The 57,671-nt window shown below is 30.9% G+C and carries 60 protein-coding genes (1 of these 60 running past the window's edge); 49 read left to right on the top strand and 11 right to left on the bottom strand.

Features of this window, described 5'->3' with window-relative positions:
* The 10 genes from OC535_RS07380 to OC535_RS07335 all read left to right on the top strand — a co-directional run.
* A protein-coding gene (locus OC535_RS07380) for an aminopeptidase (RefSeq protein ID WP_024721757.1) crosses the window boundary here: on the top strand, positions 1 to 774 show its 3' portion. Its footprint begins 594 nt before the window's first position; the window shows 774 of its 1,368 coding nt (coding positions 595-1,368); the start codon falls outside the window, past its left edge; its stop codon occupies positions 772 to 774.
* Between the two features lie 533 nt (positions 775 to 1,307).
* Entirely contained in the window at positions 1,308 to 1,820 is a 513-nt protein-coding gene (locus tag OC535_RS07375; protein ID WP_034595580.1) for a GrpB family protein, read from the top strand.
* Between the two features lie 48 nt (positions 1,821 to 1,868).
* The gene (gene yabP, locus OC535_RS07370; protein WP_024721752.1) at positions 1,869 to 2,165 is read left to right on the top strand and encodes a sporulation protein YabP; all 297 of its coding nucleotides are present in this window, start codon (positions 1,869 to 1,871) and stop codon (positions 2,163 to 2,165) included.
* Positions 2,165 to 2,593, top strand: a complete 429-nt coding sequence (gene yabQ / locus OC535_RS07365; RefSeq protein WP_081721145.1) for a spore cortex biosynthesis protein YabQ — start codon at positions 2,165 to 2,167, stop codon at positions 2,591 to 2,593. Before yabP ends, yabQ begins: the two co-directional genes overlap by 1 nt.
* The gene (locus OC535_RS07360; protein WP_024721751.1) at positions 2,545 to 2,829 is read left to right on the top strand and encodes an FtsB family cell division protein; all 285 of its coding nucleotides are present in this window, start codon (positions 2,545 to 2,547) and stop codon (positions 2,827 to 2,829) included. The genes yabQ and OC535_RS07360 overlap by 49 nt, the downstream gene beginning before the upstream one ends.
* A 40-nt stretch (positions 2,830 to 2,869) precedes the next feature.
* Positions 2,870 to 3,646, top strand: a complete 777-nt coding sequence (locus OC535_RS07355) for an alpha/beta hydrolase (RefSeq protein ID WP_024721750.1) — start codon at positions 2,870 to 2,872, stop codon at positions 3,644 to 3,646.
* Positions 3,647 to 3,684: 38 nt separating this feature from the next.
* Positions 3,685 to 4,506: a Cof-type HAD-IIB family hydrolase gene (locus tag OC535_RS07350; RefSeq protein ID WP_024721749.1), complete on the top strand. Its 822-nt coding sequence runs from the start codon at positions 3,685 to 3,687 to the stop codon at positions 4,504 to 4,506.
* Positions 4,506 to 5,336, top strand: coding sequence for a Cof-type HAD-IIB family hydrolase (locus tag OC535_RS07345; RefSeq protein ID WP_498823506.1), 831 nt, complete (start codon positions 4,506 to 4,508; stop codon positions 5,334 to 5,336). The genes OC535_RS07350 and OC535_RS07345 overlap by 1 nt, the downstream gene beginning before the upstream one ends.
* Positions 5,308 to 5,985 (top strand): uracil-DNA glycosylase, encoded by a 678-nt coding sequence (locus tag OC535_RS07340; RefSeq protein ID WP_498823505.1) that lies wholly within the window; start codon positions 5,308 to 5,310, stop codon positions 5,983 to 5,985. The genes OC535_RS07345 and OC535_RS07340 overlap by 29 nt, the downstream gene beginning before the upstream one ends.
* On the top strand, positions 5,978 to 7,135 hold the full coding sequence (locus tag OC535_RS07335) for a bifunctional folylpolyglutamate synthase/dihydrofolate synthase (RefSeq protein WP_498823504.1): 1,158 nt from the start codon (positions 5,978 to 5,980) through the stop codon (positions 7,133 to 7,135). The genes OC535_RS07340 and OC535_RS07335 overlap by 8 nt, the downstream gene beginning before the upstream one ends.
* 134 nt (positions 7,136 to 7,269) lie before the next feature.
* Here the strand turns inward: OC535_RS07335 and OC535_RS07330 are convergent, their stop codons facing one another.
* Genes OC535_RS07330 through OC535_RS07320 form a run of 3 tightly spaced genes read right to left on the bottom strand, consistent with a single transcriptional unit; the run spans position 7,270 to position 8,437 of the window.
* Positions 7,270 to 7,605: a spore coat protein GerQ gene (locus tag OC535_RS07330; protein WP_227052400.1), complete on the bottom strand. Its 336-nt coding sequence runs from the start codon at positions 7,603 to 7,605 to the stop codon at positions 7,270 to 7,272.
* 55 nt (positions 7,606 to 7,660) lie between these two features.
* Entirely contained in the window at positions 7,661 to 8,005 is a 345-nt protein-coding gene (locus OC535_RS07325; protein ID WP_227052399.1) for a spore coat protein GerQ, read from the bottom strand.
* A gap of 12 nt (positions 8,006 to 8,017) precedes the next feature.
* Positions 8,018 to 8,437, bottom strand: a complete 420-nt coding sequence (locus OC535_RS07320; protein ID WP_227052398.1) for a cell wall hydrolase — start codon at positions 8,435 to 8,437, stop codon at positions 8,018 to 8,020.
* A gap of 223 nt (positions 8,438 to 8,660) precedes the next feature.
* On the opposite strand from OC535_RS07320, the gene OC535_RS07315 reads away from it, so the two are divergent.
* The 12 genes from OC535_RS07315 to nusG all read left to right on the top strand — a co-directional run bounded on the left by OC535_RS07315 (position 8,661) and on the right by nusG (position 18,156).
* Entirely contained in the window at positions 8,661 to 9,788 is a 1,128-nt protein-coding gene (locus OC535_RS07315) for a glucose-1-phosphate adenylyltransferase (protein WP_498823503.1), read from the top strand.
* Positions 9,789 to 9,803: 15 nt separating this feature from the next.
* Positions 9,804 to 10,913: a glucose-1-phosphate adenylyltransferase subunit GlgD gene (gene glgD / locus OC535_RS07310; RefSeq protein WP_024721742.1), complete on the top strand. Its 1,110-nt coding sequence runs from the start codon at positions 9,804 to 9,806 to the stop codon at positions 10,911 to 10,913.
* Positions 10,913 to 12,343: a glycogen synthase GlgA gene (gene glgA, locus OC535_RS07305; protein WP_498823502.1), complete on the top strand. Its 1,431-nt coding sequence runs from the start codon at positions 10,913 to 10,915 to the stop codon at positions 12,341 to 12,343. Before glgD ends, glgA begins: the two co-directional genes overlap by 1 nt.
* Before the next feature lie 138 nt (positions 12,344 to 12,481).
* Positions 12,482 to 13,279 carry a Cof-type HAD-IIB family hydrolase gene (locus tag OC535_RS07300; RefSeq protein WP_024721740.1) on the top strand — a complete coding sequence of 266 codons (798 nt, stop codon included), beginning with the start codon at positions 12,482 to 12,484 and terminating at the stop codon, positions 13,277 to 13,279.
* A 59-nt stretch (positions 13,280 to 13,338) separates the two neighbouring features.
* A complete protein-coding gene (locus tag OC535_RS07295) occupies positions 13,339 to 13,860 on the top strand; it encodes a hypothetical protein (RefSeq protein WP_024721739.1) in 522 nt (173 codons plus the stop codon).
* A 232-nt stretch (positions 13,861 to 14,092) separates the two neighbouring features.
* A complete protein-coding gene (gene cysS / locus OC535_RS07290) occupies positions 14,093 to 15,430 on the top strand; it encodes a cysteine--tRNA ligase (RefSeq protein ID WP_498823501.1) in 1,338 nt (445 codons plus the stop codon).
* Entirely contained in the window at positions 15,430 to 15,807 is a 378-nt protein-coding gene (locus OC535_RS07285; protein WP_498823500.1) for a Mini-ribonuclease 3, read from the top strand. The genes cysS and OC535_RS07285 overlap by 1 nt, the downstream gene beginning before the upstream one ends.
* 37 nt (positions 15,808 to 15,844) lie before the next feature.
* Positions 15,845 to 16,570 (top strand): 23S rRNA (guanosine(2251)-2'-O)-methyltransferase RlmB, encoded by a 726-nt coding sequence (gene rlmB, locus OC535_RS07280; protein WP_024721737.1) that lies wholly within the window; start codon positions 15,845 to 15,847, stop codon positions 16,568 to 16,570.
* Between the two features lie 17 nt (positions 16,571 to 16,587).
* On the top strand, positions 16,588 to 17,202 hold the full coding sequence (locus OC535_RS07275) for a sigma factor (RefSeq protein WP_024721736.1): 615 nt from the start codon (positions 16,588 to 16,590) through the stop codon (positions 17,200 to 17,202).
* 48 nt (positions 17,203 to 17,250) lie between these two features.
* Positions 17,251 to 17,400, top strand: coding sequence for a 50S ribosomal protein L33 (gene rpmG, locus OC535_RS07270; RefSeq protein WP_009009294.1), 150 nt, complete (start codon positions 17,251 to 17,253; stop codon positions 17,398 to 17,400).
* Between the two features lie 11 nt (positions 17,401 to 17,411).
* Positions 17,412 to 17,600 carry a preprotein translocase subunit SecE gene (gene secE, locus OC535_RS07265; RefSeq protein ID WP_024721735.1) on the top strand — a complete coding sequence of 63 codons (189 nt, stop codon included), beginning with the start codon at positions 17,412 to 17,414 and terminating at the stop codon, positions 17,598 to 17,600.
* A 1-nt stretch (position 17,601) separates the two neighbouring features.
* Positions 17,602 to 18,156 (top strand): transcription termination/antitermination protein NusG, encoded by a 555-nt coding sequence (gene nusG / locus OC535_RS07260; RefSeq protein WP_227052392.1) that lies wholly within the window; start codon positions 17,602 to 17,604, stop codon positions 18,154 to 18,156.
* Positions 18,157 to 18,335: 179 nt separating this feature from the next.
* On the opposite strand, the gene OC535_RS07255 is transcribed toward nusG, so the two are convergent.
* From OC535_RS07255 to OC535_RS07245, 3 genes are all read right to left on the bottom strand, one after another.
* The gene (locus OC535_RS07255; protein ID WP_498822983.1) at positions 18,336 to 19,577 is read right to left on the bottom strand and encodes an IS256 family transposase; all 1,242 of its coding nucleotides are present in this window, start codon (positions 19,575 to 19,577) and stop codon (positions 18,336 to 18,338) included.
* A 155-nt stretch (positions 19,578 to 19,732) separates the two neighbouring features.
* Positions 19,733 to 19,945, bottom strand: coding sequence for a hypothetical protein (locus tag OC535_RS07250; RefSeq protein WP_024722851.1), 213 nt, complete (start codon positions 19,943 to 19,945; stop codon positions 19,733 to 19,735).
* On the bottom strand, positions 19,942 to 21,348 hold the full coding sequence (locus tag OC535_RS07245; protein ID WP_498822872.1) for an IS91 family transposase: 1,407 nt from the start codon (positions 21,346 to 21,348) through the stop codon (positions 19,942 to 19,944). Before OC535_RS07245 ends, OC535_RS07250 begins: the two co-directional genes overlap by 4 nt.
* 340 nt (positions 21,349 to 21,688) lie before the next feature.
* Here OC535_RS07245 and OC535_RS07240 point away from each other — a divergent pair, with 340 nt between their 5' ends.
* The 15 genes from OC535_RS07240 to OC535_RS07170 all read left to right on the top strand — a co-directional run bounded on the left by OC535_RS07240 (position 21,689) and on the right by OC535_RS07170 (position 37,808).
* Entirely contained in the window at positions 21,689 to 23,116 is a 1,428-nt protein-coding gene (locus OC535_RS07240; RefSeq protein WP_024721734.1) for a C40 family peptidase, read from the top strand.
* A gap of 179 nt (positions 23,117 to 23,295) precedes the next feature.
* Complete coding sequence (locus tag OC535_RS07235) at positions 23,296 to 23,604, top strand: PadR family transcriptional regulator (protein WP_024721733.1); 309 nt, start codon at positions 23,296 to 23,298, stop codon at positions 23,602 to 23,604.
* Between the two features lie 2 nt (positions 23,605 to 23,606).
* On the top strand, positions 23,607 to 23,924 hold the full coding sequence (locus OC535_RS07230) for a hypothetical protein (RefSeq protein WP_498823499.1): 318 nt from the start codon (positions 23,607 to 23,609) through the stop codon (positions 23,922 to 23,924).
* Positions 23,925 to 24,049: 125 nt separating this feature from the next.
* On the top strand, positions 24,050 to 24,355 hold the full coding sequence (locus OC535_RS07225) for a hypothetical protein (RefSeq protein WP_498823498.1): 306 nt from the start codon (positions 24,050 to 24,052) through the stop codon (positions 24,353 to 24,355).
* 68 nt (positions 24,356 to 24,423) lie between these two features.
* On the top strand, positions 24,424 to 24,897 hold the full coding sequence (locus OC535_RS07220) for a superoxide dismutase family protein (protein ID WP_227053711.1): 474 nt from the start codon (positions 24,424 to 24,426) through the stop codon (positions 24,895 to 24,897).
* Positions 24,898 to 24,960: 63 nt separating this feature from the next.
* On the top strand, positions 24,961 to 25,752 hold the full coding sequence (locus tag OC535_RS07215) for a Cof-type HAD-IIB family hydrolase (protein ID WP_024721730.1): 792 nt from the start codon (positions 24,961 to 24,963) through the stop codon (positions 25,750 to 25,752).
* Positions 25,753 to 25,869: 117 nt separating this feature from the next.
* Positions 25,870 to 26,811 (top strand): calcium/sodium antiporter, encoded by a 942-nt coding sequence (locus tag OC535_RS07210; RefSeq protein WP_024721729.1) that lies wholly within the window; start codon positions 25,870 to 25,872, stop codon positions 26,809 to 26,811.
* Between the two features lie 9 nt (positions 26,812 to 26,820).
* Positions 26,821 to 27,510 (top strand): glycerophosphodiester phosphodiesterase, encoded by a 690-nt coding sequence (locus tag OC535_RS07205; protein WP_024721728.1) that lies wholly within the window; start codon positions 26,821 to 26,823, stop codon positions 27,508 to 27,510.
* Positions 27,511 to 27,699: 189 nt separating this feature from the next.
* Positions 27,700 to 30,348: a bifunctional acetaldehyde-CoA/alcohol dehydrogenase gene (gene adhE, locus OC535_RS07200; protein WP_024721727.1), complete on the top strand. Its 2,649-nt coding sequence runs from the start codon at positions 27,700 to 27,702 to the stop codon at positions 30,346 to 30,348.
* A 612-nt stretch (positions 30,349 to 30,960) separates the two neighbouring features.
* Complete coding sequence (gene pyrG / locus OC535_RS07195; RefSeq protein ID WP_498823497.1) at positions 30,961 to 32,565, top strand: CTP synthase; 1,605 nt, start codon at positions 30,961 to 30,963, stop codon at positions 32,563 to 32,565.
* Positions 32,566 to 32,696: 131 nt separating this feature from the next.
* Entirely contained in the window at positions 32,697 to 33,398 is a 702-nt protein-coding gene (locus OC535_RS07190; protein ID WP_024722777.1) for a DUF2238 domain-containing protein, read from the top strand.
* Positions 33,399 to 33,585: 187 nt separating this feature from the next.
* Positions 33,586 to 34,068, top strand: coding sequence for a 2-C-methyl-D-erythritol 2,4-cyclodiphosphate synthase (gene ispF / locus OC535_RS07185; RefSeq protein WP_024722776.1), 483 nt, complete (start codon positions 33,586 to 33,588; stop codon positions 34,066 to 34,068).
* 1 nt (position 34,069) lies between these two features.
* Positions 34,070 to 35,509 (top strand): glutamate--tRNA ligase, encoded by a 1,440-nt coding sequence (gltX, locus tag OC535_RS07180; protein ID WP_024722775.1) that lies wholly within the window; start codon positions 34,070 to 34,072, stop codon positions 35,507 to 35,509.
* 152 nt (positions 35,510 to 35,661) lie between these two features.
* On the top strand, positions 35,662 to 35,991 hold the full coding sequence (locus OC535_RS07175; RefSeq protein WP_227053703.1) for a discoidin domain-containing protein: 330 nt from the start codon (positions 35,662 to 35,664) through the stop codon (positions 35,989 to 35,991).
* Positions 35,992 to 36,044: 53 nt separating this feature from the next.
* Entirely contained in the window at positions 36,045 to 37,808 is a 1,764-nt protein-coding gene (locus tag OC535_RS07170; RefSeq protein WP_498823496.1) for an alpha-N-acetylglucosaminidase TIM-barrel domain-containing protein, read from the top strand.
* 5 nt (positions 37,809 to 37,813) lie between these two features.
* On the opposite strand, the gene OC535_RS07165 is transcribed toward OC535_RS07170, so the two are convergent.
* Together OC535_RS07165 and OC535_RS07160 are read right to left on the bottom strand one after the other, a co-directional pair.
* Positions 37,814 to 38,653 carry a transposase gene (locus tag OC535_RS07165; protein WP_498823495.1) on the bottom strand — a complete coding sequence of 280 codons (840 nt, stop codon included), beginning with the start codon at positions 38,651 to 38,653 and terminating at the stop codon, positions 37,814 to 37,816.
* Entirely contained in the window at positions 38,650 to 39,633 is a 984-nt protein-coding gene (locus OC535_RS07160; protein WP_498823494.1) for an ISL3 family transposase, read from the bottom strand. The genes OC535_RS07165 and OC535_RS07160 overlap by 4 nt, the downstream gene beginning before the upstream one ends.
* A gap of 1,085 nt (positions 39,634 to 40,718) precedes the next feature.
* On the opposite strand from OC535_RS07160, the gene OC535_RS07155 reads away from it, so the two are divergent.
* From OC535_RS07155 to tnpA, 9 genes are all read left to right on the top strand, one after another.
* Positions 40,719 to 42,017 (top strand): TnsB C-terminal domain-containing protein, encoded by a 1,299-nt coding sequence (locus OC535_RS07155; RefSeq protein ID WP_027089463.1) that lies wholly within the window; start codon positions 40,719 to 40,721, stop codon positions 42,015 to 42,017.
* Positions 42,017 to 42,823, top strand: coding sequence for an ExeA family protein (locus OC535_RS07150; protein WP_051592760.1), 807 nt, complete (start codon positions 42,017 to 42,019; stop codon positions 42,821 to 42,823). Before OC535_RS07155 ends, OC535_RS07150 begins: the two co-directional genes overlap by 1 nt.
* A 9-nt stretch (positions 42,824 to 42,832) precedes the next feature.
* Entirely contained in the window at positions 42,833 to 43,174 is a 342-nt protein-coding gene (locus OC535_RS07145) for a DUF6618 family protein (RefSeq protein ID WP_494407233.1), read from the top strand.
* Between the two features lie 69 nt (positions 43,175 to 43,243).
* A complete protein-coding gene (locus OC535_RS07140; RefSeq protein WP_498823493.1) occupies positions 43,244 to 46,609 on the top strand; it encodes an alpha-N-acetylglucosaminidase C-terminal domain-containing protein in 3,366 nt (1,121 codons plus the stop codon).
* Between the two features lie 446 nt (positions 46,610 to 47,055).
* Positions 47,056 to 47,856: an immunoglobulin-like domain-containing protein gene (locus OC535_RS07135; RefSeq protein WP_498823492.1), complete on the top strand. Its 801-nt coding sequence runs from the start codon at positions 47,056 to 47,058 to the stop codon at positions 47,854 to 47,856.
* A complete protein-coding gene (locus OC535_RS07130; RefSeq protein WP_227052732.1) occupies positions 47,857 to 48,438 on the top strand; it encodes a rhomboid family intramembrane serine protease in 582 nt (193 codons plus the stop codon). It begins immediately after the preceding gene.
* The gene (locus OC535_RS07125) at positions 48,426 to 48,878 is read left to right on the top strand and encodes a YaiI/YqxD family protein (RefSeq protein ID WP_024721917.1); all 453 of its coding nucleotides are present in this window, start codon (positions 48,426 to 48,428) and stop codon (positions 48,876 to 48,878) included. Before OC535_RS07130 ends, OC535_RS07125 begins: the two co-directional genes overlap by 13 nt.
* Before the next feature lie 290 nt (positions 48,879 to 49,168).
* Complete coding sequence (locus OC535_RS07120; protein ID WP_498823491.1) at positions 49,169 to 50,575, top strand: ISL3 family transposase; 1,407 nt, start codon at positions 49,169 to 49,171, stop codon at positions 50,573 to 50,575.
* Positions 50,576 to 50,846: 271 nt separating this feature from the next.
* Positions 50,847 to 51,359, top strand: coding sequence for an IS200/IS605 family transposase (gene tnpA, locus OC535_RS07115; protein WP_024722880.1), 513 nt, complete (start codon positions 50,847 to 50,849; stop codon positions 51,357 to 51,359).
* Positions 51,360 to 51,490: 131 nt separating this feature from the next.
* On the opposite strand, the gene asnB is transcribed toward tnpA, so the two are convergent.
* Positions 51,491 to 53,077, bottom strand: coding sequence for an asparagine synthase B (gene asnB / locus OC535_RS07110; protein WP_498823490.1), 1,587 nt, complete (start codon positions 53,075 to 53,077; stop codon positions 51,491 to 51,493).
* A 396-nt stretch (positions 53,078 to 53,473) separates the two neighbouring features.
* Entirely contained in the window at positions 53,474 to 53,938 is a 465-nt protein-coding gene (locus tag OC535_RS07105; protein ID WP_024721918.1) for a YbaK/EbsC family protein, read from the bottom strand.
* Positions 53,939 to 54,117: 179 nt separating this feature from the next.
* On the opposite strand from OC535_RS07105, the gene OC535_RS07100 reads away from it, so the two are divergent.
* The 3 genes from OC535_RS07100 to ilvA all read left to right on the top strand — a co-directional run bounded on the left by OC535_RS07100 (position 54,118) and on the right by ilvA (position 56,465).
* On the top strand, positions 54,118 to 54,936 hold the full coding sequence (locus OC535_RS07100) for a Cof-type HAD-IIB family hydrolase (protein ID WP_227052729.1): 819 nt from the start codon (positions 54,118 to 54,120) through the stop codon (positions 54,934 to 54,936).
* Positions 54,936 to 55,115 carry a DUF4250 domain-containing protein gene (locus OC535_RS07095; protein ID WP_024721920.1) on the top strand — a complete coding sequence of 60 codons (180 nt, stop codon included), beginning with the start codon at positions 54,936 to 54,938 and terminating at the stop codon, positions 55,113 to 55,115. The genes OC535_RS07100 and OC535_RS07095 overlap by 1 nt, the downstream gene beginning before the upstream one ends.
* 147 nt (positions 55,116 to 55,262) lie before the next feature.
* Positions 55,263 to 56,465: a threonine ammonia-lyase gene (gene ilvA, locus OC535_RS07090; protein WP_024721921.1), complete on the top strand. Its 1,203-nt coding sequence runs from the start codon at positions 55,263 to 55,265 to the stop codon at positions 56,463 to 56,465.
* A gap of 249 nt (positions 56,466 to 56,714) precedes the next feature.
* Here the strand turns inward: ilvA and OC535_RS07085 are convergent, their stop codons facing one another.
* Complete coding sequence (locus tag OC535_RS07085; protein ID WP_498823489.1) at positions 56,715 to 57,482, bottom strand: glycoside hydrolase family 25 protein; 768 nt, start codon at positions 57,480 to 57,482, stop codon at positions 56,715 to 56,717.
* Between the last annotated feature and the right edge of the window lie 189 nt (positions 57,483 to 57,671).

Below are 57,671 nucleotides of genomic sequence, written 5' to 3'. Positions count from 1 at the left end.
AAAGATACAGAAAAAGATGCTGTAAAAGCTAATGTTTTAAATATTTTAAAAGAAAAATATGATTTTGAAGAAGAGGATTTTTTAAGTGCAGAAATTGAAATCGTACCTAGCGGAAAAGCTCGTGACTATGGAATCGATCGTAGTATGGTCGCTGGATATGGACATGATGACCGTGTTTGTGCTTATACATCATTAATGGCAATTTTAGATATGGATATCCCAGAATATACTAGCTGTGCTATTTTAGTGGATAAAGAAGAAATTGGTAGCGTTGGAGCAACTGGGGCACACTCATTATTTTTTGAAAATATAATTAGTGAATTGTTATCTAAGCAAGGTGTTGATAGTTTTGTAAAAACAAGAAAAGCGTTAGCTAATTCAAAAATGTTGTCTAGTGATGTTAGTGCTGGTGTAGATCCTTTGTATTTGAGTGTTAATGATAAGAAAAATGCAGCTTATTTAGGAAGAGGAATAGTTTTTAATAAATATACTGGATCTCGTGGGAAAAGTGGTTCTAATGATGCTAATCCAGAATATATGGCACAGATTAGAAATGTTCTTGATGAAGCTAATGTTTATTATCAAACTGCAGAACTTGGTAAGGTTGACCAAGGTGGTGGAGGTACGATTGCTTATATTTTAGGTAACTATAATATGAATGTAATCGATGCTGGAGTAGCGGTATTGAATATGCATGCTCCAATGGAAATTGTTAGTAAAGTAGATGTCTACGAAGCTTATTTAGCTTATCGTACGTTTTTACAAAAAATTTAATTAATAGACCGTTAATAAAATATTTATTAACGGTTTTATTTTTTATTTAATAAAAATTTGGATTTATCTGGTGAAGCTGGTATAAAATAAATTTTGATTTTTTTATTATTTATAAATTACTATACAAATTTTTCATTATAGAATATATGATTTTAATAAGTAAAATAGGATAATAAAAAATAAAAATGTTTACTAAAATTATTATTTAGGTTATAATGGGTAGCCTAGAGATAAAATATGAAAAAATGATGACAAAAAGATGATTATTTAGCTTGTTCATTAACAATGATGCAAGAGGATATGAATAAAATATTTTCATATTATTATTTCTAGAAATAGAGAATATTAATAATCTGTATAGTCATTGAAACATTTAAGATGATTTTTATTTATTTAACGATAAAGCGGCTAGTAATATAAGTGATATAAAAAAGATGGTTTTTAATGGTAGTTATAAAAATTTGATTTAAAATAAGAAGTTTTTAAATTTTGTTGTTTATGATATAATCGATACTAAGGCGGTGATTAAATTGATGATTGAAATTGTTGATTATAATGAGAAGTGGCCGTTAAAATATGCTGCAGAAGCTAATGATATTCGTAATATTATCTCAAGTAATTTAGTCTCTATTTATCATATTGGCTCTACTGCAATAAAAGGATTAAAAGCTAGAGCGGTTATCGATGTTTTAATTGTCGTTAAAAAAATAGAAGTGATAGATGAACTAAAAAAACAGTTTGAAAAGTTGAATTATGTTTGTTGTAAAGACGAATTGGATAGATATTGTTTTAAAAAGAATGATGGTAGTTTTTGTTTATATGTATTTTCAGTTGAAGATGTTAAAGAAATTGAAAAATATTTAGCTATTTCTCTTTATTTAAAAGAACATTCAGAAGTAGCATCTGAATACACTGATTTAAAAATGAAGATTGCTAATAAATATCGTAATGATAAAAAATATATTAAAGAAAAAAATAAGTTTATTACTAAAATAGAAAACGATGCTTGCAACTGGTATCAAAGTAAAAATATTCATGTTGTATAGTGGTTCTTATTTAAAGATTTTTTCATATTATTAACTGGAGGTAATAATATGGAAAATAATAATATACGTTTTGAACATACTCCTTATCATAATGTTTATTTGAAAGATCGGAAGAATATTGAATTAACAGGTGTTAAAAATATTGAAAGTTTTGATTCATTAGAATTTTTGATTGAAACATCACTAGGTTTTTTGAATATAACGGGTAGCGAGCTTTCTCTAACAAGACTTGATCAGGAAAAAAGTGAAGTTAGTATTAAAGGAAATATCGATTCGATATCCTATGTATCAAATAAAAAGGGACCTAAATCTAAAGAAAGTGTTTTTAATAAATTACTTAAATAATGGATCTAATTAGACAGATTCAGGGAATTGGTTATTCACTTGTTTATGGATTTGTGTTTACTTTTGTTTACAGTCTTATCAATCGTTTGCTTTATAAATACCACCAATGCATTATTAGACTTTTTTTACAGATTATTATTGGTATTATTTTTGGGTATATTTATTATCTTGGTTTGTTAAGGATCAATAATGGTGTAATTAGGATATATTTCTTTGTTAGTATGTTGATTGGATATATATTGTATCTTAACTACTATAGCTACTATATGTTTATTTTGATTGAATTGATTGTAAAAATGATTAAATATATTTTAAGACCGATAATATTTCTTTTTAGAAAAGTTAATGGTATAATAAAGCGGGTAAAGAGGGTGATGAGATGGCCAAAAGAAAAGTTTTCAAAACAGTCAAAGGATTCTTGTACATGATTATTGGATGCGGATTGTTGTTGACGTTGTTTAATAGTATGGTAACGGTCTATCAGCATCAAGATGAAATAGCCATATTGAAAAAGGAAAAAGCGGCTGTTACTAAAGAAAAAAAAGCATTAGAAAATGAAATAGATTTATTGAATGATGAGGATTATGTGACTCGTTATGCTCGTGAAAATTATGTTTTTACACGTGATGGAGAACAGGTTTCGATTATTCCCGGAGTTAAATAATAAGCACATAGTGCTTATTTTTGTTATGGAGGTAATAAAGATGTTTATTGAAAAAAATTTTTATATGAAGTCATTGAGACGGATGCGAAAAGTTACGATCTATGTTCCTGATGATTATCAAACTAGTAACAAGCGTTATCCGGTTTTATACATAAACGATGGTCAAAATGCTTTTTTTGATGATAAGGCATATATGGGAATTAGCTGGGGCTTTTATGATTATGTAAAATCAGTTGGTTTAGATGTTATTATGGTGGCGATTCCATGCAATTTTCATTTAAATAAACGCGAAGACGAATATGGCCCATGGCCGATTGGTAAAGACATTTTAGAAATGGAATACGGTGATGATAGTTTGAAAATTGGTGGTGAGGGTAAAAGATATTTGCAGTTTATTATAAAACAGCTAAAACCGTATATCGATAGTCATTTTCCAACTCTTAAAGATGATTGTGCAATGGTAGGCAGTTCAATGGGAGGAATCATCACTAGTTATGCAGGAATAAAATATAGTCATATTTTTAAAAAGACTGCGTCCCTTTCAACTGCATACTGGTTTTATGTCGATCAATTTTGTGAATTGATTGATAAAAGTGATTTAAGTCAAGTTGAATGTTTTTATTTTGATTTAGGTGGAGATGAAGGAAATGGTAATAAAATGGTAAGCCAGATTTATTATGGAAGTAATGAGATCATTTATCAAAAGATGATTAGGAAGTGTGATAAAGTTGAAGTCCGATTTTTTGAAGGTGCTAGTCACAATGAGGAAGAATGGCGTAAAAGAGTACCAATATTTATGGAATTGTTTTATGGATAAAAAAGGTGATCATTTGATATTATAAAGCGAGGTTAAGTATGTATAGGCTGATGTTGTCAGATTTGGATGAAACTTTACTAGTAAATCATCATGTTCCGGATTTTAATATTGAAGCAATAAAAAAAGCTCGTGCTAAAGGTTTGAAGTTTGTACCGGCAACGGGAAGAGCATATAATATGATTTTAGATATTTTAAAAGAAATTGGAACTTATGATCAAGCTGATGAATATTCAATTTGTTTTAATGGTGGATTAATAATTGAAAATAAAAATAATCGTATTTTAAATTTTAAAGGTCTTTCTTTTGAAAGTGCAAAGTTGTTGTTTGATAAAGCCAGAAATTATGATGTTTGTATTTTGGTTTTTACATTGGATATGTGCTACATATATAATGCTAATGATGATGAAGTAAAACGAAAGACTGATCAAAAAGCACCATTTATAGTAGTGGATGATTATAATTTTGAGATATTTAAAGATAAACAAATAGCTAAAATTTTATATCAGAAAAAAGATATGAAATATTTAAAAATGATTGCTCATGAATTAAATGAATTTACTAAGGATCAAATAGCTGTTAGTTATTCATCAAATCGTTATCTAGAGTTTAATGCTTTAGGAGTAAACAAGGGTTACGGTTTAAGGTGGTTGGCTGATTACCTGGGAATAGATTTAAATGAAACAATTGCTATTGGTGATAATTATAATGACGTCGAAATGATAAAAACAGCAGCTTTGGGGATATGTGTTGCATGTGGTGATAATGAAATTAAAGAATTGGCACAATATGTTACAAAAAGTGATTATTATCAAGGAGCGGTTAAAGAAGTTATTGAAAAATTTGTATTGGAGGAAAAATAATGGGTTATAAATTAATTGTTTCTGACTTAGATGAAACACTATTAAATGATGACCATCATGTTGGTCAAAGAAATCAAAATGTCATTTTAAAAGCGCGAAAAGAACATGGAATTAAATTTGTTCCAGCGACAGGTCGAGGCTTTATGCAAATTCAAACGGAACTAAAGGAATTGGAATTAAATGATTTGGAAAATGAATATGTTATTTCCTTTAATGGCGGGGCATTAACTGAAAATAAAGATAATCGACTTATTGAATTTAAAGGTTTATCATTTGCAAAGGTGAAAGAAATATTTGAAGCAGGATTAAATTATAATGTTTGCCAGCATATTTATACTCCGGATACTGTATATGTTTTTAATTTGAGTGATTCAGAGAAAAAACGCCTTGCTAAACTTAAATTTGAAATTGTTTATTGTCAAGAAAATAGCATTGATTTTTTAAAGGATATTCCGATTGCTAAGATTCTTTATCAAAATGATGATGTGCCATATTTGATGAGTTTAGAAAAACCATTGGAACCGATTATCGCAAATTGCGTAGAAGTGAGCTATTCATCAAATCGTTATATGGAATTTAATGCTTTAGGAGTAAATAAAGGACAAGGGTTGATTGATTTAGCGAATAAATTAGGTATTGATATTAAAGATACGATTGCAGTTGGTGATAATTATAATGATATTTCAATGTTGAAAGTGGCAGGATTAGCAGTAGCCGCTAATAATGCTGTTGATGATGTTAAAGAGATATGCGATTATGTTACTAAAGCTGACTGTAATGAAGGGGTTGTAGCAGAGTTGATTGAGAGGTTTATTTACAATGAGATTTAAAGATATTGTAGCTGTTGAATTTGAACAAGAGTATTATAAAAAATTACATCGTTTTGTTGAAAATGAATATTTACATAAAACAATATTTCCACCACGTCAAAATATTTTCAGAGCTTTAAATCTTTGCGATTATGAAGATGTTAAAGTAGTTATTTTAGGACAAGATCCATATCATGAATTACATCAGGCAAATGGGCTGGCATTTAGTGTTTATCCAGGTGTTAGAATTCCCCCAAGTTTAATTAATATATACAAGGAGCTAAGTGATGATGTCCATACTACCATGCCTAATAATGGTGATTTAACCAAATGGGCTAAACAAGGCGTTTTATTGCTTAATAATGTACTGACAGTTGAGCAGGGAAAAGCCAATAGTCATGCTGGTATTGGTTGGGAGACTTTTACTTTGAATATAGTAAAGGCCTTAAATAAAAGAGAAAAACCAATGGTATTTATTTTATGGGGAAGTAATGCTCGTAGTAAGAAACAATATATTGATACAACTAAACATTTAGTTTTGGAAAGCGCACATCCTTCACCACTTTCTGCTCATCGAGGTTTTTTTGGCTCTAGACCGTTTAGTAAAACTAATGAATTTTTAATTAGAAATAATATGACTCCAATTGATTGGCAGATTGATAATGTTTGATAATATTAAAGAAGCTGTTGATTATATCGAATCAAAAAGAGTTAAGCGTTCATTTGAACAGTTTCAAGAAATTGTTAATAAATATCATTTTAATCTTCATCAAAAAAATATGATTCATGTTGCGGGAACTAATGGTAAAGGATCAACAACAAATTTTATTAAAGAAATATTGATGAAACATGGATATACTGTAGGAACGTTTACCTCGCCATATATGCTTGTTCATAATGATCGTATTTGTATCAATGGTGAGATGATTAGCGATTCTAAATTACTTGAAATCATCAATGGATTAATTGATATTATTGAAATTGAAAAATTATCGATGTTTGAAATAGATGTGCTAATAATGTTGCGTTATTTTAATGAATGTGATTTAGATTATCGAATCATTGAAACTGGTATTGGTGGTTTAAATGATAAAACAAATGTTATTGATAGTATTTGTAGTGTTATTACCAATATTGGTTATGACCATCAATTTATGTTAGGTGATACTTTAGAGGAAATTGCTTTACAAAAAGCGGGAATTATTAAAACTTGTAAACCGTGTTATATAGTAAAACAAAGAAATCAGATAAATGATATTTTTAATCGGGTTTGTGAAATAAATAACAGTAAATTGCATATTGTTGAAATTGATAATATTACTAAATATCCTTATGTATTTAATTGTTTAGATCATATTTATAAATTAGAAAACTGTGGTAGTTATCAAATTAATAATGCGGCTCTTGCAATTACCGTATGTAATGATTTAATTGAATTAGATAATGATTTGGTACAAGTAGCTTTAGATGATTTTAGCTGGCCGGGAAGATTTGAACGTTTTGGGAATATTTATTTAGATGGTGCTCACAACATTGATGGAATTTTGGCTTTAATTCAAACGTTAAAAGATCAGAAGTTAGAAGATGTAGTGATTGTGTTTAGTGCTTTAGGTGATAAAGATATTAGTGAAATGTTGGAACTGCTAAAGGATTATCCTGTAATTCAGGCAAGTTTTGAAGATGAGCGTTTAAAATCAGATGCTCTAGATTTTAAAGATGTTTTTAATCAAGTACAGGGTAATTATAAAAATATTGTTGTAACGGGATCGTTGCATTTCATTAGTGCAGTGCGAAAATATTTAAAAAATTATCTTGGATAAAGGTTTTAATCTGTTTTGAAAATCGAATAAAAACAAAGCAAAATAAAAAAGATCATATGCTATTAATTTTTAATAGTTTATGGTCTTTTCTTATTTACCAAATTACTAATTTATGAGTCTAAAGCTGATGTCTTTTATTGGTAGGAGAATTGAAAATCTAATTTTTCATCAAACTCTGACCATAGTAAATAAAGATAAGATAATAAATAGCGTCTTTCACTATTAGGATCTTTAATAATAAAATAATCACGACCAGCATCTTCAATTATTCCTACATAACTTTTGTCACGCCATTCATTACTGCCGTTATAAGTAAAATAAAAAGTACCTAATTTACCAGTGTTTAATTTGATAATATTTCCTAGGTACGATTGTCCAATAGCACCAGGATTTATGGCAGGAGTTTCTGGCGATGGAGTTTGATTATCCTGTCTTACTAAATAAGGGTTTAAATCATCAAAATAATTCATACATACACTCCTTTTAATTAATACCTGTTTAAATAGTTATTGATTTCCAATCCTCTTATTGATAAGAAAATTGGAAATCTAATTCTTCGTTAAATTCAGACCATAATAAATAAACAAAACTTAATAAATAACGTTTTTCGCTATTAGGGTCTTTGATAATGAAATAATCACGACCAGCATCTTCGATTATACCTACATAACGTTTATCGCGCCATTTTTCACTATCGCCATAAGAAAAATAAAAGGTACCTAATTTACCAGTGTTCAATTTAATGATATTTCCTAAATATGATTGTCCAATAACACCAGGATTGATTGCTGGCATTTCTGGAGTATTTTCTGGGGGTGTTTGGTCATCCTGTCTTACTAAATAAGGGTTTAAATCATCAAAATAATCCATAATATCTCTCCTTTAAAAATCGCATTTTAAATCAGAACCTGGGTCATAAAAGCAATGGTTTTGAAAACGTCCAGAAAGGTAACCATAAAATTGTTCTGGACAAACTACATTTGTACCAGGGTTTTTAAACCATAAAGCATAAGTTGCAGGTGGGTTTCGATAACCCTGGATCGTTCTTAAAGCCAATTCTTTTTCTTTGGTGTTAACAGGACCGTTAAATAGAGGTGTGTTTACCCCAGCAAAAGCATTTTTCTGATATACGGCCTCAGTAATAGTAACAACATTTCTAAATACATCACACATCGCAGCCACGCGATTAATGACAACATTACCGACTAAAAGCATACCTTCTTCACCTTCACCTAAAGCCTCTGATTTGATTAGGCGGGCTAATAGTTCAACCTCACTGCTATTGTAAGCTACCCGTGCCATTTTTTCACCTCGGTACATTTATATGATTGATCAAAGATTTTATGATATTTTTATTTGGGAAATGATTTTATTATATTGTTTTTGTAAAAAGATAATTTAGAGTATAATATATGACAAGATATATAATTATATTTTGTGATAATTAAACTCGAATTTATTTCTAAATTGTGATAGAATTAAATTATGGTTAAAGCGCTTACATTCAGACAAGGAGGTATTTGAAATGGGAAGAGAGATTGTCGCAATGATTTTAGCTGGAGGAAGAGGTACTCGTTTAGAGGCATTAACAGCTAAAGTTGCTAAACCAGCAGTTCATTTTGGAGGAAAGTATCGTATTATAGATTTCCCTTTAAGTAACTGTGCTAATTCGGGGATTGATATTGTTGGTGTGTTAACACAATATGAATCTGTTTTATTAGGTACTTATGTTGGTGCCGGAACAAAATGGGGGCTTGATGGTAAACAGTCATTAGCTGCTATTTTACCAGCTCGTGAAAGAGGGAAAGTAGGAGCTACCTGGTATGCTGGAACAGCTGATGCTATTTATCAAAATATTAGTTTTCTTGATCAGTATGATCCTGAATATGTTTTGATTTTATCAGGTGATCATATTTATAAGATGGATTATGATAAAATGCTTACAGCTCATAAACAGCGAAAAGCTGACGCAACTATTGCTGTATTAAATGTATCATTAAAAGAAGCAAGTCGTTTTGGAATTATGAATACTAACGAAGATGGAAGTATATATGAGTTTGAAGAAAAACCAGAAAAACCAAAATCAACATTAGCTTCTATGGGAATTTATATTTTTACTTATAAACAATTAAGAAAATATTTAATTGCAGATGCTAAAAAAGCAGATAGTAAACATGATTTTGGTATGAATATTATTCCGGATATGTTAAATGATAACAAAAAATTATTTGCATATGAATTTGAAGGATACTGGAAAGATGTTGGAACTGTAGAAAGCTTATGGCAAGCTAACATGGATCTATTAAAAGATAAAGAATTGGATCTTTATAATATTAGAAAAGAATGGAAGATCTATACAGAAGATACATTAGGTAAACCACAAATCATTGGTGATAAAGCTGAAGTTAAAAATTCTTTAATTACCCAAGGATGTTTAGTAAATGGTAAAGTTGAAGGATCAGTTTTATTTAATAATGTTAATGTTGGTGAAGGTGCTAAAGTAATAGATTCTGTATTAATGCCAGGTGTATTGGTAGAAGAGGGTGCCGAAGTATACAAAGCCATTGTTGATGAAGGCGTTGTGATTAGAGCTAAGAGTAAAATTAATGAAGAAGCAAAGAAAGTCGCTTTAATAAGTGATAATAATAAGTAGGGGAGGAAGATAGAAATGGCAAAAGCAATAGGATTGGTTAATCTACATTCAGATGTGGATTTTGTAGGGCTTACAGAAAGAAGACCAGTAGCATCTGTTAGTTTTTTAGGTCGTTATGCATTGATTGACTTTGTTTTATCAAATATGTCTAATTCAACTATTGATGCAGTAGGGGTGTTGATTCAAAAGAAACCACGTTCATTGTTTAAACATTTAGCAGGTGGAAATTCTTGGAATTTTAACTCAAAAGCTGGAGGTGTTTCTTTCTTATATAATGAAAGATATGCAAATAACCCTAATTATAATCACGATATTAATAATTTGATTGAAAATATTGCGTTTTTGGAAGCTAATAGTGCTGATTACGTAGTGATCGCTCCAGCTCATATTATTACAACTATGGATTATAGTGATGTAATTGAAAATCATGAAAAAGCTGGTGCTGAAGTTACAATGGTTTATAAAAAAGTACATGATGCTAATGAAGCATATATTGGATGTGACTGTTTAACAGTTAAAGATAAAATAGTTACTAAAGTTGAACGTAATAAAGGAAGTCGTAAAGATCGCAGTATTTCATTAGAAACTTATGTAATTAATACTAAAGTGTTATTGAAAATTATGAAACAGGCTCAAAAAATTAGTTCATTCTTTAGTTTACGAGATGTGTTGGCTTATTTATGTGATGAAAAACAAATTAATGCTTATGAATATAAAGGTTATGCTCGCTGCATGGATTCATTAGAACATTATTATCAATATTCATTAGAATTCTTGGATCTAGATATTTCATCAGCTGTGTTTAAGAGTAACTGGCCAATTTATACAATTACAAATGATACACCACCAGCTAAATATTTAACTGGTTCAGATGTTAGAAAAAGTATTGTCGCTAATGGTGCAATGATCAATGGAACTGTAGAAAATAGTATTATTGGACGTAATGTTGTAATTGGTAGTGGTGCAGTTGTTAAAAATTGTATTTTGATGTCTGGTGCAGTCGTTAGTCCAGGTGCTGTTCTTGAAAATGTGATCATGGATAAAACTTCTAAAGTACAACGGCAATTAAATTTAAATGGTGATAGTTATACACCGTTGTATATTAAAGAAGGAGATGTGGTTTAATGCGGGTTTTGTTTGCAACTTCAGAAGCTACTCCATTTATTAAATCTGGAGGACTTGCTGACGTATTAGGTTCTTTACCTAAAGAGATGGTAAAAAAAGGTGTTGAAAGTATCGTTGTTTTACCAAAGTATCAAGATATGAAATTAGCGGATGAAATTGAATTTGTTACTAATTTCGATATTTGGGTAGGATGGCGTAAGGTTTATTGTGGTATATTTACTTATGTGTTGGATGGAGTGCGTTTTTACTTCATTGATAATGAACAATATTATCGTCGTCCAGGTTTATATGGTTATGATGATGATTATGAGAGATTTGCTTATTTTGATTTTGCAGTACTTGAATTAATTTCTCATTTGGATATTAAGCCGGATATTTTACATTTGCATGATTGGCAGACAGCAATGATTGCAATGTTATATAAAGAAAGATATTGTTATTATGAACATTATGATAATATTAAAATAGTCTTTACAATTCATAATATCGCATTCCAAGGGAAAGCAGATCCTAAATTGTTAAGTGAGTTATTTGGATTGGATAATTATCTATATTATAACGGTAACTGTCGAAATGATGGATGTTTAAACATGATGAAGGCTGCTATTTTCTATAGTGATATTGTTACAACAGTATCACCAACTTATGCACGTGAGATCTTAACACCTGAGTATGGTGAAGGGTTACAAAATATTTTAGAGATGCGTAAGTATGATTTGTATGGAATTTTAAATGGTGTTGATTATGATGTGATCAATCCAGAAACTGATCCTCAAATTGTCAAGAATTATAATGTTGATACAGTATTTACAGATAAAGTTGTTAATAAATTGGCGCTTCAAAAAGAGGTTGGATTACCTGAGAATAAAGATGTAGCATTAATTGGGATCGTAACTAGATTGACTAAACAAAAAGGATTGGATTTAATTATAAATCAATTCAGCGAAATGTGTAGTCGTGATGTTCAAATTGTTATCTTAGGTGCTGGAGATCGGACATATGAAGATGCTTTAAAAGGAATAGCTTATCATCATCCGGACAAAGTTTCTTTACAATTAAAATATGATTTTGGACTATCTTGCCGTATTTATGCTGGTTGTGATATGTTCTTAATGCCATCATTATTTGAACCTTGTGGTTTATCACAAATGATGTCGCTTAGATATGGTACGATTCCAATCGTGAGAGAAACGGGTGGTTTGAAAGATAGTGTTGAGCCATATGATGAGTATGCTAATACTGGTACAGGGTTCAGTTTTGCAAATTATAATGCCCATGAAATGATGAGAACGATTGATTATGCTTTAAAAGTATATGATAATGCTCCTGATGCATGGCATCAAATTATGATTAGAGCGATGAATGCTAAACTTGATTGGGATGCTAGTGCTGACCAATATTTGAAAGTATTTAATTCGTTAATGGAATAAAGGCAGAGCAATCTGTCTTTATTGCTTCCATAGAGGTCATGATAGATTTTGATGTGGAGATTGATATTTTTTGGGTATTGTCTTATTTAGATATAAAGAAAATTTTAAATTTATAAACTGAAAGGAAAATATGTAGTTATGATAAAAATAATTTTTTTTGATGTTGATGGTACCCTTATTTCTAAAGAACGATCTTACATTAGTGAAAAGGTTTTGGTGGCATTAAAACAGTTAAAAGAGCAGGGAATAAAATTATTTATAGCAACAGGACGTCATTATTTAGAATTGGGATTGTTAGGAATCAATGAGCAGTTTACTTTTGATGGATATTTAACATTGAACGGAGGATATTGTTTTGATCATAAAGGAGTTATTCATAGTAATCCGATTGATAAAGAAGATGTTAAAAGAGTTGTTGAATATACAACTAAACATAATTTAGCTTGTAGTTTTGTTGAAAGTGATGGTTTATATGTTAATTTAGTTAACGAACTAGTTGAAAATGCTCAAATTTTTTTGAATACACCGATTCCACCAGTCAAAGATATAACTAGAGCAATAGAAAATGATGTTTATCAAATTGACCCTTTTGTAACTGCTGAAGAAATAAAAAAAATCATGGCTTTAACTAAACATTGCAAATATACCCAGTGGTATGAAAGTGGCTACGATGTTATACCTAAAGCTGGAGGAAAGCAAGATGGGATAAAAGCGATTATTGATCATTACGGGATTAAAATAAGTGAAGTTATGGCTTTTGGTGATGGTCATAATGATATAGAAATGTTATCATTTGTAGGAACTGGTGTGTGTATGGCAAATGGTCATGATGATTCTAAAAAGGTTAGTGATTTTGTGACTGGTAGTGTCTATGATGATGGAATTGTGACAGCATTAGAACATTATAAATTAATTGAGATAAAAAATGACTATTAAATATGGTTGTAATAATAGTTAGAGTTGTGTAAAATTAGAATAGTAGAGGAGTGGTTGTAATGAAAAAACTGATTCTAATAATTATTACAACTTTATGTTTAAGTCTTATTGTTGCATGTGGTGCACTTGACCGAGAAGTGAATTTAGAGAAAAATGGAAAAAAATATAGTACAGAACAGGGTGTTAGTTTTTATTATCCTAATGATTTTGAAATCAATCTAGATTCTAAAGATAATAGTACAGTGAAATTTTCTAAGGATAATAATATGTTGTATTTCACAGTGTTAAAAGATGAATCTGATAATGTGCTGGAAGATAAGGATGAGCTGTATACTGGAGAACTTGAGCAGGGTGGAGCTTCTTCCATAGAAGTATCACGACCAGTACTTGATAGCGGACTAAGTGTATATCAATATATTTTTACATACAGTGATACAGGAATTAAAGCTATGGAAATTGTTTATTTTGGTGATAATAATACTTATATTTATGGTTATTGTGCCACGAAAGATGATTATGATGCTAATGAAAAAGATATGCGAGTTTATTTACAAAGTTTTTCAAAGTCAACAGGGAAATAAGTTGTATTTTAGATATTATTTTGTTAAGATATGTTTAAATTATAGATAAAAGGAATAAAATTATTAGAAGTTTATAAATATATTTTAGAGATGAAAAAATTATTTTTATCGGGGTTTTTTGAAAAGAAAAAACGTGAAATAGCGTTAATAGAAATTTTAAAGCATCTATTATTGGGTGAAGTAACATATTATCCCCTAATAGTACCATGCTTTTTTATTTATGGAGGTAATCATGAAATTATTTAATACTCTTACAAACAAAAAAGAAGAATTTAAACCGATTCGTGAAGGTGAAGTTAGTGTTTATGTATGTGGTCCAACTGTGTATAATTATGTCCATATTGGTAATACACGGCCAATGATTGTTTTTGATATTTTAAGAAGAACTTTTGAGTATTTGGGATATAAAGTTATATTTGTATCAAATTTTACTGATGTTGATGATAAGATCATCAAAGCGGCAAAAGAAGAGGGAGTCAGTGAAAAAGAACTTACAGATAAGTATATTCAAGCTTATGAAGATGTTCGCCGTGATTTGAATTTATTGTTTCCAACGTATGCTCCTCGTGTTACAAATACAATGGATGCGATAATCAACTTTATTGATGATTTGGTGAAGAAAGGTTATGCTTATGAAGTAGATGGAGACGTTTATTTTAGAGTTTCTAAAATTAAAGAATATGGGCAATTATCTGGAATTAGAATTGAAGATTTGGTTGCGGGAGCTAGTGAGAGAGTTGATGAAAATGATAAAAAAGAAGAATCAACTGATTTTGCTTTATGGAAGAAAACAGATGAAGGAATTCAATTTGATAGTCCTTGGTCTAAAGGGCGTCCAGGGTGGCATACAGAATGCGTTGTTATGATCAATGATATATTTGAAGATGGTAAGATCGATATTCATGGTGGTGGTCAGGATTTAAAATTCCCACATCATGAAAATGAGATTGCACAATCTATGGCATGCCATCATCATCCTATCGCTCATACGTGGATGCACAATCAAATGATTAATATTGATAATCAAAAAATGTCTAAATCATTAGGGAATGTTATTTGGGCTAAAGATTTGATAAATGAATTAGGATGCAATGTATATAAATGGTTTATGCTTTCTAGCCATTATCGTAATCCATTGAATTTGACAGATGAAGTATTAAATAGTGTCAAAAAAGAAGTCGCTAAAGTTGATAATGTAATAAAAGCGGCATCATTGTATCTACAGGTTAACGGTATTGATGGCAAAGAGTATTGTAAGGAAACTATAGATACGATGGTTAAAGCGCTAGAAGATGATCTGAATACTTCATTGGCATTGACACAAATTTTGAATCAGGTAAAAAATTTGAATCAATTAATGCGTGTTAAAGAAAAAGATAATGAATTGATTTTAAAGAGTTATAATACTTTACTTAAAATGACAGATGTTATGGGGTTTGTTTATGAACCTCGTCAATTAAGTTTGGATGAATTAGAACTGTATCAAAATTGGGTAGCAGCTAAAGAGGCCAAGAATTTTGATGAGGCGGATAAATTGCGTAATGAATTAATTAGTAAGGGGATAATTTAATGCGACCAGATTTGGTTAATGCGGCTGTGCTGGCTTATTTAGGTGATGCAGTTTTTGAAGTAATGGTTAGAGATTATTTGGTTAGAGAAAGTGGACTGGCAAAAACTAATGATTTTCAAAAGGAAGCAATTAAATATGTATCTGCTAGTTCGCATGCCATGTTTATGCATGATATGTTAGTGGAAGATTTTTTTGACGAAAGAGAAATTGGAATATATAAACGCGGTCGTAATACTAAAGGTAGTAAAAATGAAAGTCTTGAGCATTTGCATTCGACGGGCTTTGAGGCGATAATTGGAACTTTATATTTAGAAAAGAATTACGATCGTTTGGAATTGATATTTAAACGATATAAAGAGTATATAAAAGCTAAATAAATTTGAGATAAATTTGAGACGAAAATAGGTGAAAAATATGAAACAATATATATATGGTAAAAACACAATATTAGAAGCTTTAAAAGGAAAAAAGAGTGTGTATGCTGTGTATATCCAAAACAATGCAAAAGATAGTAGAATTATCGAATTGTGCAAAAAAAAGAAGGTTCATGTAAAGATAGTTGATAAGTCTGAGTTTATCAAGAAATTAGGCAATGTAAGTCATCAAGGGGTCATGGCAGAAATAGAAGAATATCGTTATTATAGTATCGATGAGATATTAAATGATATTCCTAAAGAAAAACAGCCGTTATTATTGATGCTTGATGGTTTAGAAGATCCTCACAATTTAGGTGCTATACTGAGAACATGTGACGCCGTTGGGGTTGATGGTGTCATTATTGGTAAGAATCGAAGTGTAGGGTTGAATGGAACGGTTGCGAAGGTATCAACAGGAGCGATCGATCATGTTAAAGTGGCTCAGGTAACAAATCTAGCAAGAACGTTGGAAGATTTAAAAAAACGTTCTTTTTGGGTAGTTGGCTGTGATCTTGATCAATCGCAGGATTATCGTCAAATAGATTACAACATGCCACTTGTAATCGTAATAGGATCTGAAGGTTTTGGAATATCTCGTCTAGTGAAAAAAAGTTGTGATTTCAATGTTGTTTTACCGATGGTAGGACATGTTACTTCGCTGAATGCTTCTGTTGCAACAGCAGTAATTTTGTATCAGGTATACAATTCTCGTAATCCTTTATAAGCAGAAGGGAGGTAACCATGAATGGTTACAATATTGAAGAATTGTATTATTTATATCGACAAGGCAATCCTGTTGCGGGAAAATTGTTGATTGAGTACTGTTATTGGCAAGTGGAAATAATGTTGCCGATATATTATTTTTATAGTGAAAATTATCGTAATGAACGTGATGATTATATTCAAGATATCGTTATTCGCTGTGTTAAAAATCTAGATAATTATCGTCCAGATAAAGGGATGCTGGTTAAAAGTTATTTATCTATGATTATTCAACGAGCGATTAGTTCGGTTATGATTAGAGAAAAAAGAAAATCGGTCAAAGAAAAAAATGTTTGTTTTTCATTGAACAGTTATTGTAGTGAAGATGGCAAAGTAAGTTATTTTGATATTGTTAAGGATAATAATTTAGAGTATCAGCCAGATATCCGAACTGTTCAATGTGAACAAAAGGAAACGATTGAAAAATATATTTTGGAAAATTGTTCATGTTTAGAACGCTCGGTAATTAAAGGTCATGAGCTTGGTTTAAAAGACGTTGAAATAGCTAAAGCATTACAATTAGATGTTAAAAAGATATATAATGCAAATTATCGAATTCAAAAAAAGATGTCAAGGCTAAAATTGTTTGACTAGTTGATATATTTGTGATAAATTATAATAGCGTAGAAATGAGCTGATTATATGAAACAAAAAGTGATTTTGGTTTGTAGTGAATGTTTATCAAGAAACTATACAATTACCAAAAATAAGCGTGTAAATGTTGAAAGATTAGAATTAAACAAATATTGTAAAAAATGTGGAAAGCATACTTTGCATAAGGAAACGAAGTAGGAGGTATCGGTGTGAAATTTAGAGATTGGTTTAGTTTAAAAGGAATTAGAAGTGAAATAAAGAGAGTTAGCTGGCTAAATAAGAAACAACTAGCACAAAATTCTGCAATTGTATTATTGTTTTGTTTTGTGTTAGGAGTGTATTTTTTTGCAGGAGATGCAATTATTGCCTTTATTTTAAAAGCGTTGGGGATGAATTAAAATGACGGGAATGAATGATGAAGGTAGACAATGGTATGTGGTTAATACATATTCTGGTCATGAAAATAAAGTTAAAGAGAACTTAGAAAAACGTGTTGAATCAATGGGATTACAAGATGTTTTATTTCAAATTGTCATTCCTGAACATGTGGAAACAGAAATTAAGGATGGAAAAAAAATTAATAAAACTAAAAATATGTTTCCGGGTTATGTTTTGGTTGAGATGATTATGACAGATGAAGCCTGGTATGTTGTTCGTAATACTTCTGGAGTTACTGGATTTATTGGTTCTTCTGGTGGAGGTGCAAAACCTTTTCCCCTTCAAAAAAGCGAATTAGATCCAATTCTAAAGAAAATGGGATTGAGTACAAGCATTGAAGTAGATTACCAGGTAGGGGATGAAGTAAATGTAGTTGGTGGACCTTTTGCTGGTAAAAGTGGTAGAGTTGAATCTATTGATACTGAAAAAGAAACTGCTAAAGTACTAATTGATTTTTTAGGAAATTTAACGCCAATGGAAATAGAATTGACGCAATTGGAAAAAGCTGATTTATAGAGTAGATGTCATGTTTATAACATGACATTTTTTATCTAATAGGAATTTCGATTCGTTTAGGTATAAAATAAAAATATCCAACCATAAGGGTAGGGAATGTCAAGAAATTTGTGTAAGTAATTTTATTAAATTGTCAAAGAACTATAGAAATGACTTATATCGAGTATATATAGGTCATTTTATTTTTCTAAATATTTTTGGATTCTTGTTGAAAATCTATCATCCATCATTAATTGATTCATAACCATTGCCCAATTTGATACACGCCCACCTGACCATTTTTTCGATAATTCAAGAACTCTTAAATATAACACTTTTAATACCGCTGTCTCATTTGGAAATGCTCCTTTTTTTATGACCTTTCTAAAACTTGAATTGACACTTTCAATTGCATTGGTTGTATACATAACTTTTCTGATGGCTGATCCATAATCAAACAGCTGTTCTACATGATGAATGTTCCTTTCCCATACATCAACTGCTCCCGGATATTGTTTCCACTCATTCTTGAATGTTTCAAATGCGTTTTTGGCCGCCTTTAAACTAGGAGCTCCATAAACTTTTTTCAATGATTGTGTAAATCGCTTATAATCCTTGCTTGGGACATATTTAATAGAATTCCTTATAAGGTGGACAATACATCTTTGTACCACAACATTGGGAAATATTGCTTTCGCACCATCTTCAAGTCCACTAACACCATCCATAGATATAAAGAAAACATCTTCCACACCTCTCGCTTTGATTTCATCAAAAATCTGCATCCATTTATGCTTGCTTTCTGTCTCGTTTAACCATAACCCCAGTATTTCCTTGTTTCCATTGATGTCATAGCCTAAAACAGCATATACAGCATATTCCTTTACCTCATAATCATTTCTTACTGTCACATATAAACAGTCAACAAACAAGAATGCATAACATTGAGATAGTGGTCGGTTTTGCCAGTTTTCCAGTTCAGGAATGATAGCATCGGTTATATCGGAAATCATTTCATGAGAAACCGAAAATCCATAGATATCTTCAATTGTGGTTGATATATCTCTTTGAGACATTCCTTTTGCATACATTGAGATGACTTTATTTTCAATGTCCGAAACATCTCTCGTTCTCTTAGGAATAATTTGCGGTTCAAAAGATGCCTCCCTGTCTCTAGGTATATTAATATCTAATTCTCCTCTTGATGTTTTTATTTTTTTAGGAGAATAACCATTTCTTCTGTTTAATGTCTTTTTTTCTTCTTTACTGTTAGATGCATAACCAAGATGGTTGTTCATTTCTCCCTGAAGCATTGATTCAAATAATGGTCCAAAAATATCTTTTAAAGCTTCATCCATATCCTGTGCTGATTGTGGATTATAAGTATCAATAATTTGTTGAGCCAAAGCTACTGTTTTTGGATCTCTTTTTATTCTTGCCATATTTCATTAACCTCCATATTTTTAATTTTGATAATAAGAAAAGTGTGTAGCAGTAATATAACACATATTACTTACTTACACACTTTATTTTACACTCCCTAAGGGTACATTTATTGGCTGGATATTTTTATGTGGCTAAAAAAGTGTTAGAAATATCATTTTTTCCTAACCATTCTTCCATTGCATTTTGGACACTGACAGCTGTATCCTTGATTCTCTTTACCTGAATATATTTCTTCACCTAAAAACTCTTCTAGTATCCATTCCGGTACTTCTTCTTCATAACCACATCTCTTACATTTCATCGGTATCATTACCTCTGGTTCCCCTAATAATTCTGCTAGTTCTTCATCGGTCAGATTGATCACTTGTTTACCTTCTTCCTATGCTCATAGCTGTATTTTGCTTTGAGAATCTTTCGGTCACGATATTCTCTGTCATTTTTATCGTTTCCACCAAATGGTTCATAGCTTTCTTTATATTCCATTGTTTCTCCACATTCACAAAGCAATGGATCCCGTTGAAATGATTTTATCATATTATATCTGAAATGTAACTCTTTTTGTCTCTTTTCTATCATCACCCTTCTGTCATTTTTTAGTTCTTCTACTCTTTTTTGTTTATGGCTCAACAGTTCAGCCATCCTGTTATAGGTCTTTATTGATTTATTTGAATAAAAACCAAAATATCTTACCATCTTGAAGTTCTTTTCAGGACAGTGCATCAATACCTTGTTAAGAAAACTGTAAACAGATTCTGTGACATCTACACGCTTATTATCTTCATGACGATGATAGAACCAATGAATCATTTTCTTATCATCATCATAGTTTACTATCCTGCTTTCAGCCATTATTGGTCTGCTGGTATAACGGGTTATATATTGAACACATTTTTCAATGTCGTCCTTAGTCTGTTCATCTTTGATTTTTGGAGCATAGACATAGAACCCTTCCTCGTATTTTCGGTAGAACCAGCTTTTAAGGCTTTGAAATTCTTTGTCGTTGCCAATGTGTCTGTCAAGATAGCTGAGTAATTGATAACGCCATGTCTGGCGAAGTTTTTTATAGTCCATATAACTGAAGTTTTTGATTTTGTCATCTTTAGAATCATAAGCATCTTCGCATACCAGAACATGGATATGCGGATTCCAGTCAAGAGGTCTGCCAAAAGTGTGCAATGAGGCAATGGCACCAAAGATCACATTATCAGTTGTATCTTTGTAAAGATATTGAGATTTATTGCTTTTTTTATGATAGAAGATACCTTTCTTTTTTTCAAGACGCTTTTGTCTGCGATATTTTCTGTCGTTGAAAAGGGAAGCCAGAGTATTTCTGGCAACGACAAAAAGACCATCAAGCAGTGATCGGTTTTTGATAAAGTAGAAGCGAAGCTGAGCAGGGATGGTAAAGACGATATGACGATGTTTGGATTTAAAAGCCATAGAGCTGACATAAGCAGCGCGTCTTTGACTGGATTTAGAACCACATTTGGTACAGTATCTGGAACTGCAGGTATGAGCAACAATAGTTTCATTGCCGCAGTTAGGACAGACAAAGAGATCATAACCAAGATGGATAGAAGAACAAAGGATAGTTTTTTGAACATTATCAAAAGAAACATCCCTGAGTTTGCCTTTATCATGTAGATTAATGATATAGTCGTAATTGTCAAAGAAGATATATTTAAAAGTATTTTTACCGTCTTTTTTAACAAACTGCTTAAAATTAAAAAGACCTAATGTATCAGAAGGAACAGATAAATCGATCATAAAGTCATCTCCTAAAATCATTATAATACCAAAAAGGATGAAAGGCATTTAAAATGCACTATCACCCAGGTGGACAAAATTTATTTTGTCCCTTTTTTATTAAAAATATTAATAATAGAAGAATGATGATGAATGTAAAATTATATTATGTTTACAGTCAAAAAAATAGGTAAAAATAGTTTTATAATCAAAAAATCTCCCTGAATATAATACTTTTTTTGTTTTATATATTAAACATCTTTTTTAATAATTTGAATTTTGCTGATTTAATCGAGAGAATTTGCATTTTTTCATAAAAAGTGATATAATAGAAATGTCGTTTTAGATAGGAAGTGAGTTAATGGAGAAAATAAAGAGTGAAAAATTAAATAACTTTATTAATGAAAATATTATCAAACGTAAGGCTATGTTTATTCCGATTCTAGGAGTATCTGTATTTATGCTGGTAGGTTATGCAGCAGTCGATAATGAAGCACCAGAAATAGTTTCAAATCGAATTGAGGTTGCATATGGAGAAAAATTAGATTTAAATGCAATTGACATTAAAGATAATCATGATCAGCGAGATGAACTGGTTGTTGCAGTTGAAGAAGGAAAAGTAGATGTCATGCAGTTAGGTACTTATGAAATAACTGTCAGTGCTAGTGACTGTTCATCAAATGTGGCTACTAAAACAATCGATGTTGATGTGGTTGATGATGAAGCTCCACAATTTAAAGTGGTTGGAGCAGATAAAGGATATGTTGTTCAAGTACCGATCAATGGAAGTAATGACGTAACAAGTTATATTAATGCAATTGATAATGTTGATGGGGATGTCTCACCATTTATTGAAACAGATAAGGAATTAGATGCTTCTAAACCTGGAATTCAAGATATTACTTTAACTGTTGCTGATTCTTCTGGTAATGTTAACGAAAAGATGTTTGAATTTGCAGTGTCTGATTTAACACCGCCAAGTGTTACTTTACCACAAGGAAATGATATAGTTATTGATTATGCAAGTGAATTTATTTTAGAAAACTACTTGGTTGCTAGTGATGATATGGGTGGGGTAACTAATACTGTTACTGGCAGTGTTGATACAAGAAAAGAAGATGAAATTCAGACTATTAAGGTTAGTACTAAAGACGAAGCTAAAAATGAAGTTGTTTCAGTCCTTAATTTCACAGTAAAGGATATTAGTGGACCGCAGATTACTTTGACTACTGATAGTACTGAAGTTGTTAAGGGGGATCCATTTGATCCAAGAGCTTATTTAGTATCAGCTATTGATAATAAAGATGGTGATGTTACTGCAAATGTTGCAATTAGTAATATTGATACAAGTTCTACTGGTGATAAAGAAGTAACCTATACGGTATCTGATACCCTTGGGAATAAGTCGGTTGCGATATTAAAGGTAAAAGTTTATACGCCAGGAACAAAAATTTTAGAAACAGCTTATACTAAATTAGGAAGTCCTTATGTATGGGGAGCTACTGGTCCTAATTCATTTGATTGTTCAGGATTTACTTCTTGGGTATATCGTCAACATGGAATATCTTTATCAAGAACTGCTCAGTCTCAATCTCAAGGTGGAACAGCAGTTGAACGTAGTGATTTACAACCTGGTGATTTGGTTTTCTTTGGTTCGAGTTCAGGTCGGATTACACATGTAGGAATATATGTTGGTGATGGTAAAATGGTACATTCGCCTCAAACGGGTGATGTAGTAAAGGTTTCGCCACTACAAAAAAATTATGTGTGTGCAAGAAGATATTTATAAAATATAGTAAAATAAGGATATCAGAATCTTAAATGGTTTTGATATCTTTTTTTGTTTTGTGGGTCGACTATTGACATATTAAACTGTTTCTTAGTATAATAAATATATCGATAATCGACATATTTATTATATCGACTATGAATGCTAAATGTTAAAAATTTAAAAAAAGGAGAATAGAAATGGCAAGAGAACAGTATCAAAGATTAACAGAACCAATGTTTTATTTATTGCTTAGTGTGGTTGAAGAGAATCATGGCTATGCGATGATGCAGGATATTCAGATGTTATCGCATAATCGTGTTAAGGTAGGGAATGGAACGATGTATAATTTATTAGAACGTTTTTTGAAAGATGGCATAATTGAGCTGACACGTTTGGAAGCTAGAAAGAAGTACTATAAAATTACTTCTAAAGGATTGGATTTATTAAAGGAAGAGCGTTTGTGTTTAAAGCGACAGATAGAAGATTCTAAATTTTTGGGGGAATAGATATGGTGTGGGTGTCTTGTTGTTTTTATCCAAGTGAATATAAGAAAGTGTTTGCGCTTTTAAATGACATGAAACAGGATGGATATGTTATAAAATCAGTTGATTTTATAAATGGCAAAGCTGAATTTGTGGAAACTAATGATAATTTTATTTATGGAATTGATTATTCTTTGTTATATCCTCATATAAAATGTTTCTTTAATGAAGAGAATGAACGTTTTGATATGGCAAAATTATCAGGATGGCGATTGCAATGTTATGATGAAGGAATAGGAATTTGGATTAATGAAAATATTGAACAGGCTGTGCTTTTTTCTTAGATGTGGAATACGAAAGGATTGAACAAAAAGATTATCAAAGGAATTTAAAAACTTTTAAAAAGTGGTTGGCTTGTTTGTGGTGTTTGTTTGGTTTAAGTTTTTTAATATTTATAACTGCTGGAGAAATGAATTTTTATTATCAGGGATTATTGTTAATGTTTATGATTTTTGCAAGTATGTGGAAAATAAGGCATCATCAGTTGATTCCTGATAAAGTATTTAATATATTGTTTAAAAATTATGTTATTGCTTTTTGTTTTGGCTATTTTCCTTTATGGTTATCGATGGTTTTGGAAATTATAACATTATTGATTTCGATTGATGTTATTCGTGAAAAGTCGTTTGTTTTTAAGAATAGTAAATATATAAATATTTATAATATTGCTATCTTGATTCTTGCTGTATATGCAGTATTGGTGTATAAAATATAGAAAATATTTATTAAGTAATCATTTTTTTTGAGTTTTTTCATATAGGTGTATAAAGTGAGGAAAAAGTGATGAAAACATTTGATATTATAAATATGTTGTATGAGGATAGCCCTAAGGCTTATGCAGTTATCAGAGGTGAAGGAATAAGGGGAACTTTACTAGTTTATGAATATGATAAAGGAAGTGTTTTGGTAGTTGATGTTCAAGGTTTACCAGATACAGAGTGTGGACAGGGAGTTCATGGTTTTCATATCCATGAGGGGGCATCGTGTGCAAAAAATGCAGCCTCAGAATATTATGAGGCTGGAGGTCATTTTAGTATGAATGATTGTAAACATCCTTATCATAGTGGCGATTTACCGCCTTTATTTTCAAAAAGTGGTCAAGCATGGATGAGTGTATATATTCAAAAGTTCACACCAGATCAAATTGTCGGACGAACAGTGATTATTCATGAAAAAGCTGACGATTTTACCACGCAGCCTTCAGGAAATTCGGGAAAAATGATAGCCTGTGGTCAAATAATTGAATTATATCAATAAATTTGTTTTATCTAAGCAAAAATACATTTAACTTATGTTACAATGTATTAGCGGAGGTATTTTATGAATAAGTTATTGTTTTTTGATATTGATGGGACTTTGATAGAATGTAATTTAGGGATTTATTCTATTCCGGATAAATTAAGACAAGATCTGGACCAACTAAAAGTAAATGGTCATGATGTTTTTTTAGCAACAGGGCGCTGTAAATGTTTTATTACAGATGGTGTCATGGATTATCCTTTTAATGGTTACGTAACATGTAATGGTGGATATGTCGAATATCTTGGAAAACCGATTTATAAGGCAGTTGTCCCTAGCGCGGCTATTAAAGCGACAATGGCACTTTGTGAAAAGTATGATTTTAATTATTATTTTGAAAGTACTGATTTTATTTATGTTCGTGATTGTAAGAATCCAAAGCATATAGAGTTTAGTCAAAAGTGGAAAATGAAACCAGAAACAGTAATTGACCGATTTGATCCTGATAAAATAGAGACATATATAGGGATGATCGTGGTTAATAAAATAGAAGACATTCCAATTATGGTTGAAGCATTAAGTCCTTATTTTGATGTTCAAAGACATCAAAGTGATTGTTCTTTTGATTTAACATTAAGAGGTGTTTCAAAAGCTCTTGGAATTAGTGAATTAGTCAAAAATATAAATAAAGATATCAAGGATACGATTGCTTTTGGTGATGGGCGAAATGATATTGAGATGTTAGAAACGGTTGGTTTAGGGATTGCTATGGGAAATGCTGTTATAGAGGCTAAAGCTGTAGCTGATTATGTAACTGATCGAATTGAAAACGATGGAATTGAAAAAGCGTTAAAAAAATTTGAATTAATATAGCGGCCAAGTGCTGCTTTTCTTATTTATTTATAGTTTTTTTTAGTGATTGGTGCTATGATATGACTAAAATTATAGAATTGATATAAACTGTTATTGGAAGGAGATAAAATATATAATATGTTGATGCAAATAACTTGTTTGATTATAGGGTTTATTTTGTTGATAAAAGGAGCTGATATATTTGTTGAAGGAGCTTCTAAAGTAGCATCGAAATTAAACATTCCACCAATTGTAATTGGCTTGACAATTGTAGCTTTTGGAACGAGTGCGCCTGAAGCAGCAATTTCAATTACTTCGGCGCTGAGCGGTAATGTTGATTTGGCAGTAGGAAATATAATTGGTAGTAATATCATGAATGTATTGCTGATTTTGGGAATTTCTGGATGTATAGCACGTTTGAAAGTGAAGAAAAATACATATCGTTATGAAATTCCTTTTGTAATGGTGATCACTTTGATCTTGCTGATACTTGGAAAGTTTGGTGAGTCAATTGATCGCTTTGATGGAGTGGTTTTATGGATCTTGTTTTTAATGTTTTTATATTATTTATATCGATTAGTTAAAAAAGGTGAGGAAGTACCGATAGATGAGGTTGAAGAAGTTGGCGCTAAAGATACACTGTTACGATTGTTTATAATGATTATCATCGGAATAGCGGCGATCGTGATAGGAAGTGATATGACGATCGATGCAGCTGTTTATATAGCTAAAGTGATTGGAATCAGTCAACGGTTGATCGGTCTTACAATAATTGCATTTGGTACATCGCTGCCAGAATTAGTCACTTCAATGACTGCTGCCTGGAAAGGGAAAAGTGATCTAGCGATTGGTAATATCGTTGGAAGCAATATTTTTAATATTTTATTTGTTTTAGGGACTACAGCATTGATTTCGCCTAACGCGATAGCTTTTGAAAATGGTTTTATTAGTGATGGAATCGTTGCTATTGGAGCATTATTTTTGTTGTATGCATTTATTGATAATGATCTTTTTTTGAAGAAAAGTGGAGCAATCGTAATGCTGATAGGTTATATTGCTTATTTTATAAGTGTTTTATAGGAGAAAATAATGATTAAATTAGGACATAGAGGATATAGTGAAAAATATCCTGAAAATACGATGCTGGCATTTAAAAAGGCAATCGAGGGTAATTTTGATGGTATTGAGACTGATGTTCATTTGACAAAAGATAATCGATTAGTATTGATTCATGATGAGAAAATAAATCGAACTTCTAATGGAAAAGGGTATGTTAAAGATTATACTTATCAGCAGTTATGTCAGTTTAATTTTAATTATCGATTTAAAGATATTGATGCAAAAATTCCGCTATTAGAAGAATTGTTGGATTATTGTATGGATAAAAATGTTATTTTAAATATTGAAATAAAAACTGATAAAATTCAATATCTAAATATTGAAAAGATGACATATGAGATGGTTAAAGAAAAGGGCTTGTTGAATAAAGTTATGTTTTCTTCATTTCATTTAGATAGTTTATTAAAGTTGCGGGAATTGGATGATACATTATATCTTGGTTATTTATACGAAGATAATTATGAAATAAATAAGAAAAAAGTTTTTAAATATAAATTTGATGCAGCGCATCCTAAATATGTATTCTTAAATGAAAAAGAAATTGAAGATTATCATCGTCATGGTGTTGATGTTAATACATGGACAGTTAATAATGAGGATATTAAGAATTTTCTTTCAGAAGCAGGAGTTAAAACAATTATTACGAATCGAGATATCTAAGACTATTTTAGTCTTAGTTTTTTTGTTGCATAATAATTTGATGCTAAATTAAATGTTAGCGTTTTCAAGTATAATAAGCTGCTTTTGTTGTGAAAAAATGCACAATATTGCTTGTCTTTTTTGCCAAATTGGGGTACACTATCAATGGAAACAAATTAAATATTTCACAATGAATTGGAGGAAGAAATAATGGCAGAAAAAAAAGCTGTTAACAAAGTAGTTGAACCAACAAATGAAGAAATAGATGCTAAAGTTGATCAACTAGTTGCAAAAGCTCAAGTAGCTTTATCAAAATTTGAAAACTTTACTCAAGAACAAGTAGATTATATCGTAGCTAAATGTTCTGTAGCAGGATTAGATGCTCATGGTACATTAGCTGAAGCGGCAGTTAATGAAACTGGACGTGGTGTATTTGAAGATAAAGCAGTTAAAAACTTATTTGCTTGTGAATATGTAACAAGTAATTTACGTCACTTAAAAACAGTTGGGATCATTAATGAAGATCCACTTTTAGGAATTACTGAAATAGCTGAACCAGTAGGTGTTGTTTGCGGTATCGTTCCAACAACTAATCCAACTTCAACAGTAATTTTTAAATCATTGATTTGTTTAAAAACAAGAAACCCAATCATCTTCTCATTCCATCCAAGTGCTCATGCATGTTCTGTAATGGCTGCTGTAGTTATTAGAGATGCTGCTGTTGCTGCTGGGGCACCAGAAGATTGTATTCAATGGTTAGATGTTAAATCTATGTATGCAACTACTGCATTAATGAAACATCCAGGTGTTGCAACTATCTTAGCAACTGGTGGTAATGCAATGGTAGCTGCTGCTTATTCTTGTGGTAAACCTGCATTAGGTGTAGGGGCTGGTAACGTTCCTGCATATGTAGAAAAAACATGTGTATTACCAAGAGCTGTAAATGATATTGTATTATCAAAATCATTTGATAATGGTATGATTTGTGCTTCTGAACAAGCTGCTATCGTAGATACAGAAATCTATGATGCATTTATGAAAGAAATTAAAAGATTTAAAGTATACTTTGTAAATAAAGATGAAAAAGCTAAACTAGAACAATTTATGTTTGGTGCAGTTGCTTATGGTGATAATGTAAATGCAGCTAAATTAAATCCTAATGTTGTAGGAAAACCTGCTGTTTGGATCGCTGAACAAGCTGGTTTCAAAGTGCCTGAAGATACACAAATTATTTGTGCTGAATGTGGAGAAGTAGGACCAAATGAACCATTAACAAGAGAAAAATTATCTCCAGTATTAGCAGTTTTAAGAGCTAAAAATACTGAAGACGGTATTTTAAAATCTACTCAAATGGTTGAATTCAATGGATTAGGTCACTCTGCTGCAATTCATACAGAAGATCATGAATTATCTAAGAGATTTGGACATGCTTGTAAAGCAATTCGTATTATCGAAAATGCACCATCTACATTTGGTGGTATTGGTTCTGTTTACAATGCATTCATTCCATCATTAACTTTAGGTTGTGGTTCTTACGGACATAACTCAGTATCTAATAACGTAAGTGCTGTTAACTTAATCAATATTAAAAGAATAGGGAGACGTAATAACAATATGCAATGGGTTAAACTTCCTCCAAAAATTTATTTCGAAAAAAATTCAATTAAATATCTAAGAGATATGAAAGTTATGGAAAAAGCCATGATCGTTACAGATAGAGGAATGTACAATCTTGGTTATGTAGAAAAAATTGAAGATGTAATTAGAAGAAGACGTAATAAAGTAGATTTAGAATTATTCTTTGATGTAGAACCAGATCCAAGTTTTGATACAGTTCAAGCTGGACTTGAATTAATGAACAAATTCCAACCTGATACTATTATTGCATTAGGTGGTGGGTCTTCAATGGATGCTGCAAAAGTTATGTGGTTATTATATGAAAACCCAGAAGTTTGCTTCGATGATATTAAACAAAAATTCATGGATATTAGAAAACGTGCTTTCAAATTCCCAGAATTAGGAAAGAAAGCTAGATTGATCTGTATTCCAACAACTTCAGGAACAGGTTCAGAAGTTACTCCATTCTCAGTTATTACTGACAAATCTTGCAATAAGAAATATCCATTAACTGACTATGCTTTAACTCCAACTGTAGCTATCGTTGATCCTGAATTCGTAATGAGTTTACCAGCTTCTATTGCAGCTGATACTGGTATTGACGTATTAACACATGCAGTTGAAGCTTATGTATCTATCTTAGCTTCTGACTTTACTGATGGATGGGCTAAACAAGCTGTTAAATTAGTATTTGATTATTTAGAAGAATCAGTTACTAAAGGAACTCCATTAGCTAGAGAAAAAATGCACAATGCTGCAACAATTGCAGGTATGGCATTTGCTAATGCATTCTTAGGTATGAACCACTCATTAGCTCATAAGATTGGTGGAGAATTCCACGTACCACATGGTCGTACAAATGGTATCTTATTACCACACGTTATTAAATATAATGGAACTATTCCAACTAAATTAAATATCTGGCCAAAAATTGAAAACTATAAAGCAGATGTTAAATATATGGAATTAGCTCAATTAATTGGATTAAATCCAAAAACTCCTGCAGAAGGTGTTCAAATGTTTGCTGATGCATGTGAAGAATTATGTCACAAAGTTGGTTTAGCATCTAACATCGAATCTCAAGGAATCGATAAGAAAGATTGGGATGAAGCAATTCATAGAATGGCTATGAATGCTTACGAAGATCAATGTACTCCTGCAAACCCAAGAATGCCAATGGTACATGATATGGAAGCAATCTTAAGAACTATTTGGGATTACAAAAATAAATTTGATAAGTAATAATATAGTGTTTTAGAGACAACCTTTTATAGGTTGTCTCTTTTGGTAATAAATAGGTATTTTGATACATGGAAATCTATTGATGAAAATTGTTTAAAAGTTTAATTGCAATAATAACATTAAAAAAATGGCTTTTTAAATACAAATTAATGATAGTTAGTGAAAATATTATTTCCACAAATATTTATTTATAATATGTTGACATTTAAATAAAAATAGGTTATATTTTTATATGTATTATGGTTATGTAAAAGAAAGACAATAATACTTGCATAGGTGACCCCTCTCCCATATAATCACCTATGCAAAAAGAGGAACAAGAAATTGTTCCTTTTTTTGTACAATTTATAAGAAAGTTCATAAAGTGTTCATAATTATTCTTTAATATTACAGATGTCGTCAAGACAAGATAATATATAAAGTATAGGCCACCCCCTTCTTCCCCAAGAACGGCCTATACATTTAAGAGAGTGTACCCCAGCACTCTCTTTTATTTAAATAATCTATGCTAAAAAATTCTTGCCTAGATAATAAAAATTTGCTAGAATGTAAAAGGGCTATAGTATGTCTTCCATGGAAGACATTTTTATTTATATACAAAGGAGATTGAAAATGGCAAAATATATTTTTGTAACAGGTGGAGTTGTTTCCGGATTAGGAAAAGGATTAACTGCTGCATCATTAGGTAGAATATTAAAACAACGTGGATTAAAGGTCTTTATGCAAAAATTAGATCCCTATATTAACGTTGATCCAGGAACTATGTCTCCTTATCAGCACGGAGAAGTTTTTGTAACTGCTGATGGAGCAGAAACTGATTTGGATTTAGGACATTATGAAAGATTTATTGATGAAGCATTAAATAGAAATTCATCAGTTACGACAGGAAGAATTTATAGCGATGTAATTTCTAAAGAACGTCGAGGAGATTATTTAGGGGCAACCGTGCAAGTTGTTCCCCACATTACTAATGAAATAAAAGCTAAAATTTATGCTGTGGCTTCTAGCTCTAAAGCTGATATTATAATAACTGAAATCGGTGGAACGACTGGTGATATTGAGAGTTTGCCTTTTTTGGAAGCGATTCGTCAAGTTCGTTTAGATTTAGGATATGAAAATACTTTATATATTCATACAACATTGTTGCCATATATTGGAGCTAGTCATGAAGTGAAAACAAAACCAACGCAACATAGTGTTAAAGAGTTACGAGGATTAGGAATTCAACCAGATTTCATTGTTTGTCGTAGTGAAAAGCATATTGAAAAAGAGTTAAAAGATAAAATTTCTCTTTTTTGTAATGTTCCAACTCAAAATGTTATCTCTAATTATGATGTGGTAGTTTTATATGAGTTACCTATGATGCTATTAGAACAGCATATGGATGATTTGGTTCTCGATCATTTAAGAATAGAGGCGCCAAAAGCTGATATGAATGAATGGCAAAATTTAATTAATCGAGTTAAAGGATTGGATCATGAAGTGACGATTGCGTTAGTTGGTAAATATACACAACTTCCAGATGCATATTTGTCAGTTAATGAGGCTTTAAGACATGCAGGTTATTATGAAAATAGTGTTGTAAATATTGATTTTGTAGATTCTGAAGAAATCACTAAAGATAATGTTGCTGATAAATTGAAAAATGCTGATGGTATAATTGTGCCAGGAGGTTTTGGTAATCGTGGAATTGAAGGAATGATTGATGCAATCGAATACGCAAGAATAAATAAATTACCATTTTTTGGAATTTGTTTAGGTATGCAGCTGGCAACAGTTGAGTATGCTCGAAATGTATGTGGTTTAGAAAATGCAAATTCATTAGAATTTGATGAATTAACTAAAAATCCAATTATTACTTTAATGTCAGATCAATCGTTGACAGATATGGGAGGAACCCAAAGATTGGGTGATTATAACTGTGAGTTATTAGATGGAACTAATGCTAGAAGATTGTACGATTCATCAATGATAAAGGAACGCCATCGTCATCGTTATGAGTTTAATAATGATTATAAGAATATATTAGTTGAAAATGGGCTGGTTATTGCAGGAATTAATCCTGAGCGTAATTTAGTTGAAATTATTGAGATTAAAGATCATCCATATTTTGTTGCTTGTCAGTTTCATCCTGAATTTACAAGTCGTCCAAATAGATCACATCCATTATTTCAAGGCTTGATTACAGCAGCACATAATCGTAAATATAAAGAATAGGCTTAGGCCTATTTTTTTGTTTAAAAAAATTTAATTATTCATTATTTTTTGTTAATCATTTCTTAAAGTTATATTGGTAGGATTTTATAGAAGATTTTGTTATAATACAATAAATTATGGAGGATAATTATATGCTGGAGACTAAATCAACTAAAAAATTTCGAATAATAAAAGGAATTATTTGTATTTTGACATTAACTATGCTGATTGGAGCTATAGTATGTTTGTTCATTGTTGATGATAATAAAAAAATTAGACGTTTGATTTTTTCAATTATACAATTATTATTAATGATGGGAATTATTGTTTTACCTGAACGTCTTAAAGATAAAATTGGATTGAAAATACCGATTATGTTAGAAACTTCATTAACAGTTTTTGCTTTTTGTGGTTTTGTTTTAGGAGATGTATTTGATTTTTATCGAAAATTTCCAATTTGGGATTCTATATTACACACTTTTTCTGGTGTGATTTTAGCTTATCTTGGCTTTGTATTAATAGATTATTTTGTTAAAAGAGATAGTATTAATTTGTATATGGGACATATGTATATTTGTGTTAGTGTTGTCTTATTTTCTTTGTCTTTAGGAGCTTTGTGGGAAATTGGAGAATATCTAGTTGACGATATTTTTGGAACAAACAATCAACAATATATGAAATCTACAAGAGGAACATTATATGGTGAAAAAGATGAGCCATTACAAGGTCATGAGGCTTTAAATGATACGATGAAGGATCTAATGTTGGATCTTGCAGGAGCAACTGCAGTAGGAACAGTTGAATATATTAGAGAAGATCATCGTAAACATAAGATAAGAAAAGAACTTAAATGATTTTAAATACTAAAGTTTATGATGAAGACTTAAAATTATTGATCACTCAATAATTTTAGGTCTTTTTTCTTTTAGGATTTATATTTATATCTCAAATCAAGAAAAAATCAGCGATTTAAGTTCTTTTTAAAATATCCTAGAATATAAGCTGTTATTGTGCTAGAATATGGTGCGAAGGGGTGAAAATATGTATCGAATTGGACAATCAATTGATATTCACCAGTTAGTATCTGGAAGAAAGCTTATTTTAGGTGGTGTAGAAATTGAACACGAATTAGGATTGCTAGGACATAGTGATGCTGATGTTTTATGTCATGCAATTATTGAAAGTATTATTGGAGCTTTAGGTTTGGGAGATATTGGAAAGCATTTTAGTGATACTGATGATCAATATAAAGGTATTAGTTCATTAATTTTATTAGAAAAAACGTATAAAATGATGAATGAAAAAGGCTATGAAATTAGTAATCTTGATGCAATTATTTTGATTGAAAGACCTAAGATGGCACCTTATATTCAGAAGATGAAAGAGAATATTAGTAGTATTTTAAAATGTGATCCTGCTAATATTAATATTAAAGCAACACGTGGTGAGAAATTGGGTTTTGTTGGTCGAGAACAAGGCGTTGTTTCTCAATGTGTAGTGATGTTAAAAAAGAAAGGAATTTAAGATGGAAAAAGTAAGAGTAAGATATGCACCTAGTCCTACTGGTCATTTACATATAGGTGGAGCCAGAACGGCATTGTTTAATTATTTATTTGCAAAACATTATGGTGGAGATTTTGTTTTTCGTTTAGAAGATACTGATATTGAAAGAAATATTGAAGGTGGCGAAGCGAGTCAGTTAGATAATTTAGCTTGGCTTGGCATAATTCCTGATGAGTCACCATTAAACCCTAAAAAAGAATACGCACCATATCGTCAGATGGAGCGGTTAGATATTTATCGTAAATATACTCAAGAATTATTAGATCGCGGTTTGGCCTATAAATGTTTTTGTACGCCAGAAGAATTGGATGAAGAACATGAACGTCAAGTAGCGGCGGGTATTGCTCCGATGTATAATCGTAAATGTCGTGATTTAACAGCAGAGGAAGTAGCCAAAAAAGAAGCTGCAGGAATTCCTTATACAATTAGACTTAAAGTACCAGCTGGTAAAACCTATGAATTTGATGATATGATTCGTGGGCGTGTTTCGTTTGAATCTGACGATATTGGAGATTGGGTGTTAGTAAAAGCTAACGGAATACCAACTTATAATTATGCTGTTGTTATTGATGATCATACAATGGATATTACCCATGTATTTAGAGGAGAAGAGCATTTAAGTAATACGCCTAAACAGATGATGATTTATGAAATGTTTGGCTGGACACCTCCTACTTATGGTCATATGACATTGATTGTAAATGAACAAAGAAAGAAATTATCAAAACGTGATGAAAGTATTATGCAATTTGTTTCTCAGTATAAAGATGAAGGATATTTACCAGATGCAATGTTTAATTTTATGGCGTTATTAGGATGGTCTCCTGAAGGAGAACAGGAAATTTTTAGTCAAGAAGAATTGATCAAAGAATTTAGTGAAAAAAGATTATCTAAGTCACCTTCAATGTTTGATAAAGATAAGTTAACATGGGTAAATAATCGCTATATTAAAGAAAGATCGTTAGATGATGTTGTAGCTTTATGTAGACCATTTTTAGAAGAAGCTTATGATTTGTCTGATAAAAGTGATGAATGGATCAATATGTTAGTTGCTACATATCATGATCAATTATCTTATGGTAAAGAAATTGTTGCCTTAGTTGATTTATTTTTTAATGATGAATTGAATTTAGATGATGAAGCTAAAGAATTTATGAAAGATGATAGTATTCCTAACACATTAAGTGTTTTTAAAGCTAAATTAGAAACATTGGATGAATTTACTAAAGAAAATATTCAAGCGTGTATTAAAGCGACACAAAAAGAAGCCAAGGTTCGTGGTAAAATGTTATATATGCCTTTAAGAATTGCGACAACAGGAATAATGCACGGTCCTGATTTAGCTAGTTCAATTTGCTTGTTAGGTAAAGAAAAAGTGTTGATGAGATTAGAACAGTTTTAACTGTTCTTTTTTTGTGTATTACTTTACTAGTGATTGTAAAAAATTGCTATTTTTTTTAGGTTATAATATTAATAGAGGTTAATATAAGGAAGGTGGTTAAAGAATAAATATTTTATTTATGTTATTAAATTTTAAGGAAAGGGGAAATGGATATGGATTTAAAAAAATTTTTTAAATGTTTAATGTTGGCATCACTTGTTGTATCATTAGTGGTTCCAACTACGGGAGTATTTGCAAATGAAAGATACGATGATTCTGCTTGGATAGATGTTTCAAGTAGAACATCAAAAGAAAATATTGCTTTAAAAAAACCTGTAACATCTTCAACAATAGAAAATAACCAATATGCATCGTATGCAGTTGATGGCAATGAAAATACATATTGGGCATCAGTTAATCCTAGTGAGTTGGAAGTGGATTTACAGGGTTACTATAAGATTTCAGAAATAAATTTAATGGCATATTTTGATGGGCATCAGTAAATCGTTATTATGATTATGAAATATATGCAAGTATAGATCAACAAAATTATAATTTGGTTGCTAAAAAAAATGATACGAACTGGAATACATCACAAGGAGATACGTATATTTTTGATGATACTTTTACAGCGCGTTATATAAAGGTAAAGATTTCAAAAACGCATGCAGAAAATCAACCGAATAATAATACTGGGCATATTAAAGAATTACGAGTTTATGGAGAATTAGATCCAGCATATGAAAAAATAAAAACAAATGTTGCTTTAAATAAAGCTGTTACAGCATCAGGACAAGAAGGCAGCAGTAATCCAGAAAAGGCAGTAGATAATAATACTAGTTCATTTTGGGCAGTAGCTGGAGAGGGCTGGTTAGAAGTAGATTTGGAAGGATATTTTGATGTTGATGAAATTAATGTGCTTCCATACTATTCAGATGGACGTTATTATAATTATGAAGTATATGTTAGTGTAAATGGTTTCGATTATATTAAAGTTGGAGAAAAGAAGGATAATATTCCACAAACAAGTGATGGAGATACATATACATTTGAAACAAAAACAATTCGTTTTGTTAAAGTAAAAATGTTATCAAATTCAGCTAATCCATCAATGCATATAAATGAATTAAGAGTTTATGGGATAGAAAACTTAGATTTTACTCCTCCTATAGAGGATGTCGATACTACTAGTATTGCATATCTAAAATCGGCTCGTTCTTATAGTAATAATGCTAGTTATCCGGTTTCAAATATAAATGATGGACTATTATCGACAGTATGGCAGGCATTGTATTATCCTGCATATATAGACATTGATTTAGAAAATAATTATTATATTAATAAGATTCAAGTGATTCCAAGTTTTAAAGATTTACAAGCGTATTATCAGTATTCTGTTTTTACAAGTATGGATGGTGTAACTTTTGATAAAGTTGGTGAAAAAGTTGATGATACTCTTGTAACAAAAGATGGAAATATGTTTGCAATCGATGGTAAAGAAGCTCGAATTGTACGTGTTTATCTTGAATATTGTTCAATTGGAAATACTGGAAGTTTTGCTGAAGTTAGGGTATATGGTGATGAAAGTGAAACGCCAATAGCTAAACGTTCAGATATTAAGATAAGTGATTTTGAAGATACTGAGTATGCAAAACCAATTACTAAAAGTGAAACTCTTAAAGAAGTAGAAGGAGTGCTAAGCCGTACTATTGGTGAAAAGTATTTAGACTGGTTTGAGTTTGTATTAGAAGAAAATAGTGAAAGTGATAATGATTATTATGAGATTAGTAATCATAATGGTAAAATTCAAATCAAAGGAAATGAGGGTGTTTCTTTAACTACGGGATTGAATTATTACTTAAAATATTATTGTAATGTTTCCATTACACAACAAGCGAGGCAAGTTAAAATGCCAAATAAAGTAGTTCCGGTAACAGAAACGATCCGTAAGGAAACGCCATATGAAGTACGATACGCATATAATTATTGTACACATTCTTATACAATGGCATTTTGGGGTGAAACAGAATGGCAAAATGAAATGGATTGGTTAGCCTTAAATGGTGTAAATGCTATCCTTGATATTACTGGCCAGGAAGAGGTCTGGAGAAGATTTATGAGTAATTTAGGTTATTCAATTGATGAAATCAAAGACTGGTTAGTCGGGCCAGGATATTATGGATGGCAGTATATGGCTAATATGGAAAATGTCAATGGACCAATTCCTGATAACTGGTTTGAACAACGTACAGAACTTGCAAGAATGAATCAAAGAAAGATGCGTGCATTAGGAGGTTCTTACTCGCTTATGGGTAAATGAACTTATTAGACAGCACAAGAAATTGTGCTGTTTTTGTGTTCTAAAATATCAATTAGCTTAAAATCTTTATTATTCATTAAAAATGGTATGTAACATTTCCTAAAAAGATTGACTATTTTACTTCTTCCATATAAAATACGTTTGATGAGTTTGAATTTGTTGTTGTTTCCTTCAACAAATCCCGAACTATATGGATAAGATATTGCGTTCTTGATCGGGGCAATATCTTTTTCTATACCTTCTATAAATCCTTTTAATACTGATTCTCTATAATTATCAATAAACTTATCTAGCTGATCAGTATCTGCCTCCTTGATCGTGCTGTAAAACGAATCATATATTTTTTCTAGTTCAGTTATAATTGGATATCTTTCCTTGATTATTTGAATGTTTTTTTCAACTGTTTTATTTTTCTTTGTTTTCTCATTTTTAGTTGTTATGTATTTTAATATTTCATTTCTTTTTATGATGATGATATTATCTGGATATTTATACTTAATATACCACCCCATTGAAAGAGAAATACTAAAATTATTTTTTAATAAGTATACAATTCTGTTATCCAATGACTTCCACGTACCTTTATATCCTTTCATAATGACATAGCTAAAGATTATTTCTGGCTTTATTCCATCCAGGATCATTTTATAGATCATATTGATATAGTCATCTGTAGCTGTTTTTCTTTGTTTGTATTTCTTTGGACTGTCCAACAATTGAATATCCTCTTCACTCATATTTACATATTTTTTAGCTACAATATTTGATATTGAAAATTCTTTAGCTATTGTTGTGTATTTCTTTTTTTCGAGTTCCTCCCATCTTTTTTGAATGTCAATGATCATTTTCTGTTTTTTTTACGGCTTTCAGCCTGCTGTCTGTGTTGTTTATCGTTTTTATCATAACATACCGCATCAAAATCAATCATATTTCCTTCTTTATCAACTGGCATACTGTTGTCATAGTCATATTTTTCAAGTTCCTTTGAATTTGGATCGATTTTTAATGCTGGAACCTTTTGAGGTTCCTCTTCCAGTACCTTTCCATCTTTTATGAATACTGTTTCCGGTATTTCCGTTTTAAAAATATCTTTTATTCTGTCAATTAAATTTTGAAGAAGATGAAATCTGTCTGCAATCTGGATACATTCAGGTAAAACTTCACTGATTGCAGAAGCGTATGCACTTGCTCTGTCACGTGTGGCAATCTTTATTTTTTGATGATTTTTTAGCCATTCAACAACTGTTTCCTTATCTCTTCCATCTAAAAGCGCAATAAGATGATGATCTTCCATATCATATATGGCAGTTGCATAAGCCTTTCCTTTTCTCATCGCCACATCATCTATTCCAATAGACTCGACATCAGGGTCATCTTCAATAATGATCTTATCAGTCAGGCGTTTGATAGAGTCATTGCTTACATTGACCCCAAGAAGTTTCAGTACTTTACTGGCACCTTCATTGCTTAAAAAGAGAGAAACTGCAAGGATAAGACAGTTAAGCTCATATGTTCTTCTTTGAGAGGGAGAAACAAAAGGAAGATTCTGCATAATAACCTTTCTATTGCATTTGTCATTAGTACAGTCATATTTATAAGCAATCACATCAATAAAAGTTGTTTTATTTCTAACAGGATAAGCCTGAATCATTCTATGATAGGTATTATGTAAAGAACTTGTAGGAGAACCACATACAGGACATACATCATCATGAGAAGTCGCTTTCACATATATTATGATTTTATTATCTGATTCTTTCCAGTCATAGACAATGAAGTCATTACCAAAGATTTTTTCATTCAAACTGATTTCATTATATTTCATATGTATCACCATCCATACATATATTGTATCAAAATGCCCAAAAACAAGAAATACAAACTAAAGAAAAACAGCACAATTTCTTGTGCTGTCTAATAAGTTCATTTACCCATAAGCGAGTAAGAACCCATTAGGAATGACTGTTAAACCGCAAATTCTCTACAAAAAAAATAATACAAAAACTGCAAATAAAAAAAACAAACGGATTAAGAAAGATGCCGTTTCAAACTGCACTGCATCAACCTTAATCTGTTTTTTATTTGCAGAATAGTGTATGATATCTATCGATCAATATTATGAAAGGAAAAAGAAAAGAAACAGCCCGTTAAAGCTTCTCACCCTCTAACACTGTCCCTTTTCAATCGTCAGTTGATACTGATGATACAAATTATATGATACAGGATTTTATACTCAATATCAAGTCAGCTTTTGATTCTCAAAATATTAAATTCTATAATGAACCTTCTTTTTCACAAATCCGCGATTTCGAATTCTACTGTCTCAATCATTTGGAGCTGTCATCTTTACATACTCATAACGGCATCGTCTGTAAATCTTCCAATATCAAATATTATCAGTCCTATCAGAGACATTATATCTCTTTTCATAATGGCCAAATTGATGATCAGATGCTTGAAGTCCCTGTGATGTACTGCCGTAATGACGGTCATTTTCATTCTATTTTGCCTGCTTCTTTTATCATACCTCATTCATCATATTCCATATTTTTTGTACTTCATGTCCTCTCTTTGAAGATGTTTTCTTCATTGACCATTGAAAAAATCGTCAATATATTTCAGATATCTGTTTCAACACTTTACCGCTGGATAAAAAAATATTCATATTATTTAAGGATATTCAGCTTTTTAAAAAATAAATATCATATGCATTTCTTCATTCATTTGATCTATGACTACGAAAGTCTCATCAGTGATATTTTCGGTATGACTCTTCATACTCTTTTTCAAAACAGTCGCAAGCTGTTTCAATCAATATCCTGATCGTTCTTGAAAGATAATCAAATAAATATGTTGGCAATGTCATTTCATGATTGTCTGTTCTATACTCAAATCAGGAGGTAAAATAATATGAATATACAAAAAACAGACAGCTATGAGTATCGAAAGCTTGTAGCACAGGTCAAATTTTCGATGATTGCGCCAGTTGTTTCACATACATTTACTGATGATTCTATAACTGCCTATTTCAAGCGCATTGGAAACAGTGAAATTGAATGGCCTGATGGTACAAAACGCCACTTTTCTGGACAGACAATGAAATACTGGCTCCATATTTACAGAAAATTTGGCTTTGAAGGACTTATGCCTAAAGATAGACTCGATCTTGGGAGAGTCAGGAAACTTGATGAGGAACATAAGAAATATATCGCTAATCTCATTAAAGAATATCCTAAAATAACAGGAGTTATGATCTATGAAAAAATGATCGAAGATGGTGTGTTAAATCAAGGAGACTGTTCGGTAGATACGGTTCAGCGTTATATCAAAAACAGTGGTTTAAGAAACGGACAGGGTAAAACACTGACCAAAGAAAGAAGGGCTTGGGAATTTGCCCATTCATGTGATGGATATGAAGCTGATACATGTCATACATTTTATATTTTTGATAAAAATGGAGAATATCGAAAAACATATCTGATAGCTATTATTGATAATCATTCAAGGATGATCGTTGGTGCTGAATTCTTTTTCAATGATAATGCAGTCAACTTTCAAAAAGTGTGGCATGATGCTGTTTTAAGGTATGGGAGAAGCAAAGTCATTATCTTAGATAATGGAAGCAGCTATAAAAATAAGAGCACAAAAGAAATAGAAGCAAAATTGGGAACTAAGATTATCTATAATCCCCCTTATTCTCCAACGGGAAAAGCTGTTATTGAAAGATTTTTTCATACCATGAAAATGAGATTTTTAGATGTACATAAAGGAAGTGATTATCAGTCACTCCATCAATTGAATGATGATCTCAATAAATGGATCAATGAATACAACAGAACGGTCCATTCATCCATGAAAGATGATGAACACGATAATCATACACCATTTGAAAGGTATATGTATGATATGAGAGATATTGAAGTATCAAGACTTTCCAATAAATCACCGGCTGATTATTCTTCATGGCTTGATGATGTATTTCTTCATGAAACGACAAGAAAGGTTAATGGAGATTCAACAGTTCTTATAGAGAATGTATTATTTGATGTTCCTTCTGTTTATATAGGGATTCGAGTTATTATTCGTTATAATCCTCGTACTTTTGAAGGAACATATCTTTATGATACATCACAAAAGAAAAAAGTATTCCTAAAGAGAACAGATAGAGTTGAAAATGGAAAAACAAGAAGAGAGGAGATCATTTACTGATGGAAATGACAACATATTATGGAATGGATAAAAATCCTTTTACCAAGGATGCAACAGTTTCAACACTTTATGCATCGAATGATTTCAATCAGATGACAAATAGACTGGATTTTATCATACGTTCAAGGGGTATTGGTGTATTTTTAAGCAGTCCAGGAATGGGAAAGACGACATGTTTAAGAAAGACACTTGAATCACTCAATCCAAATCGTTATGTCGTCATCTATATATGCATGACAACTATAACAGCGATTGATTTTTATCGTATGCTTAATGATGCACTTGGTCTGGAAGAAACAACGAAGAAATCGCAAATGTTCAATCAGATACAGGAAGAACTCAAAAGACTGACATCAGAAAACAAGATGGAAGTCATCATAGCTGTTGATGAGGCACAGTTTTTAAGAAAAGAAGTACTCAGAGAATTCATCATGCTTATGAATTTTGATTATGATTCTAAAGATTACTGCACACTTATATTTGTAGGGCAGAATGAATTTTTAAGAACATTAAGACTCAAATCACTTGAACCATTTAGACAACGCATCAATATGAATTATACATTTACTGGCTTCAATGAAGAAGAGGTCAAAAACTATGTTGTCTCAAGACTCAAATCAGTTAACTGCAGAAGCGATCTTTTCAAAGAAGAATGTTATCATACACTATATTCATTAATGAATACTTCTGTAAGAATACTCAACCTTTTAATAAACAAGAGTCTGATACTGGGAATGCATTATAAAAAAGATGTAATAGATAGTGAATTAATAATGAAAGCAAGCAAGGAATTGATGATTGGGTAATGATTATGGATTATATATAGAAATTCACAAGAAGAAAAGTGTGTAGGAACAATAGAAGGACTGGTAATAACACCAGTATATGATTTTTCAATAAAAATAAAAGATAAAATAATATGGTGTCAGATGGAGCATTTATTAAATGAATGGTGCATACATTTTATTGATATTAGAAAAAATGTAGAACTTGCACATCCAAGAGATGTCTATTGGAATATGAAAGCGATATATGAAGTATTTGAAGATATTGAAATAAGTTTAAAAATAGCATATGGAATAAAAGCGATATATGAAAAAACAAGAGAATGCATAATTGCATTCTTTTTTTATTTAACAGATAACAAGTTAAAATAATTTGCGGTTACAATTCAAAAAGTATAAAAATCTGATTATTTTAATTTGCAGTTGCAAAGTGGGGAGAGTTTGCAGTTTAACAGAATGACACCTATTTTACAAGGGTATAGTGGTATGGTTCCTAATAGTATTACTGAAAAAGATGCAAGTGTCGAAATAATTGCTCAAGGTCTTTGGAATGGTATGCAACGACCAGCAATGTTAAAAACGAATACAGAAACATACCAAGAATATGCAAAAATGTTTTATCAAGCACAAGAAGAAGTGTATGGAAAGGTTTCTAATTATTATGCAACTGATCCATTTCATGAAGGTGGACAAACTGGTGGAATAGGTCGGAATATTGTTGGAAGAAAAGTATTAGATGAAATGAAAGCGTATGATAATGACGCAGTTTGGGTTATTCAATCATGGAGTTTTCAATCGGATTTATTAAGTGAAATTACAACGGAAGAAAAAGAAAATAACATTTTATTATTAGATTTAAATGCTAGTAAATCAGCAAGATATACATCTACAAATGAATTTTCAGGAAGTAGTTGGGTATATTGTATGCTTGAAAACTATGGTGGTCGCTCTGGTGTGCATGGAAATCTTGAAAAATTAACAACAATTCCAAGTCAAGTAAAAGATAAAACAAGTCATATGGTTGGAATGGGAATTGCACCAGAAGGAACTAACAATAATCCAGTTAGATTTGATTTATTCTTTGAAATGATGTGGGAAGAAAATGATGTGGATTTAGATGAATGGATCAAGCATTATGTGGAACGTAGATATGGTAGCAGTAGTGAAAATGTTCAAAAGGCATGGGAAATATTATTAGAAACAGTTTATCGTCCTGCAACTCATGCTGATCCACCAGAATCAATAATTAATGTAAGACCACAATTTAATGCAAAACAGTCAGCGCCAAATGGTAGTATGAGCAAAAATTATGATTTGAAAAAATTTGAAAAAGCATTGAATTATTTAATGAAAGATTATGAACAATTAAAAGATAGTGAAGGATATTTATATGATGTAACTGACTTTTTAAGACAGGCAGTAGCTAATAGTGCAGAAAAGAAATATAGTGAATTTACGAAAGCGTTTAATGATGGGAATATTGAATTATTTAAAGAAAAATCTCAAGAGTTCTTAGATATGGTAGAACTTCAAGATCAAGTTTTAAATAGTAATAAAAATTTTATGGTTGGAACATGGTTAAATGCAGCCCAAAATGCTTCAAAAGGACAAGATGATTTTACTAAAATGATTTTCCAATTAAACAGCAAAGCAATTATTTCAACTTGGGCACCATATTATTGTTGGGGAGTATATGATTATGCAAATCGCGAATATGGTGGTTTAACAAAAGATTATTATTTGCAGCGCTGGGAAGTTTGGATTCAACGTTTAACAGATAAAATTGAAGGTAAGGATATTAGTAATTATCAAGAGATTTCAGTAGAAGAATCTCATCAAATGGCTTGGCAGTGGGCTAGAAGTGATAAAGAATACAGTATTGAAGCAACAGGTGATACAAAAGCGCTATATGAAGAATTTATAAATAATTATTCTTTAAATGATAATTCTGTAGATGAACTGCAAGTAGATCAGATAAGTATTTCGATTTCATGCGATAAGCCTAATTATAACAATTATCCAATTAGTAATGCTATTGATGGAAATGAGAGTACTTTTTGGTCAACACAAACCAATATAAATGCTCCATATACAGTATTCTTTAAATTTGATCAAGCTGAAACTATTAATTCATTTAGTATTTTACCACGAAATTATAATAGCAATGCAACGGGAAATGGAGATATTTTAGGAATTGAATTATGGGTAAGTGATGATGGTAATGAATATCGTATGATTGCCCAGGAAGAATATGAACAAAATGGCAATGAACGTATTTGCAATTTTGAGACAGTTACAACAAAATATGTAAAATTAGTGATTACTAAAACATTGATTTGGAATAATATTGCTACAAATGCTTCGGCAACAGCGGCAGAATTTAATTTCTATAAACCATATGCTCAACTAAGAAGTGGTATATATACAATTCAAAATAATATAATTGAAGATGTTTATGAAGATACAACGGTAAAACAATTTTTAGCAGGATTTGATATCTCTCAAAATGGAAAGGTAATTGTAATTAGAGATGGAAATGAATTAACAGAAAATGATGTAATTAAACAAGGTGATATCGTTGAATACTATTATAAAGATGAAAAAGTAGAAGAATATCAAATTGGAGAATTTGTCAAGTTGGCAGATTATACGCAATTAAATGAATTAATTGCAAAATGTGAAAAACTTAATCAAAGTGATTTCACTTTAGAAAGTTGGAATCAATTTAGTGAAATTCTTACACTTGCAATTGGAGTTCAAGTAAATCCAGAAGCTAGTCAGGAAGAAATAGATTTAGCAGTAGAAAACTTAAAAGCTGCGTATGATAATTTAGTCTTAATAGCAGTTGAAAGTGATAAAACAGCATTACAAATAGCTGTAGATACAGCTAATATCTTAAAAGCTCAAGGGGCATTGGATAATGTTGTACCAGCTGTAGCAGCTGAATTTGAAGCTGCTTTACAAGAAGCAACAGATGTTTTAGTAGACACTGGTGCTGACCAAACTACAGTTGACAGTGCTTTCTATCGTTTGGCTAATGCAATTCATATGTTGGAATTTGTAAAAGGTGATAAGAGTGCTTTAGAAGCCTTGATCAATGAAGCCAAAAAATATGAAGAAAAAAATTATACGACTGATTCATGGACAGCATTTAAAGAAGCCTTAGATGCAGCTAGAGATGTCATGAATGATGAAAATGCTTTAGAAAGTGATGTTAATGAAGCGTTAAATAACTTAACAGAAGTAATTGGAAATTTAGTCTTAAGAGCTGATAAAACAAGATTACAAGAAGCATATGATATGGTAGATGGTTTAGATAAGAGTCTATATACTGAAAACAGTGTAGCGGGATTAGTTGAGCCAATGGCAGCTGCTAAGGCCGTATTAGATGATTCAGATGCAACCCAAGAAGCAGTAGATGCCGCATATGAAGCATTGATCAGAGCATATTTAGACTTAAGATTAATTCCAAATAAGGATCTATTACAAGGATTGATCAATAAAGCTGAGACATTAAATGCCACAAATTACAGTGCTAAGACATGGTCAGTAATGATGGAAGCGTTAAATGAAGCAAAAGCAACATCAGCTGATCCAGAAGCAACACAGGAAGAAGTAGATACTGCTAAAGAAGTATTAGCTAAAGCAATGGCTGTATTAGAAGCAAGTGATCCAGTAAAAGCCGGTGATACAACAGCAAGTGTAGCTACTGGAGATAATGGTTTAATTGGAATCTTTGCTAGCTTATCGATTTTAAGTTTTGCGGGATTAAGTTTATTTGGAAAAAAGAAGTCTAATATATGTTGATTTGTTTACATATAGAAGATTAACAGCACAAGGAATTGTGCTGTTTTTTTTTGGGGTATCTAAGCTTAATTGTTGAGGTAAATATTTATTGATAAACAATTTGGATAATGATAGAGATGTGTAAATGCTAAATATAAAGAAGTTATAGTTATATATTTTTTGGAGCATTATAATTGCTGATTTAGATAATTAATTATGAGATATAAGATAAAATTGTTATATTATTTTTATAAATGTTTTATAGTAAATTTTTATCGATAAATGGCAATATTATTTAATAGGGAATGTTTCTATAGTCTAGTTATTAAAAAATATTAATTATTTTTAAATGTAATTGATTTTTATGATAAAAAGGCATAATATAGTTCGTGAATATATTCATTAGCATAATTAGAGCAATTTTCATATAAAGATGGTATAATGATTTTTAGGGAGTAGGTGAGGGTATGAAGAATAGAATAATTATGATTGTATTAGCTTTTTTTGCCTTAGTTAATATAATATTAGTTGTTTGTGCTTTTAATATCACACCTTTAACTATTAGAAGAGATACGTTCATATATGAATATGGTAGTGAAATACAAACCTCGCCACAATATTACATAAATGCAAATGAGGCTATTTTATCACAGGTTGTATTGAATTTTTCTGATTTAAAAAATGAAATAGGGCTTTATAAAGTTTCTGCAACTTATTTAGGGGTAGAATATCCTTTTTATATAAAAATAGTAGATACTACAAAACCTGTTGTTACATTAAAAGCATCAACTTTTAATGTAGCTTTAAATACAAGAGTTAATGCAATTGATTTAATTGAGGAAGTAGAAGATAATTCAACGTATACTGCATATTTTAAGGGTGAAGGAGAAGAAAAAGAAACATATAAGATATTTACTGAAAAAGGATCGTATGTTGAAAGAATCATTGTTGAAGATCAAGCTGGTAATCAGTCAGCCTCATTAAGGGTTAAGATTGTAGCCGGACAAAATGGAAATAATCCAACTTTAACAGGAATCGATAATATTGAGATTTTAAAAGGAAGTAGTTTTAATGCCTTAGAGGGAGTAGAGGCTACGGATGGTAGTGGTAATAATATTACTGAAAAAATAAAAATTTTAAAAAATAATGTTAACGTTAATGAAGTTGGAGAATATGAAGTTATATATTCGGTAACTAACGATAAGGGACATACACTTCAAAGGACCAGAAGAGTAGCGGTTATTCAATCAGAAAAGGCGGGGCGTTAAATGATAACTAATTTAATTATTTTAATTTGTATTATTATATTTATAATTATTAATTTTATTGATAAGAGCGACGATAAATCATCATTGGCAATCAAGTATGGGGCATTTTATATGCCTAGAATTGATGTGAAAAAAGAATATTGGCGTTTTATTACTGCTAATTTTGTTCATATTGATATTGTGCATATATTTATGAATGTATATAGTATATATTATTTAGGGGGAAGATTTTTTGAACCGCTTTTAGGATCTGGCCAATACTTTTATTTAGTATTAATTAGTTGCATTGCAACAAGTGGTGCTTGTTATTATCAAGGGAAAAAGTTTATTAATTCATATAATACGATTACATTAGGAGCTAGTGGTATTTTTTATGGTTTTTTAGGTGCGATGATATCATTAGGAATATTTGTTGGTGGTGATTTTTATATGCTATTAAAATCGTATATGTATATTATTGTTATTAATATTGCTTTTACATTTTTAAATGGTCGTGTATCAAAAGCCGGACATATCGGAGGTTTAATAGGTGGTTTTTTGGCGATGACAATTTTGATTGGTTGTAAAGCATGGCTGTTTTAGTTGATGGTGATGCTTGTCCAGATCTTTTAGAAATAAAAAAATTAGCTAAACGTTATTTAGTGGAAATGATTGTTTTTATTGATTATGCTCATTGTCTTCAGGATGATTATTTTAAAGTTTGTTTTTGTGAAGTGGGTAAAGATAGCGTTGATCAGGCAATCATAAATATTTGTAAAAAAGGCGATTTAGTAATTAGTCAGGATTATGGACTGGCAAGTTATGCTTTGTTAAAAGGGGCTCAAGTGCTTCATCCTTCAGGAAAAGTTATTAATAATGAAAATATTGATCAATTATTGATGGGACGTTATGTTTCGGCTAAACAAAGACGGATGAACAAGCGAGTAAAAGGCCCTGCTAAAAGGACAGATAAGATTCATGATATTTTTTTAAGACAGTTAGAAAATATATTGATCAATAATAAAAATGCTAGTTCAAAATGAACTAGCATTTTATTTTAATATTCATACTTGTATGAATATATAGACTTAAGTCAGTTGAGCATACGAAGTATGCGAAATAAAAAACCACCTGCTATGCGGGTGGAGCGATAAAAAAGGGCTATTCAAATAATTTAGGGGTCACAACTTTAGGGGGCTACTTTGGGGGTCAACTTTAGGGGGATGGTCTTACAAAATAACTATTAAAAAAACAACAGCTAGAAATGATACTAGTTGTTGTTTTTTTAGTTCCTTTATCATGAATATTGTCTAGATACTATGAAAGGAACTATATGAATAATGATATCATGAAATTTTTAAACATTGAAGATAAAGATATAATCATTACCAAAGTTTTAACTGATGGAAATGTTAAAGAGATTCATCTTGAAAAAATTCTTAAAGTTGAATATTGCCCTGCCTGTGCTTCAAGAATGCATTCAAAAGGCAGATACATCAGAAAAATCAATCATCCAATTTTACAGGATGGCTATCAGCTGATACTTTATGTTACTCAAAGAAAATGGAGATGTACCAATCCTCAATGCAATCTTTACTTCAATGATCAGTTTAACTTTATCAGTAAATACAAACAGTCTTCCAATATAACCCCTTATATGATCCTTAACGAGATGAAAAATATTCATATCACGACAGCTGATGTGGCTAAAAAATATAATATTTCCGATACTGCTGTACACTATATTTTTCTTCAATATTTGGATATCAAACGTCTTCCTTTGCCTGAAACTCTATCTGTTGATGAAGTATTTTTAGATATAGATTACAGACATCGCTATGCATTGGTCATTATAGATTTTAATACTTTAGAAATTGTTGATATTCTCCCTAACAGATGGGAAGAAACGACAAATGCTTATTTTTTGTCTATACCATTAGATGAACGCAAAAAGGTCAAATATCTTATCTGTGATATGTATAATCCCTATATCAACTATACAAAACGTTATTTTCCTAATAGTATAGCTGTTATTGACAGTTTTCACGTTATTGCCTGGATCCTTACAAAGATCAACAACTATATTAATGATATCAAAAAGAAATTTCAGGCAAGAGATAAAAAACTCTATGAAGAATCCTGCAAAAAGAATAACAGACCCATAGATTTTAAAAACATGCCTACTTCTAAAGAAGTGTATTTACTCAACAACTTTAAATGGCTATTATTACAAAATGTAGAGAATATAGACTATCAGGACAGACCAAGATATAATCATAAGCTCAAAGCCTATTTAAACACTTATGACTATGAAAAAATGTTTTTTCAGCTGGATAAAAACCTTATAAATATTAGACGCCTAAAAGAAAAATATATCGAATTCAACCAAACAAAAGAAAAAGATTTAAACAAAGTCGCTGTTCTTTTAAATGATCTGATTATTCTCTATTCTCATTCATCATTAGCTATGTTTAGAGAATTTTCTGACCTATTAAAAAAACATAAACAGGAAATCATCAATTCTTTTATTTATATCACTGATAATGATGGTAACGAAAGAAGACTGTCTAATGGACCTATGGAAGGCTATAATAGAACACCAAAGGATTTCAAAAGAAATTCCAGAGGATTAAGAAACTTTGAATATGCTCGTAGCAGATTAATTTGGGCAAACAGAAAAAACGAACCTGTTCTCTCTACTCCAAAATCAAAAAAAGAAGTTTATAAATTTAAAAAATAAAATAAAAAAGTATCTGGACAAGAGAAAAGGAACAACTGTCAAATTTTTGGTTGTTCCTTTAAACTTATTTATACATTTTTTAGGTTGCCCCCTAAAGTGCCCCCTAAATTTCAGCGGACTTTTTTTAAGCCCCCTAAAGTTGACCCCCAAATAATTTGGCTTTCCCCCTAAATTATTTGGTTACCCTAAAAAAGTTATACAAATATTCACCTTTCCGATATATATTAAAGTTGTTCAAGCTATCATATATGAAAGGAAAGGTGATAGAAGTATGGCTCAAAAAGCAAATTCATTGGCACATACAAAGTGGATGTGTAAATATCACATCGTCTTCACACCCAAGTATAGACGAAAAGTGATTTATAATCAACTAAGAAAAGATATAGGTGAAATTTTAAGGACGCTATGCAGATATAAAGGAGTGGAAATAATCGAAGGGCACTTAATGTCTGATCATGTACATATGTTAGTAATGATTCCACCAAAGGAAAGTGTATCAAAGTTCATGGGATATTTGAAAGGAAAATCAGCATTAATGATTTTCGATAGACATGCGAATTTAAAATATAAATATGGGAATAGACATTTCTGGGCAGAAGGATATTATGTGAGTACAGTAGGATTGAATGATGCAACAGTCGCAAAGTATATAAGGGAACAGGAACGACATGATATTGCGATGGACAAATTGAGTGTGAAGGAATACCAAAATCCATTCGAGGATAAGGAAATAGAGGAAGAAAAGAAAAAACAAGAAGTTAAGAAGAAAAAAGTAAAAAAATGAAAATAATCCCTTTGAGGGATAGCGAGAGTCAAAAGCAATAGCTTGAGCGAAGTGAAAGCAGCGCCTTGAGACGCGAGCAAGTAACAAAGGCTTATAGCCTCAGAGAAAACCACGTCTTTTAGGCGTGGTTTTTATTTACCGCTATCACCATAGTTTTTAAGAACTCGAGCACTAGGATCATCAACATTACAATTTTCCCATTCTTTATTTGGCATCCAAAAATCTTTTACCCATTTAGCTTGTCCAGGATAAAATGATTCAAAGATATCACGATATAATAATGATTCTTTTGTAAACGGAGTAGCAAAAGAATATTTTTCTTTTGCGATAACAAGGTCATCATCATTGTATAAGCTTTCAGCATATTCTTTTAAATAATCAACCATTGAATGTCCTACCGCATCTGAAAATGCAGCTTTTTCTCTAAATAAGATATCATCAGGTAAATAATCCATACCTTCAAATGCGTGTCTTAACAAATATTTTCCTTTATTATAAGTATTCATTTTTTTAACCGGATCAATGCTCATAGCGTAATCAACAAAATCAATATCAGCAAAAGGAACTCGTCCTTCTAAGGCATGAGCAGAAATACAACGATCAGCTCTTAAAACATCATACATATATAATTCTTTAATTCGTTTTTTAGCTTCATCTTGAAAGGCTTGAGGGTTTGGTGCAAAGTCGGTATATTTATAACCAAATAATTCATCACTAACTTCACCTGTCATAATTACTTTGATATCAGTGTTTTCGTGAATGTATTTGCATAATAAATACATCGCCATACTAGCTCTAATAGTTGTAATATCATATGTTTCTAAATGAAAGATAACTTCTCTTAAATTATTTAGTAGATCTTGTTTGGTTATGATTACTTCAGTATGTTCAGTACCTAAATAATCGGCAACTTGTTTTGCGTATTTTAAATCGATAGGATCACTTTCCATACCAATAGCAAAAGTTCTGATTGGCTTATCATTTAATTTAGAAGCTATCGCACATACTAAAGACGAATCTAGACCACCGCTTAATAAATAACCGATTGGTGCATCAGACATGAATCTTTTTTTAACGGCACTTTCTAATTTTGTTTTTAATTTTATAGCGATTGTATCTAAATCGTCATTGTTAATGATTTTAGGATCACTTAAATCGTTATAACAGATAAATTTTCCTTCTTTATAATAGTGACCTGGTGGAAAAGGCATGATATCTTCACACAATGAAAATAGACTTTTAGCTTCTGAAGCAAAACAAATTTTTCCATCAACTTTGCTGTAACCATAAAACATTGGTCTGATTCCCATTGGATCGCGAGCTGCCATGATTTCTTTTTTCTCATTGTCATAGATTACTAGTGCAAATTCAGCATCCAAAAATTTACACATGATTTCTAAACCATATTTTTTATATAAAGGAATTAAGATTTCACAATCACTACCAGATTTAAAAGTATATTCTTTCTCTAACATTATTTTTAAATCAGGGTAATTATAAATTTCTCCATTACAAACAAGTACACAGTCTTTATAAGCAAAAGGCTGATTTCCTTTTGAAGATAGATCCATAATTGATAATCGATTAAATCCCCATGTTATTCCCTCTTTTATACTAACATGCTGGTGATCGGGTCCACGATAAGCCGCTTGATCTAATGCGTCATTAAATACCTCCAATTTAAATTCTTCATTTCCGACTACTAAAAAACCACACATAATATATTTCCCCCTTAAAATTGTATAGTTGCGAGAATAGAAAAACTCGCTTAATGTCGCGAGTACCCAGATAACTAAATAGTTTTAATAGTTACATGGTACGGAAAATACTTCATAGAGTACTCGATACCCGCCAATAGTAACGTTACTGGTAACGTTCTAGCCTACTTGCATATGCTTTCGGTAGACAGCTCATAGGTGTTCTTCATAATAAACTCCCCTGCTAGGCTCACACCATTTCCCAGCTCGCTGTAGGTTCTGTAAATTACTACTCTCCTAATCATTGCTTTTAATTACTATTACTAATTGATGTTAGTATATAATATTTTTTTATTAAATGCAATAAAAAAAAGTTAATGCGATAATATTTTTTTATGCAATAATAAAAAACCATCATTAGATGGTTTTACAAACATCGATCCATGAAGCATTTACATACTTTTGTAAATCTTCAATTGTTAATTCAATTGCACTGTTGGAACTGCCACAGGCGGGAAAAACGGTGTTAAATCGCTTGAGAGATTCATCTAAATAAACAGTAACATTAGGGTTGATGCCAAAAGGGCAAACACCACCGACATCATGACCAATTATTGGTAGGACTTCATCACGTGACAGCATTTTAGCTTTAGTTTTAAACGTTTCTTTATATTTATGATTATCAATTTTCATGTCTCCAGCAGTAACGATCAAAATAGCTTGATCATTAATTTTGAATGATAAGCTTTTAGCGATTCTTCCTGGAATACAGTTTAAGGCTTGAGCTGCAAGTTCGACAGTTGCGCTAGAAACATCAAATTCGATTATATCTTGATCACGATCAAATTGTTTTAAATATTTTTTTGCTTGTATGAGCGACATATATTGATACCTCCAATTTTATAATTTCTAAGAAATATTATAGACAAGAATTTATTGAGAATTCAAGGCTTTAAATAGTAATAATTAGGTTATAATAATAGTATCAAATATATTACTAAATATATTTGACAAAATATCTATCTTTTAATAAACTTTGAGTATATTGAGAGGTAGAAAAGATGACATATAAATTAATTGCGTTGGATTTGGATGGAACGTTAAAAAGTAGTGATAAAAAGATTTTGCCTAAAACAAAAGCTATATTACAAAAATTAGCGAAACAAGGTGTAATATTGGTTTTAGCTTCAGGTCGTCCTACAGCGGGGCTATATGCTGAAGCAAAGGAATTAGAGTTGGACAAAACAGGTGGGTATCTTTTATCATTTAATGGAGCTAAAGTAGTGGATTATCGTACTAAAAAAACTATTTATCAAAAGGTATATGATGCCAAAACAGCTCATGCAGTATACGATCGTGCTAAAAAATACAATTTGGCAGTAATGACTTATACTGATGAATTGATTTTGACAGAAGATGATAACGATAAATATGTTATTATTGAAAGTGAAGTTAATCATATGCCAATAAAACATATCGATAGTTTTAAAGAGACTGTAGATTTTTCGGTAAATAAAGTTTTATTGACTGGAGAACCTGATCATGCAAAAAGAATTATTGATGAATTTAAGGAGCCATATGGCGAGTCTTTAAGTATTTATCGTTCAGCACCGTTTTTTATTGAAGTAATGGCGCAGGGAATTGATAAAGCAGCTTCTTTACGAATGTTAATTGAACAACTTGGTATTAAACAAGAAGAGGTAATTAGTTTTGGTGATGGATATAATGATTTGAGTTTGATTGAATTTGCAGGTATGGGCGTAGCTATGGCTAATGCAGTTGATGAGGTGAAACAACGAGCAAATTATATTACTTTATCTAATGATGAAGAGGGAATTTATGAATGTTTAAAAATGTTGAACAGAAAGGGTGAGATATAATGTTGCCAAATGATATTAATATGCTGGTAAGTTTTTTGAATACGAAATTAAGGGATGATGATATGTCTCTAGAACATTTATTAGAAGTTAATGATGCTGATCGTGATGAAGTTATGATGCGTTTAGAAGCAAATAGTTTTTATTTTGATGAAGCAAGTAACCAAATAAAGGCGAAGTAGAGCAAATCTTTAGGGTTTGCTTTTTTGAAGCTTGATTTAGCGATAGTTAAAAAATATATTTTATATTAGCTAGAAATGGAATTAAACATTATTTTATTTTTTGATAAGAAATGCTATAATGTAATTTAATTAAGGGGGATATAAAAAATGTTAAAATTAGAAGATTTTAAAGCTGCCAAAAAAAGAGTAGATGAAGTAATTGAAGAAACCCGTTTAATTCATAGTGAAGCTTTTTCAGCAGAATGTGGTAATGATGTATATATTAAACCAGAAAATCTCCAAAAAACTGGTGCATTCAAAATAAGAGGAGCTTATAATAAAATTGTTAAACTTGATGATGATGCTAAGAAAAAAGGATTGATTGCTTCTTCGGCTGGAAATCATGCACAGGGAGTAGCTTATGCTGCTAAAATGTTAGGTGTTAAAGCAACTATTTGTATGCCTGCTCATACACCATTAATAAAAGTGGATGCAACAAAAGCCCATGGGGCAGAAGTTGTTTTACATGGAGAAGTCTATGATGAAGCTTATGCTAAAGCGGTAGAATTACAAAAAAGTAAAGGATATACATTTGTGCATCCTTTTGATGATGAAGATGTTATTGAGGGGCAAGGAACCATAGCGTTAGAGATTTTGGAAGAGTTACCAAATACTGATGTAATTTTAGTACCAATTGGCGGTGGTGGATTAATTGCTGGGATTGCCTGTGCGGCTAAGCAAATTAATCCTAATGTTAAAATTTATGGTGTGGAACCTGAAGGTGCGGCAAGCGCTTTAGCTGCAATTCATGAAGATCGGGTTGTTACTTTGGCTGAGGCTAATACAATAGCTGATGGAACAGCGGTAAAAACAATTGGTAATAAAACTTTTGAATATATAAAAAAATATGTTGATGGAATAATTACAGTAAATGATTATGAGTTGATGGATAGTTTTCTTTTGCTGGTTGAAAAACATAAGATGGTAGCTGAGGGTTCTGGTATTTTATCTTTAGCAGGATTGAAAAAATTATATGAGAAGAATAAAAAAGTTGTTTCATTGATTAGTGGTGGAAATATAGATGTAATGACAATTTCTTCAATGATCAATAAGGGATTAATATCTAGAGGTCGAATTTTTACTTTTTCTGTTCAACTTCAAGATAAACCGGGACAGTTAGAATTAGTGTCTAAAGTATTAAATCAGTGCAATGCAAATGTAATTGCTGTTGATCATAACCAGTTTAAAAATTTTGCACGTTTTTCTGAAGTGGAATTAAGGGTTACTGTGGAAACTAATGGTAATGCACATATTCAAACGATTATTGATGAATTTGATAAATTAGGATATAAGATTACTAAAATCAATTAAGCTTGATAGGGTGAAATGTTTATGCATTTTACTCTTTTTTTATTATATTTAGATAGACAAAAACTCATCAAGAATATAGATGAGTTTTATCAAGAATGCACTTCCATGTTATCTATTTTTGTTTAAGAGTTTCAAATTCTTCATCATAAGCATATTCAAATATCACTGTTAACTATTTTTTGTTTGATTAAATAATTCATTGGGCATGATCGATACGATATTCTAATATATATTCTTCTTTTTATGATGTTATTGCCAGTATTTAGTAGTTGTTATATTTAAATCTACATTACCAATTATACCTTTGATAGAACCTGTTTCACTATATTGGAGGATTTGATATTCATCTTCGATAATAGGATCATTATTGTAGCGGGCTTTCCATTTTATATAGTCATTTAATTTTTTATCGGTAAGTTTTGTCGTCCACCAGTTATGGTTTGCATAGATTCCTTTTTTATTTTGACTAGGAATGTTTTCTAAAAAAGTGGTTGCAACAGTAGTTAAAGTATCGTTAGATAAATCTTCTTGAAACTCTTCATCCTCTAAATCTATGAAAACACCTAAATCAGGTACTTTATTATCTAATAATGAAGTTACAAAATCAGCTTCTTTTTTTGCTTGAATAGCATCTTGAGCGAGCGAATAATAATAAACGCCATAAGGAATAGATAATTCTTCACATTGTTTAACGTTTTGTTTAAAATAAGGATCTTCTTTAGTTTTTGTGCCATCAGTTAAAGAAGTATAACCACAACGAATAATTACATAATCAATTTCTTGACTAGCTAGCTGAAGATCGACTTCTTCATTCCATTTTGAAATATCGATGCCAATATATTTACCTTCTGTGGATAATTTATCATTATGATTAAATATTGCTATTCCAGAAATTAATAAACAACAAGATAATAATACAAAAACAGCTTTAATAAGAGATTGCTTTTTTTTATATTTGTTAAATAAAATCGGAAAACAAAAGAACATAATGATTAAAAATATTATAATACTATGCATCAAATAATCAGGTAAATAACGTTTATAATAAAGTGAACATGAAAAAACGATAATACTTATTAATAGGGAGTGTAAAATAAAGTGTGTAAGTAAGTAATATGTGTTATATTACTGCTACACACTTTTCTTATTATCAAAATTAAAAATATGGAGGTTAATGAAATATGGCAAGAATAAAAAGAGATCCAA

The sequence above is a fragment of the Clostridium sp. Marseille-Q5894 genome, from assembly GCF_946902305.1.
In the GTDB taxonomy this organism is placed as follows: Bacteria; Bacillota_I; Bacilli_A; order Erysipelotrichales; family Coprobacillaceae; genus Thomasclavelia.
This window is presented reverse-complemented; position numbering and strand designations above follow the sequence as displayed.

Excerpts from the sequence above, each read along its gene's own strand:
- OC535_RS07245 (WP_498822872.1), bottom strand. The coding sequence starts at position 21,348 with ATGATCGATTTATCTGTTCCTTCTGATACATTAGGTCTTTTTAATTTT.
- OC535_RS07375 (WP_034595580.1), top strand. The coding sequence starts at position 1,308 with ATGATTGAAATTGTTGATTATAATGAGAAGTGGCCGTTAAAATATGCT.
- OC535_RS07350 (WP_024721749.1), top strand. The coding sequence starts at position 3,685 with ATGTATAGGCTGATGTTGTCAGATTTGGATGAAACTTTACTAGTAAAT.
- rpmG (WP_009009294.1), top strand. The coding sequence starts at position 17,251 with ATGAAACAAAAAGTGATTTTGGTTTGTAGTGAATGTTTATCAAGAAAC.
- OC535_RS07355 (WP_024721750.1), top strand. The coding sequence starts at position 2,870 with ATGTTTATTGAAAAAAATTTTTATATGAAGTCATTGAGACGGATGCGA.
- OC535_RS07215 (WP_024721730.1), top strand. The coding sequence starts at position 24,961 with ATGAATAAGTTATTGTTTTTTGATATTGATGGGACTTTGATAGAATGT.
- OC535_RS07225 (WP_498823498.1), top strand. The coding sequence starts at position 24,050 with ATGAATTTTTATTATCAGGGATTATTGTTAATGTTTATGATTTTTGCA.
- yabP (WP_024721752.1), top strand. The coding sequence starts at position 1,869 with ATGGAAAATAATAATATACGTTTTGAACATACTCCTTATCATAATGTT.
- OC535_RS07150 (WP_051592760.1), top strand. The coding sequence starts at position 42,017 with ATGGAAATGACAACATATTATGGAATGGATAAAAATCCTTTTACCAAG.
- OC535_RS07205 (WP_024721728.1), top strand. The coding sequence starts at position 26,821 with ATGATTAAATTAGGACATAGAGGATATAGTGAAAAATATCCTGAAAAT.
- ilvA (WP_024721921.1), top strand. The coding sequence starts at position 55,263 with ATGTTAAAATTAGAAGATTTTAAAGCTGCCAAAAAAAGAGTAGATGAA.
- OC535_RS07105 (WP_024721918.1), bottom strand. The coding sequence starts at position 53,938 with ATGTCGCTCATACAAGCAAAAAAATATTTAAAACAATTTGATCGTGAT.
- gltX (WP_024722775.1), top strand. The coding sequence starts at position 34,070 with ATGGAAAAAGTAAGAGTAAGATATGCACCTAGTCCTACTGGTCATTTA.
- OC535_RS07165 (WP_498823495.1), bottom strand. The coding sequence starts at position 38,653 with ATGATCATTGACATTCAAAAAAGATGGGAGGAACTCGAAAAAAAGAAA.
- OC535_RS07125 (WP_024721917.1), top strand. The coding sequence starts at position 48,426 with ATGGCTGTTTTAGTTGATGGTGATGCTTGTCCAGATCTTTTAGAAATA.
- OC535_RS07255 (WP_498822983.1), bottom strand. The coding sequence starts at position 19,577 with ATGGCAAGAATAAAAAGAGATCCAAAAACAGTAGCTTTGGCTCAACAA.
- OC535_RS07230 (WP_498823499.1), top strand. The coding sequence starts at position 23,607 with ATGGTGTGGGTGTCTTGTTGTTTTTATCCAAGTGAATATAAGAAAGTG.
- OC535_RS07135 (WP_498823492.1), top strand. The coding sequence starts at position 47,056 with ATGAAGAATAGAATAATTATGATTGTATTAGCTTTTTTTGCCTTAGTT.
- OC535_RS07155 (WP_027089463.1), top strand. The coding sequence starts at position 40,719 with ATGAATATACAAAAAACAGACAGCTATGAGTATCGAAAGCTTGTAGCA.
- OC535_RS07085 (WP_498823489.1), bottom strand. The coding sequence starts at position 57,482 with ATGCATAGTATTATAATATTTTTAATCATTATGTTCTTTTGTTTTCCG.
- glgD (WP_024721742.1), top strand. The coding sequence starts at position 9,804 with ATGGCAAAAGCAATAGGATTGGTTAATCTACATTCAGATGTGGATTTT.
- OC535_RS07285 (WP_498823500.1), top strand. The coding sequence starts at position 15,430 with ATGCGACCAGATTTGGTTAATGCGGCTGTGCTGGCTTATTTAGGTGAT.
- OC535_RS07345 (WP_498823506.1), top strand. The coding sequence starts at position 4,506 with ATGGGTTATAAATTAATTGTTTCTGACTTAGATGAAACACTATTAAAT.
- adhE (WP_024721727.1), top strand. The coding sequence starts at position 27,700 with ATGGCAGAAAAAAAAGCTGTTAACAAAGTAGTTGAACCAACAAATGAA.
- OC535_RS07315 (WP_498823503.1), top strand. The coding sequence starts at position 8,661 with ATGGGAAGAGAGATTGTCGCAATGATTTTAGCTGGAGGAAGAGGTACT.
- OC535_RS07095 (WP_024721920.1), top strand. The coding sequence starts at position 54,936 with ATGTTGCCAAATGATATTAATATGCTGGTAAGTTTTTTGAATACGAAA.
- OC535_RS07120 (WP_498823491.1), top strand. The coding sequence starts at position 49,169 with ATGAATAATGATATCATGAAATTTTTAAACATTGAAGATAAAGATATA.
- OC535_RS07295 (WP_024721739.1), top strand. The coding sequence starts at position 13,339 with ATGAAAAAACTGATTCTAATAATTATTACAACTTTATGTTTAAGTCTT.
- OC535_RS07130 (WP_227052732.1), top strand. The coding sequence starts at position 47,857 with ATGATAACTAATTTAATTATTTTAATTTGTATTATTATATTTATAATT.
- nusG (WP_227052392.1), top strand. The coding sequence starts at position 17,602 with ATGACGGGAATGAATGATGAAGGTAGACAATGGTATGTGGTTAATACA.
- ispF (WP_024722776.1), top strand. The coding sequence starts at position 33,586 with ATGTATCGAATTGGACAATCAATTGATATTCACCAGTTAGTATCTGGA.
- OC535_RS07300 (WP_024721740.1), top strand. The coding sequence starts at position 12,482 with ATGATAAAAATAATTTTTTTTGATGTTGATGGTACCCTTATTTCTAAA.
- OC535_RS07190 (WP_024722777.1), top strand. The coding sequence starts at position 32,697 with ATGCTGGAGACTAAATCAACTAAAAAATTTCGAATAATAAAAGGAATT.
- cysS (WP_498823501.1), top strand. The coding sequence starts at position 14,093 with ATGAAATTATTTAATACTCTTACAAACAAAAAAGAAGAATTTAAACCG.
- OC535_RS07210 (WP_024721729.1), top strand. The coding sequence starts at position 25,870 with ATGTTGATGCAAATAACTTGTTTGATTATAGGGTTTATTTTGTTGATA.
- glgA (WP_498823502.1), top strand. The coding sequence starts at position 10,913 with ATGCGGGTTTTGTTTGCAACTTCAGAAGCTACTCCATTTATTAAATCT.
- yabQ (WP_081721145.1), top strand. The coding sequence starts at position 2,165 with ATGGATCTAATTAGACAGATTCAGGGAATTGGTTATTCACTTGTTTAT.
- OC535_RS07275 (WP_024721736.1), top strand. The coding sequence starts at position 16,588 with ATGAATGGTTACAATATTGAAGAATTGTATTATTTATATCGACAAGGC.
- OC535_RS07175 (WP_227053703.1), top strand. The coding sequence starts at position 35,662 with ATGGATTTAAAAAAATTTTTTAAATGTTTAATGTTGGCATCACTTGTT.
- tnpA (WP_024722880.1), top strand. The coding sequence starts at position 50,847 with ATGGCTCAAAAAGCAAATTCATTGGCACATACAAAGTGGATGTGTAAA.
- pyrG (WP_498823497.1), top strand. The coding sequence starts at position 30,961 with ATGGCAAAATATATTTTTGTAACAGGTGGAGTTGTTTCCGGATTAGGA.
- OC535_RS07160 (WP_498823494.1), bottom strand. The coding sequence starts at position 39,633 with ATGAAATATAATGAAATCAGTTTGAATGAAAAAATCTTTGGTAATGAC.
- asnB (WP_498823490.1), bottom strand. The coding sequence starts at position 53,077 with ATGTGTGGTTTTTTAGTAGTCGGAAATGAAGAATTTAAATTGGAGGTA.
- OC535_RS07320 (WP_227052398.1), bottom strand. The coding sequence starts at position 8,437 with ATGGCACGGGTAGCTTACAATAGCAGTGAGGTTGAACTATTAGCCCGC.
- OC535_RS07325 (WP_227052399.1), bottom strand. The coding sequence starts at position 8,005 with ATGGATTATTTTGATGATTTAAACCCTTATTTAGTAAGACAGGATGAC.
- OC535_RS07235 (WP_024721733.1), top strand. The coding sequence starts at position 23,296 with ATGGCAAGAGAACAGTATCAAAGATTAACAGAACCAATGTTTTATTTA.
- OC535_RS07335 (WP_498823504.1), top strand. The coding sequence starts at position 5,978 with ATGTTTGATAATATTAAAGAAGCTGTTGATTATATCGAATCAAAAAGA.
- OC535_RS07360 (WP_024721751.1), top strand. The coding sequence starts at position 2,545 with ATGGCCAAAAGAAAAGTTTTCAAAACAGTCAAAGGATTCTTGTACATG.
- OC535_RS07100 (WP_227052729.1), top strand. The coding sequence starts at position 54,118 with ATGACATATAAATTAATTGCGTTGGATTTGGATGGAACGTTAAAAAGT.
- rlmB (WP_024721737.1), top strand. The coding sequence starts at position 15,845 with ATGAAACAATATATATATGGTAAAAACACAATATTAGAAGCTTTAAAA.
- OC535_RS07240 (WP_024721734.1), top strand. The coding sequence starts at position 21,689 with ATGGAGAAAATAAAGAGTGAAAAATTAAATAACTTTATTAATGAAAAT.
- OC535_RS07330 (WP_227052400.1), bottom strand. The coding sequence starts at position 7,605 with ATGAATTATTTTGATGATTTAAACCCTTATTTAGTAAGACAGGATAAT.
- OC535_RS07220 (WP_227053711.1), top strand. The coding sequence starts at position 24,424 with ATGAAAACATTTGATATTATAAATATGTTGTATGAGGATAGCCCTAAG.